This window comes from Rhodobacter sp. SGA-6-6, from assembly GCF_011043545.1.
Taxonomy (GTDB): Bacteria; Pseudomonadota; Alphaproteobacteria; order Rhodobacterales; family Rhodobacteraceae; genus Pseudogemmobacter.
This window is the reverse complement of sequence record NZ_JAAKGP010000004.1, coordinates 1-52,684: the sequence shown is the minus strand read 5'-3', so window position 1 is coordinate 52,684 and position 52,684 is coordinate 1. Positions and strand designations below refer to the sequence as shown.

Sequence of the window (52,684 nt, the reverse complement as noted above, 5' to 3'; positions counted from 1 at the left end):
GAGGAGGTGGCGGCGACGGCGGACGGGGCGCGGCAGGCGCATGAAAGCCTGCAGGCGCGACTGGCCGATCTGGCCCGGGCCGACCAGCAGGCGCGCGAGGCGCGGCGCGCGGCCGACCAGCGGCTGGCCGAGGCCGACCGGGCGGCGGCGCGGGCCGAGGCCGACCGCTCCCTTGCCGGGGGCAAGCTGGAGGCGGCGCGGCTGGCGGTGGCGCGCTTCGAGGACGAGGCGATGGCGGCCCGGGGCCGGCTGCGCGAGGCCGAGGCGGCGGCGAAGGACCTGCCGGACCTGGATGTGGCGCGCGACCGGGTGGAGGCGGCGAAGGTGGCGGTCGAGGCGGCGCGGATCGCGATGCTGACCCGCCGGTCGGGCCATGACGAGGTGCGGCGCGAGGGCGAGGCCCGGGTGCGGCGGCGGCAGGAGGCGATGAAGGAGCTGTCGGGCTGGAAGCACCGGCTGGAGACGGCGGAGCGGCGCTCGGCCGAACTGGCGGAGCGACGGGCCGAGGCCGAGGAGGAGCTGGCCGAGGCGCGCGAGGCGCCGGAGGAGATCGCCGCCCGGCGCGAGGACCTGGTAGAGGCCATCGAGGCGGCGGAGGCGCGGCGTTCGGCTGCTGCCGAGGCCCTTGCGGTGGCGGAGGCCACTTCACGCGAGGCGGCGATGGCCGAGCGTGAGGCGGAGCGGCTGGCCGGGGAGACCCGCGAAGACAAGGCCCGGGCCGAGGCGCGGGTCGATGCGGCGCGCGAGGCGGTGGCGGCGGCGGCGGAGCGGATCGCCGAGGATGGCGACCGGACGCCGCAGGAATTGCTGGCCTCCCTGAAGGTGGACCCGGACCGGATGCCGGGCTCGGAGGCGCTGGACAGCGACGTGCAGAGGTTGAAGCGGCAGCGCGAGGCGCTCGGCGCCGTGAACCTGCGCGCCGAAGAGGACGCCAGGGCGGTGGATGCAGAGTATACCGCCCTGGCGTCCGAAAAATCCGACCTGGAAGAGGCGGTGAAGAAGCTGCGCGCCGGGATTGCGGGCCTGAACAAGGAGGGCCGCGAGCGGCTGCTGACCGCCTTCGAGCAGGTGAACGCCAACTTCGGCCAGCTGTTCACCCATCTGTTCGGCGGTGGCGAGGCCCGGCTGGTGCTGGTGGAATCCGACGATCCCTTGGAAGCGGGGCTGGAGATCATGTGCCAGCCGCCGGGCAAGCGGCTGGCCACCCTGTCGCTGCTGTCGGGCGGCGAGCAGACCCTGACCGCGCTGGCGCTGATCTTCGGGGTATTCCTGGCCAACCCGGCGCCGATCTGCGTGCTGGACGAGGTGGACGCGCCCCTGGACGACGCCAACGTGACCCGCTTCTGCGACATGATGGACGAGATGACCCGGCGCACCGAGACGCGGTTCCTGGTGATCACCCACCATGCGGTGACCATGGCGCGGATGGACCGGCTGTTCGGGGTGACCATGGCCGAGCAGGGGGTCAGCCAACTGGTCAGCGTGGACCTGAAGAAGGCCGAGGCGCTGGTGGCCTGAGGACCCTGTCTATTCTCCCGCAGCCCCCCGGACCAGTTGCGCCACCTTTTCCCGCAGGTGCAGGTCGGCCTCGATCAGCCGGCCCTCCTCGCGCAGCAGGGCGGCGAGGTCGGGGGACAGGCATTGGGTGCGGTCGTAGAAGAAGCCGATCTCCTCCGGCCCGGCTGCCGAAAGATGGGCCTGCATCCCGGCATGATACTGGTAGGCGCCGCGGGTCAGCCGGAAGGGCAGCGCCTTCAGCCAGTCCTCGCGGTCCTGCGCGTGGAAATGCAGCAGCGGCAGGCGGCGGTCGAAGGGCGGGCCGGGCAGGCGTTCGCCCTTCAGGAAGGCGCCGTGCAGCCGGGGCGACAGGTCGGGAATGCCGGTGCGGAAGAAGCTCTTGCCGTTGGTGTGCGACAGGTGGCCCTCGGGCAGGATCCCGGCATAGCTGCCGAGCACAGCGGGGCGCAGATGGGCGAAGCGTTGCTTCAGCGGGCCGCGGAAAGCCCGGGCGGTGAAGATGTCGTCGGGCAGCGCGGGGTCGTGCATCGCCTCGAACGGCTCCATCCGCAGGGTGGGCTGACCGGGCGGCAGCGAGGCGAGGATTTCGGCGACGGTGCGAGAAGGCCAGAGGAATTCGTCGACGTCGATATGACCCAGCCAAGGCAGCAGGCAGGCCTTGTAGGCGGCGCGGGCGTTCTTCGACTGGCGGTTCTGGTGGCGGTCGGGGCGGCCGCGCAGGCGCTCCCAATGCACGTCGTCGCAGCGGGTGGCGGTGACCTGCGGGATGCGCGACAGCGGCTCCACCGCCGGGTCGGCGGGATCGTCGAAGTAAAGCCAGATCCGCGCGGCGCCGAGCGACAGGTGATGCGCGACGAAGGCCGCCACCTTCTCGGGCGCGGCCCTGACCGTGGCGACCAGCCCCCAGTCCGGCAGCGCCGCCGCCATCAGAGCGCGTCCAGCAGCTCGGCCGTGGGCCAGGCGTCGGCGGGCAGGCCGAGCCGGCGCTGCTCCTTCTGCACCGCGTCGCGGGTGCCGGCGCCGAGGATGCCGTCGATCTTGCCGACGTCATGGCCGAGCGCCTGCAGCTTGCGCTGCAGTTCCTCCATCTGCTCGGGCGACAGCGCGGGATCGGGGTTGCCGGCGGCATAGGCGGCGGCGCCCTCGATCCGGGTGGCGAAATAGGCGGTGGTCAGGACATAGGTGAAGCTCTGGTTCCACTCGAACAGCACGCGGAAGTTCGGATAGGCCAGGAAGACCGGCCCCTTGCGGCCCTGCGGCGCGATCAGCGTGGCGGGCAGGCCCGCGGGCAAGGTGCCGCTGCGCGGCGCGACGCCGAGCGCGGCCCAGGATTCCACCGGCTGTTCGGTGTGCAGGCCGGACAGCGACCAGTCGAAACCCTCGGGCACGGCGACCTCGGTCAGCCAGGGCTCCTCCGCCCGCCAGCCGTGATGGCGCAAGAGCGCGGCGCCGGAGAGCAGCGCATCGGCGGCGGAGGATTTCAGCCGGACATGGCCGTCGCCGTCGCCATCCACCCCGCGGTCGAGGATGTCCCTCGGCAGCATCTGCACCATGCCGATCTCGCCCGCCCAGGCCCCGGTGGTGTCCAGCGGGAAATCGCCCGCGGCGTGCAGGGCGATGGCGGCCAGGACCTGCGGCTGGAACAGCTCCGGCCGGCGGCAGTCATGGGCCAGGGTCAACAACGCGTTGCGAGTGTTGAAGTCGCCTTGGAATTGGCCGAAATCGGTCTCGAAGGCCCAGAAGGCCAGCAGGATGCCGCGCGGGATGCCGTATTCGGCCTCGGCCCGGGCGAGGATGCCATCCAGCTCGGCGGATTTCGCCTTGGCGGTGGCAAGGCGGTTCTGCGAGATCAGCGCGCGCGAGAAATCGAGGAAGGTCTTGCGGAACACCCCTTGCGCGCGGTCGGAACGCAGCACCCGCTGGTCCTGCCTTGCGTCGGTGAAAAAGGTTTTCACGGCATCGGGCGGCAGGCCCTGCGCCAAGGCCTCGGCCGCCATCGCGTCGAGGAAGGCCGCGAAATCGCCGCCGCAGGGGGCGGCAGCGGCCGGCGTCGCGGCAAGGGCGAGGGTCAGAAGAGCGGCGCGCATGTCGGGCAGGTTAGGGCCAGAAGCAGCGTGAGGGCAAGCATCCCGCCCCAGGCCCGCCAGAGTGCGCGGCAGGCGGCGTCGATCTCGGCGGGGCCGGGGTCGCGGCGGCCCTCGGGCCAGACCCAGGGGAAATCCTGCATCCGGCCGCCATAGCTGCGCGGCCCGGCCAGCGAGATGTTCAGCACCGGCGCCAGGGCGGATTCCGGCCAGCCGGCGTTGGGGCTGCGGTGCTTCGGCGCGTCGCGCAGGACGGGGCGCGGGTCGATCCAGCCATGGGTCAGCGCGATCAGCAGCGCGGTCAGGCGGGCCGGGATCAGGTTCAAGAGGTCGTCCCAGCGGGCCGAGGCCCAGCCGAAGTCGCGGTGGCGGGGGGTCATGTGGCCGACCATGCTGTCGGCGGTATTGGCGAATTTGTAGACCAGCAGGCCGGGAAGGCCGCCGACCAGATACCAGAAGGCCGGGGCGATCACGCCGTCGGACAGGTTCTCGGCGGCGGATTCGATGGCGGCGCGGGCGACGTCGGGTTCCCGCATCGGCGCGGTGTCGCGGCCGACGATCAGGGCGACGGCGCGCTTGCCGTCGTCGAGCCCGCGGCGCAGGCCGGCGGCGACGGCGCGGACGTGATCGACCAGGCTGCGCTGCGCCAGCAGGACGGCGACGGTCAGGCATTCGAGGATGCCGTAATCCGGGATCAGGTGGATCAGCCAGCCCAGCATGGCGGCGAAGACCGCAAGGCCCGCGGCCATCACCGTGCCCGCCAGCCGGGCACCGGGCGGGCGGTTGAAGCGGCGGTCCAGCGCCGCGATCAGCCGGCCGATCAGCACCGCGGGATGCGGCAGGCGGCGCCAGAGCCAGTCCGGCTCGCCGAAGAGGGCGTCGAGAATCAAGGCGAGGGCGAGAATCGGGGAGGTCATGGCGGGAACTGGTTCGCCGCCGGAGCGTAGGAGTGCAAGCATCTTCGCTGCGCGGCGGTGTTCAGCCGGCGGGTGTGGGGCGCTGCGGCAAAACAGTCACGCCGGCTTCACATTTTCGCAACAGCCGAGGCGCATCAAGGGCTTGTCTTGATTTTGGCGGGTTCGGGCCGAGGATGGAACCCAAGGAGAGGATGCGGCGATGCTGGAATTTCTGCCGAAGGAAGTGCGCGAGGGGCTGGAGGCGGCGCGCAAGCGCGACCAGCGCCGGCGGTCGCGGCTGCATGTGCAGGTGGGCGGCGCGGTCTATCCGGTGCTGCGCTTCTGGCAGGACGGCTTCGCGCTGGACGGCGACCTTGCGCCGGGCCGGCTGCGCGGGCTGGTCGACCTTTACGACGGGCCGCGGCATGTGCTGCAATGCCTGATCGTCGCCTCTACCGCCGAGAACGGCGAACTGGTCTGCGACTTCAAGCGCGCCTCGCCGGTGTCGGAGACCGCGCCGCTGGACTTCTGGCGCGGCGAGAATGCGCCGGCGGGATATCTGCCGCGGGCGTGACGCCTGGGGAAACCGCCGGGGGCCAGCCCCCGGACCCCCGGAGTATTTGAGCCAAGATGAAATGCGGGTCCGCCTTCAGGGGCGGATTTCGACTTTCGTGCCGATAGGGGCGTGGTCCCAGATTTCCCGCATCTGCGCATTGGTCAGGGCGATGCAGCCGGCGGTCCAGTCGCCGGGGACCATGATCGGCTCGGGCACCGCATTGGGCTGGCCGTGGAGCATGATGTCGCCTCCCGGGGACTGCCCGGCGGCGCGGGCGCGGGCGATGTGGTCCGGCTGCGGGTAGTCGAGGCCGAGCGACAGGTGATAGGCGGAGCCGGCGTTGCGGCGGTCGATGGTGAAGCTGCCCTCGGGGGTGCGGCCGTCGCCCTCGCGCTGCTTGTCGCCTTCGGGCGCGAAGCCGAGCGCGATGGGCCAGATGCGGACCGGCTGGCCGCTCTGGAAAAGCGTGATCCGGCGGGCGGATTTCTCGATCAGGATGCGGTCGAGCGGGCCGGAGAGCGCGATCTCGGGGCCGGGCGGCGGCGCCGGCGGGCGCAGCCAGAGCATCGCCGCCCCGGCGATCAGGGCGGCGAGGGTCAGGGCGGAGAACAGGCGGGCAAGAACGCGCATCGCCCGGTTCTAGCGCGGCTATTGCAGGTCGGCGAAGGTATCTTGCAGCCGGGCCACCGCCTCAGCGACTTGTGATCGCGGCGCGGCGATGTTGAAGCGCAGGAAGTTCTCGCCGCCCTTGCCGAAGCTGTCGCCGTGGTTGGCGGCGATCCGCGCGCCCTTCTCCACCCGTGCGATGAACTCCGCCGGAGCCATGCCGATGCCGGAGAAATCCACCCAAGCCAGGTAGGTCGCCTCCAGCGGCATCGACTTCAGCCCCGGGATGGCGGCGATGCCTGCGTCGAACAGCCGCCGGTTGCCGTCGAGATAGGCCATCAGCGCATCCACCCACGCCGCGCCTTCGGTCGAATAGGCCGCGGTCACCATGTGCAGGCCGAAGGAATTGGGCGAGAGGCCGAGCGCGCCCATCCGCTCGGCAAAGCGCTTGCGCAGGGCGGGGTCGGCGATGATCACGTTGCCGGTGTGGGACCCGGCGATGTTGAAGGTCTTGGTGGCGGCGGTCATCATCACCAGCCGGTCCTCGATCCCCGCGATCTTGGTCATCACATGATGCTTCCGGCCGGGGTAGAGCAGGTCGTGGTGGATCTCGTCCGAGACCAGGATCAGGTCGTGGCGGCGGCAGAAGTCGGCGGTGGCCTGCAACTCGTCCCGCGTCCAGACCCGGCCGCCGGGGTTGTGCGGCGAGCAGAGGATCAGCATCTTCTCGCGCCCGGTCATCTGCGCGTCCCAGGCTTTGATGTCCATCTCGTAGCGGCCGTCGCGCAGGGCCAGCGGGCATTCCACCACCGCGCGCCCGGCGGCGCGGACCACCCGGGCGAAGGCGTGGTAGACCGGGGTCATCAGCACCACGCCATCGCCGGGGACGGTGAAGGCGTCGACGCAGAGGCCGGTGCCGTTGACCAGCCCGTGGGTGGTGAAGACATGCGACGGGTCGACGGTCCAGCCGTGGCGGATCTCCATCCACCAGCGGATGGCGTCCAGATAGGCGCGGTCGTCGCCGAAATAGCCGTAGATGCCGTGCGCGGTCATCTTCTCCAGCGCCTCCTGCACCGCGGCGGGGGGGCGGAATTCCATGTCGGCGACCCACATCGCCAGCCCGTCCTGCGGCGCGATGCCGTAAAGCGGCTGCATCATGTCCCATTTCACGCAATGGGTTCCGAGACGGTTCACGGGGGCGTCAAAGCTCATCGGGTCGCTCATGCTGGAGGGATGTTCCTGTTCTTGGGTGATACAAGGGAAGATGTGCCGGATCAATGTTATAATATGGAATTATGATCCGATAAGTCGGAATATATCAGAATATCATCCTGTTTGAGTCCCGCCCTTGCGCCAGGGCAGGTGCATCCCTTACATCCGGGCCATGATCCGCCCCATCCTGATCCATCCCGATCCGCGTCTCAAGAAGGCTTGCGAGCCGATTGCCGAGATCACCGACGAGGTGAGGCGGCTGGCCGCCGACATGCTGGAGACGATGTATGACGCGCCCGGCATCGGGCTGGCCGCGCCGCAGGTGGGGGTGACGAAGCGGCTGCTGGTGATGGACTGCATCAAGGATGGTCCGCCCGAGCCGATGGTGCTGATCAACCCGATGACGGTCTGGGCGTCGGAGGATGTCTCGGCCTATGAGGAGGGCTGCCTGTCGATCCCCGAGCAATATGCCGAGGTGCGCCGCCCCGCCGCGGTGACGGTGCGCTGGACGGATCTGGACGGGGCCGGGCAGGAGCGGACCTTCGAGGGGCTGTGGGCGACCTGCGTCCAGCACGAGATGGACCATCTGGATGGCAAGCTGTTCATCGACTATCTCGGTCCGCTGAAGCGGCAGATGATCACCCGCAAGATGGAAAAGCTGAAGCGCGAGCGCGCGCGGCTGGCCTGAACGGGCGTCCGGCGTCAGCCGATCGGGTCGGTGCCGCCGCCCATGCTTTTCAGCCGCTGGATCAGCGGGGCGATCTTCGGGCCTTCGCGGTCGCAGGTGCCGGGCTGGTCCAGCGCGGCGAAGGCCGGGCCGTAGTAATCCTCGTCATAGGCCGAGGTGCCGATCTGCAGCGCCCCCGCCACCCGGTCGGCGGTGCCGGTGACCAGCGCCCATTCGCCGTCGGACAGCGCATAGCCGGGGCAGTTCATCCCGGCGACGTTCGCCATCACCAGCGCCATCAGGAAATCGGGGCTGGCGGCGGCGGCGATCTGGCCGGGGTCGGGCAGCTTGACGGTGACGCCGCCGTCGGCCTGGGCGGGGAGGGTCAGGGCGGCAAGGCAGAGGGCGGGCAGGATGCGGCGCATGAGGACCTCGGGCGTGACTTCGCCCAGAGATAGCGCTAATCCGGCCGCCATGCACGAAAGGAATCCCGCATGATCCTGCCCATCCTGCGCTGGCCCGATCCGCGGCTGTCCTCCGCCTGCGCGCCCGCCGTGCTGTCAGGGGACCTGCGGGTGCTGGCGGCGGACATGCTGGAGACGATGTATGCCGCCCCGGGCCGCGGGCTGGCGGCGCCGCAGGTCGGGGCGATGGTCCGGCTGTTCGTGATGGACGTGGGCTGGAAGGAGGGCACCCCGACCCCGGTGGTGGCGGTGAACCCGCAGATCCTGTGGTCCTCCGACACCCGGCTGGTCGGGCCGGAGGGCTGCCTGTCGATCCCCGGCCCCACCACGCTGGTGGAGCGGGCCGAGGCGGTGCGGCTGCGCTGGATCGACCTCGACGGGCAGGTGCAGGAGGACCTGCTGACCGGCATGGCGGCGGTCTGCGCGCAGCATGAATACGACCATCTCGACGGCGTGCTGACGCTGGACCGGCTGTCGCCCGAGGCTCGCGCGCAGGCCGAAGCCGAGGTGGTCGCATGACCGCCCGCCCCTGCCTGCCCTGGCCGCATCCGCTGCTGCGGACCCCGGCCGCCGATGTGGCTGCGATCACCGACGAGGTGCGGGCGATCTGGCGCGACATGGTGGACACGATGGAGGCGATGCCCGGTTACGGCCTCGCCGCGGTGCAGATCGGGGTGCCGCTGCGGCTGGCGGTGGTGGATTGCTCCACCGCGCGCGGGCAGGCGGTGCTGATGGCCAACCCCGAGGTGCTGCACGCTTCCGTCAAGCTGCGCGAGCACGAGGAGGCTTCGCCCAACCTGCCCGGCGTCTCCGCCGTGGTCAGCCGGCCGCGGGCGGTGACGGTGCGGTTCCTGAATGCCGCCGACGAGGTGGAGGAGCGGGATTTCGTCGATCTCTGGGCGACCAGCGTCCAGCACCAGATCGACCATCTGGCGGGGCGGATGTATTTCGACCGGCTGAGCCGGTTGAAGCGGGACATGCTGTTGCGCAAGGCGAAGAAGATGGCGGGGTGAACCCCGCCCTACGGAGGTTTCATGCGGGTGATCTTCATGGGGACGCCGGAGTTCTCGGTGCCCGTCCTGCGGGCGCTGGCGGCGCGGCACGAGGTGGCTTGCGTCTATGCGCAGCCGCCGCGTCCGGCGGGCCGCGGCAAGGCGGAGCGGAAGTCGGCGGTGCAGGTTGCGGCCGAGGACCTCGGTCTGCCCGTGCGGCATCCCGTGTCGCTGAAAGGGGCGGCGGAGCAGGAGGCATTCGCGGCGCTGAAGGCCGATGTGGCGGTGGTGGTGGCCTATGGGCTGATCCTGCCGCAGCCGGTGCTGGACGCGCCGCGGCTGGGGTGCCTGAACATCCATGCCTCCCTCCTGCCGCGCTGGCGCGGGGCGGCGCCGATCCAGCGGGCGATCATGGCAGGCGACCGGGAGACCGGGGTCTGCATCATGCGGATGGAGGCCGGGCTGGACACCGGCCCGGTGCTGCTGCGGCAGGCGCTGGAGATCGGCGCCGAGGAGACCGCGGCGGAATTGCACGACCGGCTGTCCGTGCTTGGCGCCGGGCTGATCCTGCAGGTTCTGGACCGCCTGCCCTTGCCGGCCATTCCTCAGCCCGCCGAGGGCGTGACCTACGCCGCCAAGATCGACAAGGCCGAGGCGCGGGTGGATTTCTCCCGGCCGGCGGCCGAGGTCGACCGGCTGATCCGCGGCCTCTCGCCCTTCCCCGGCGCCTGGGTGGAGGTGGGCGGCGAGCGGGTGAAACTGCTGCGCTCTCGCCTGGCCGAGGGGCAGGGGGAACCGGGGCAGGTGCTGCACGGCTTCACCATCGCCTGCGGCACCGGCGCGGTGGAGGTGCTGGAGGCGCAGCGCGAGGGCAAGCGCCCGATGCCGGCGGCGGAGGTGCTGAAGGGGCTGAAGTTGCCGGATCGGCTGGGGTGAGGGCTCCGCGGAACGACGGTTTCGGGAAGTGCCGCGCAGGTGGCTGCCGGACATTGCGGTCATCCGTGCGCAACGGAGGCCGGCGCCCGACCGCGGGTGGGCGCTGCCAACGGTGCGCGGGCAGCGCTTTATGGTGCGGCTTCTCCCCCGGCTGGAGCGGCAAATGACGGCGCAGAAGCGCCCGCCCGGGGGGCGGTCGGGCGCTGGCCGGGGGCGGGTTCCGCGCCTGTTAACCCGGCCGGAGCTTCATCGGATAGGTGGCGCGAAGGTGCCCCATCCCGATGGCGGCTATGGGCTCATCAGCGTTCGTGCCCGGCCCCCGATGACCGCCGATTTCATCCACTCCTCTCTTCCGCGCCCTCTCCACGGCCCCCATATCCATCGCAGGACCAAGGAGAGATGCCGATGCCCTTCGTGATGTTGATGATCGTGGGCGCCGCCGCGGGTTTCCTCGCCACGCGGGTGATGCGGGTGAACACGGACGTGCCCTCGACCATCGCCCTCGGCGTCTTCGGGGCGCTGATCGGCGGGGTGGTGCTGCGGGTGCTGCTCCTGTCGCTCGGCGCGGCGGCGGGGTTCGTCGGCGCCTTCCTCGGCGCGCTGCTGCTGGTCTGGTTGTGGCAGCGCTACATGCGCTGACCGCCTAGCCCAGCCGTTTCGCCGCATCCTTCAGCCGGAAACCGTCGCCGCCCCACAGCGCCTGCCCCTGCCAGGCGGCGAAAAGGATCGCCGCCCCCTCGCGCGCCTTCTCGCCGCTGCCGCGCCGCAGGGCCAGCGCCGTCTCCACCATCCGCCGCCAGTCGGCGGCACGCGCACGGGCGGCCTCGCCGGTGGAGCCGGCCAGCAGCAGCCCCGCCTCGCCCGCCACCGCATCCAGCGCCTTCAACAGGCCCTGCGGCCCCTTGCCGGCGGCAGCGTCGATGGTGGCGGCAGTGGCCTCGGACAGGACCTGCCAGCCGTCCTGCATCGCCGCCGCGCGCATGGCCGCGACGCTGCCGTAGCGCTGCGCGAGCGTGGAGGGGGCAAGCCCGGTGGCCCGGCCGACGGTGCCGAAGCTGACGGCCTTGTCGCCGCCCGCCGCCAGCAACTGCCGCACGGAGCCAAGGACGGCGCTGTCGGGAAGGGTTCTCGGGCGGGCCATGCGGCGACTGTAGCCGGGCGCCCGGCCCGCCTCAAGGCCCGCGCTTGGGGCTTTCCGGGCGGGGCGGGCGGGCGCGGTAGACCGGCAGCCGCCAGCCGAAGGCCAGGCTTCCGGCCCGCAGCGTCAGCGTCACCGCGGCGCAGAGCGCCAGCACCGGCAGCGGCCCTAGCCCGGCGCGGGCGGCCAGCACGGCGGCAAGGGCGCCGGCGAAGGCGCAGGTGACGTAAAGCTCGCCCTGTTTCAGCACCAGCGGCACCTCGTTGCAGACCACGTCGCGCAGGAGACCGCCTAGGCAGCCGGTGATCGTGCCCATCACCAGCACGATCGGCCAGGCCTGCCCGGTTCCGGTGGCGGCGGCGACGCCGGCGGGCACGGCGACGGCCAGCGCGAAGGCGTCGATCCACAGAAGCGCGCGGTAGCGGCTTTCCAGCAGATGCGCGGCCAGGAAGACCGCCACCGCGGCTGCCGTGGCCACCGCCAGGATCACCGGGTCGGCGACCCAGAACACGGTGCGGTCCAGGATCACGTCGCGGGTGGTGCCGCCGCCGGTCGCGGTCAGGCAGGCGATGAAGATGAAGCCGACGATGTCCAGCTGGCTGCGCGAGGCCGCCAGCGCTCCCGTCACCGCGAAGACGGCGACCGAGGCGTAGTCCAGCATCTGCAGCAGGGTCGCGGGCGTCACGGCGCGGGGGCCTTCTTGTAGGGCGCCATCCCGGCCCGGGCCAGCGCGTCGGCGCGTTCGTTCTCGGCATGGCCGGCGTGGCCCTTGATCCAGCGCCAGGTCACCTGATGCCGGGCCTGCGCCGCGTCCAGCCGCTGCCAGAGATCGGCGTTCTTCACCGGCGGCCCGCCGGCGGTGCGCCAGCCCTTGCGCTTCCAGCCGTGGATCCATTCGGTGACGCCGTTCTTCACATAGGCGCTGTCGGTGACGATGGTGATGATGGAGGGCCGGGTCAGCCCCTCCAGCGCCGAGATCGCCGCCATCAGCTCCATGCGGTTGTTGGTGGTCTCCGCCTCGCCGCCGCTGAGTTCCCGCTCCTTGATCACCTGCGCGCCCTCGCGGGCGATCAGCAGCACGCCCCAGCCGCCGGGGCCGGGATTGCCGGAGCAGGCTCCGTCGGTATAGGCGAAGAGGTCGGGCATGGGCGTCCTTGCGGCTTGGGCCCCGGGGATAGGCCGGGCCGGGGCGGGGCGCAAGCCCGGGAAGGGCGGTCAGTCGCCTTCGAGGAAGCCCGCGGCCAGCCCGGCGGGGATGGCGCTGCGGATGGCGGACAGGACCACGGCGACGCGGGCGGCATCCTCGGGGGCGGGCTGCGCGGGCAGGGCGATTCCCGCGCCGTCGATCCGGACCCGGCCCCGGACCGAGCCGCCGCCGACCATGATCTCGTCGCTCTCGGGGGCAGGTGTCTCGATCAACCCGCTGGCGACGGCGGCCTCGCGGATCGCCTGCAGCCCGGCTGCGGCGGCCTTGCCGCGGCGCGTCGTGCAGGCCGGGCCTTCGGTCTCGTAGCCCGTGCAATGCGTCAGCGCGACCGCGCCGTCGGCGGCGATGGTCGCCGTCACGCTCCAGGCGTATTGCGGCGGCAGGCTGCCGGAATGGGCCCGATATTCCGCCAGCATCTCCTGCGCCAGCGCGGGCAAAGGCGCGGCGGAAAGGGCCAGGGCCAGGACCAGCCGGCGCATCAGGCGGGCTCCCGCAGGATGCGGGGAACCTTGAACTCGATGTCCTCGACCGCGGTCTCCACCCGTTCCAGCGTGACGTCGTAGCGGGCGCGGAAGGCGTCGATCACCTCGTTCACCAGCACCTCGGGGGCAGAGGCGCCGGCGGTGATGCCGATGGCGCGGGCGCCCTCCAGCGCGCGCCAGTCGATGTCGGTGGCGCGCTGGACCAGCATGGAATAGGCGCAACCCGCCGCACGTCCCACCTCGACCAGCCGCCGGGAGTTGGAGCTGTTCGGCGCCCCGATCACCAGAAGCGCGGCGATCTTCGGCGCCATCGCCTTCACCGCCGCCTGCCGGTTGGTGGTGGCGTAGCAGATGTCGTCATGCGCGGGCACCCGGATCGCCGGGAAGCGCGCCTTCAGCGCGGCGGCCACCGCGGCGGTGTCGTCCACCGAGAGAGTGGTCTGGGTGATCAGCGCCAGCCGCTCGGGGTCGCGGACCTGCAGGCGGGCGACATCCTCCACCGTCTCGACCAGCAGCACCTCGCCCGGCGGCAGCTGGCCCATGGTGCCGATGGTCTCGGGGTGACCCTCGTGGCCGATGTAGATCAGCTGGGTGCCGGCCTCATGGTGGCGGGCGGCCTCGTTGTGGACCTTGGTGACCAGCGGGCAGGTGGCGTCCACCGCGATCATCCGGCGATTGGCGGCCTCGGCCGGGACGGACTTCGGCACGCCATGGGCGGAAAAGACCACGGGCCGGTCGTCGGGGCATTCCGCCAGCTCCTCGACGAAGACGGCGCCCTTGGCGCGCAGGCCCTCGACCACGAAGCGGTTGTGGACGATCTCGTGCCGGACATAGACCGGGGCGCCCCATTTCTCGATCGCCATCTCGACGATCTTGATCGCCCGGTCCACGCCCGCGCAGAAGCCGCGCGGGGCGGCGAGGTAGAGGGTGAGGGGCGGGCGGCTGGGCATGGAGGGTCCTTCGGGGCTGGTGCCAGAGGTAGGGGCAAAGCGCGGCGGCGTCCAGTGCGGCGGCCGAGATCGGCGCGGGCCGGTTGCCGTGCTGCCCGTTCGGTGTCCTTGGCGAAGGCCATCGCCTTCGCCACAGCGCAACGGTGCCCCCTGTCCGGCCGGGCCCCAAAGGCCCGGCCAGCGCCCGCCCCGCCCTCGGCGGGCGCTTCTCGCCCGCCGGGTCGGGCGCTGGCCTCTCCGGGTCTCGTGCTGCCTCCGTCTCCGGGTGATAGGTCGCGCACGGGCGGGGCGAGGCAGTGCCTCGCCTGATCCCGCCCGGCCGGACCGGAGATCGTCCTTCAGTGCCGAGGCGGTGCCTCAGATCACCGCCGCCCCCGCCAGCGCCAGCACGGCGTAGCGGCCGGTCTTCGCCAGCGCCACCAGCAGCAGGAAGCGCCAGAGCGGCACCCGCATCAGCCCGGCCAGCGCCACCAGCGCGTCGCCGCCGGGCGCCCAGGACAGAAGCAGCGACCACAGGCCCCAGCGGGCCCACCAGCGCTGCGCACGCTCCAGCGCGGCGGGCGGCAGCGGAAACCAGCGCCGGTGCTTCAGGCGCTCCGCCGCCCGCCCGATGACATAGGTCACGCAGGAGCCGAGGATGTTGCCCACCGAGGCCACCAGCACCAGCGGCAGCAGTGCCCGGCCCGTGGCCATAAGGCCAAGGAACACGGGTTCCGATGGAACGGGAACGGGCGTGGCGGCAAGGAAGGCCGCCAGGAACAGCCCGGCGAGGCCGGTCACGCCGGCGCCCGGGACGGCCGCCACCTCTCCCCAGGAGGTGCGGCCCGGCCGGGGGCGGAAACCGCCCGCGGCCAGATCACTTGGCGCCGACCGCGGCCTCTTCCGTCGCGGGCCGCGGCTCGCGCGGCGGGCGGCCGATCACGTCGCGCAGCTCGTCCAGCTCGATGAAGTTGTCGGCCTGGCGGCGCAGCTCGTCGGCGATCATCGGCGGCTGGCTGCGGATGGTCGAGACCACCGAGACCCGCACCCCCTGCCGTTGCAGGCTTTCCACCAGCGGCCGGAAGTCGCCGTCGCCGGAGAACAGGACCACATGGTCCACCCGGGGCGCCAGCTCCATGGCATCGACCGTCAGCTCGATGTCCATGTTGCCCTTCACCTTCCGGCGGCCCTGGCTGTCGGTGTATTCCTTGGCCGGCTTGGTGCGCATGGTGAAGCCGTTGTAATGCAGCCAGTCCACCAGCGGGCGGATCGGCGAATACTCCTCGTTCTCCAGCAGCGCGGTATAGTAGAAGGCGCGCAACAGCTTGCCCCGGCGCATGAATTCCATCCGCAGAAGCTTGTAGTCGATGTCGAAGCCAAGCGCCTTTGCGGCGGCGTAGAGATTCGACCCGTCGATGAACAGCGCGAGCCGTTCGTCCTTGTAGAACATTGGTACTTTCCCCTCGACAAATACAATGCTCCGCCAAACGGACTTCCGCGAGTGGTCAATGTGGACTAGTGAAATCCATCGGGGAACCTGCCGTGGATAGCGTCGGCACGGCGGCACGGCAAGTCAACAATAGAACAGGTCAAGCTTGCGCGACATGATGTCTGTAGAGGCCCTGCTCGCCTTCGGCGCGAACCTGCCGTTCGCCGGCCGCAGCCCGCGGGAGACCCTGGCGGCGGCGGCTGAGGCGCTGGCGGAGGAAGGGCTGCATATCGGCAGGCTTAGCCGGATCTGGCGGACGCCCTGCTTTCCCGCCGGCGCCGGGCCGGATTACGCCAATGCGGCGGCGGCGGTGACCGGGCCGGTGCTGGCGAACCCGACGGAAACCCTTGCCGCGCTGCACCGGGTGGAGGCGCGCTTCGGCCGCGAGCGGCTGGAACGCTGGGGCGGGCGGACGCTGGACATCGACCTGCTGGCGATAGGCGATTCGGTGCGGCCGGATGCGGAGACGCAGGACAGGTGGCGCAACCTGCCGGCTGCGGAGCAGGCGCGGCAGGCGCCGGACCGGCTGATCCTGCCGCATCCGCGGCTGCAGGACCGCGCCTTCGTGCTGGTGCCGCTGGCCGAGGTCGCGCCGGACTGGCGGCATCCGCGGCTGGGGCTGACGGTGCGGCAGATGCTGGAGGCCCTGCCGCAGACGGCGCGGGACGAGGTGGTGCCTTTCTGACGGGCGGCTCGTCGCCTGGCTTCGCCGCTCCTCGCGACGACGAGCCGGAGGCGCGGGAGGATCCCCCGCCGGCACACGGCATTTTGTGCGATCTTCGCTTGTCAAGCGGCATCTTCCGGCATAGATAGGCCACTCCCCGCCCAGGCGACAGAGGTGACCCATGGCCCGCGTGACGGTCGAAGATTGCGTTGACAAGGTTCCGAACCGCTTCGAGCTGGTTCTGCTTTCGGCCCATCGTGCGCGCGAGATCGCCTCGGGCTCGCCGATCACCATCGACCGCGACAACGACAAGAACCCCGTCGTCGCCCTGCGCGAGATCGCCGACGAGACCCAGTCGGCCGATGTCCTGCGCGAGCGGATGATCGAATCGCACCAGACCCAGATCGAGGTGGACGAGCCGGAAGAGGACCAGATGGCCCTTCTGATGACCGGCGAGATCGACCGCCCGGTGGTGGACGACATGTCCGAGGAGAAGCTCCTCCGCGCGCTGATGGAAGCCCAGGGCGAGCATTAAGGCAAGGACTGGCGGGGCTGACGCCCCGCGGGCAGGGTGGCGATGATCGACGTCGAAGACCTCATCGCCCTGGTCCGCAACTACAACCCGCGCTGCAATGCCGAGCTGATCCGCAAGGCCTATGCCTACGGGCTGAAGATGCACGAGGGCCAGTTCCGCAAGTCGGGCGAGCCCTATTTCAGCCATCCCGTCGCCGTCGCCGCCATCCTGACCGAGCAGCGGCTGGACGACGCCACCATCGTCACCGCTCTTCTGCACGACACCATCGAGGACACCCGCTCCACCTACGGCGAGATCGCCGAGCTGTTCGGCGAGGACGTGGCCGAGCTGGTCGACGGCGTGACCAAGCTGACCAACCTGCAACTGTCCAACGCCGGCAGCCAGCAGGCCGAGAACTTCCGCAAGCTGTTCATGGCGATGTCCAAGGACTTGCGGGTGATTCTGGTCAAGCTGGGCGACCGGCTGCACAACATGCGCACCATCCGGTCGATGAAGCCGGAGAAGCAGGCCCAGAAGGCCCGCGAGACGATGGAGATCTTCGCCCCCCTCGCCGGCCGGATGGGGATGCAGTGGATGCGCGAGGAGTTGGAAGACCTCGCCTTCAAGGTGCTGAACCCCGAGGCCCGCAACTCGATCCTCCGCCGCTACCTGGTGCTGCAGAAGGAATCGGGCGATGTGGTCCACAAGATCACCGGCGACATCAGGCACGAGCTGGAGAAGGCCGGGATCGAGGCCGATGTCTACGGCCGCGCCAAGAAGCCCTATTCGATCTGGCGCAAGATGCAGGAAAAGGACCTGGCCTTCTCGCGCCTGTCCGACATCTACGGGTTCCGGGTCATCTGCGGCTCGGTGCAGGACTGCTACCGCATCCTCGGCGTGATCCACCAGCGCTGGCGGGCGGTGCCGGGGCGGTTCAAGGACTACATCAGCCAGCCGAAGTCGAACGGCTACCGTTCGATCCACACCACCGTCTCGGGACGCGACGGCAAGCGGGTGGAGGTGCAGATCCGCACCCGCGAGATGCACGAGGTGGCCGAAGCCGGGGTCGCCGCGCATTGGTCCTATCGCGAGGGCGTGCGGGCGCAGAATCCCTTCGCGGTCGATCCGGCCAAGTGGATCGCCAGCCTGACCGAAAGGCTGGACGAGGAGGATCACGACGAATTCCTGGAAAACGTCAAGCTGGAGATGTATTCCGACCAGGTCTTCTGCTTCTCGCCGAAGGGGGACGTGATCCAGCTGCCGCGCGGGGCGACGCCGCTGGATTTCGCCTATGCCATCCATACGCGGATCGGAAATTCCACCGTTTCCGCCAAGGTGGACGGCATCCGGGTGCCCTTGTGGACCCGGCTGAAGAACGGCCAGTCGGTCGAGATCATCACCGCCGAGGGCCAGCGCCCGCAGCCCAGCTGGATCGACATCGTCGCCACCGGCCGCGCCAAGGCGGCGATCCGCCGCAGCCTGCGGGCCGAGGACCGCGGCCGCTTCGTCCGGCTGGGGCACGAACTGGCCCGCGCCGCCTTCGACCATGTCGGCAAGAAGGCCACCGACAAGGCGCTGCGCACCGCGGCCAAGATGATGGGGCTTGCCGGCGAGGAGGACCTGCTGGCCCGCCTCGGCAGCGCCGAGATCGCCGCGCGCAAGGTGGTGGAGCTGCTCTACCCCGAACTGTCGATGGCCCAGGCCGAGGAGGTGGACGGCAAGCGCCCGGTCCTCGGCCTGGCCGCCGACCAGTCGCTGATCCGCGCGCCCTGCTGCCAGCCGCTGCCGGGCGAGCGGATCGTCGGCATCACCTATCGCGGCAAGGGCGTGGTGGCCCATGCCATCGACTGCCCGGCGCTGGAGGAGTTCGAAAGCCAGACCGGCCGCTGGGTCGACCTGCACTGGAAGACCGGCCGCCATCCCGCGGTGCATACGGTGTCCTTCGACCTGACCATCTCGAACGACGCCGGCGTGCTGGGGCGGATTTGCACGTTGATCGGAGAGCAGAAGGCCAATATCTCGGACCTGCGGTTCACGGACCGCAAACCGGATTTTTACCGGCTGATCGTTGACGTGGACCTGCGCGATGTCGAACATCTGCACAAGGTCATGACCGCGCTTGAAGCCGAGACGGACGTGGCCCAGATCAGTCGCCACCGGGATCTGTCGCGCAAGCCCTGACCGGGGCTGCGGGAAGGCCGGGCCGCGCTGGCCCGGAATGGAAGGAAGCTAGGTTTGGTCTTCAAGCGAAGGGATCCGATGGGCTGGGGCGCCTGGCTGCGCGAGCAGGTCTACCCCCGTTCCGGCTTCAAGCGCGCCACGCGCTATGTGATCTACCGGATGCGCCGGCTGCCGGACCAGCCGCACCGCATCGCCCGCGGGGTCTTCGCCGGGTCGCTGATCGGTTTCCTGCCGCTGCCGGGGCTGCAGTTCATCGCCGCCTGGGCCGCCAGCCGGGCGATCCGCGGCAACCTGCTGGCGGCGCTGCTGGCGACCTTCAACACCAATCCGGTGACGACGCCCTTCTTCGCCGTGCTGGCGATGACCCTGGGCCACTGGATCCTGGGGATCGAGAAGCCGCTCAGCTGGGACTACATCCGCACCGCGACCGAGATCGCGGGCAGCGACCTGTGGTTCAACATCAAGTCGATCTTCACCCACGACGTGGCGCGGTGGGACGGGCTGATCCGGTTCTGGCACGAGATCTACTGGCCCTATTTCATCGGCGCGCTCGGCCCCGGCATCGTGCTGTCGGTGATCGCCTATTACATCACCATCCCGCTGGTCGAGGCCTACCAGAAGGCCCGCGCCGCCAAGGCGAGCGAGCGGAAGGAGCGGCGCAGCCGGCTGAAGGAGGCGGTGGCCAAGGCCGCGCAGCGGCTGAAGCACCGCGGCGAGAACGGCGAGGCCGGGGAAGGCGAAGGCGACGACGGCCCGGGGGCGCCGTAGCTGCTGCCGTCTCCGTCGGCCTTGGCGAAGCCTATCGCCTTCGCCACCGCGCAACGGCTCACCTTGTCCCGGCCGGGCCATAGGTCCCGGCCAGCGCCCGCCGGGTCGGGCGCTGGCCTCCCGGGATTATGTGCCGCACCGTCTCCGGCTGAACCGCTGCGCGCGGGCGGGGGCGAGGCAGTCCTCGCCTGTTCTCGCCCGGCCCATGCGTCCCACCGCCCGCGGTTGCGGGGGCTGGCGATCCGCCCTAGTCTGCGGCCCGACTGGGGAACAGGGAAACGGAGCGGCGTCATGGCGGGCGGGCGGCTGAGACTGGGGGTCAACATCGACCATGTGGCGACGGTGCGGAATGCCCGCGGCTCGGCCTGGCCCGACCCGCTGCGCGCGGCGATCCTGGCCGAGACTGCGGGGGCAGACGGCATCACCGCCCATCTGCGCGAGGACCGCCGCCATATCCGCGACGCCGACATGGAGGCGCTGGCCGCCGGCATCGGCATCCCGCTGAACTTCGAATGCGCCGCCACCGAGGAGATGCAGGCGATCCTGCTGCGGCTGAAACCCCATGCCGCCTGCCTCGTCCCCGAACGGCGCGAGGAACGCACCACCGAGGGCGGCCTCGACGTGGCGGGGGATGAATCCCGGCTGGCCGCCTATATCGCGCCGCTGCGCGAGGCGGGCATCCGCGTCTCGATGTTCATCGGCCACGCGCCCGCGCAGATCGAGGCCAGCGCCCGCATCGGCGCGGCGGTGGTGGAACTGCACACCGGCCATTACTCCGACCTCCACGCCGAGGGCCGCCAGGACGAGGCCGAGGCGGAACTGGCCGCGCTGCGCAAGGGTGCGGCGCTGGCGCAGTCGCTGGGGCTGGAGGTCCATGCCGGCCATGGCCTGACCTACGACAACGTAGCCCCGGTCGCCGCCTTTCCCGAGGTGATGGAGTTGAACATCGGCCATTTCCTGATCGGCGAGGCGATCTACCGCGGCCTCGGCCCGGCGATCGAGGAGATGCGCCGGCGGATGGACGAAGCGCGGGGCATCCGATGAGCCGCCAAAATTCTTTGAAGAATTTTGGCAAATTCCTTCTAAGGAATTTGCGTCGCGCATGGGGCGGGCGGTGATCCTCGGCATCGGCACCGACCTTGCCAACATCGACCGGATCGAGGCCACGCTGGCCCGGTTCGGCGACCGTTTCCGCAATCGCGTCTTCACCGAAGCCGAGCAGCGGAAAGCGGAAAGCCGCCGCGAGGTGGCCGCGACCTATGCCAAACGCTGGGCGGCGAAGGAGGCCTGTTCCAAGGCGCTCGGCACCGGGCTGCGGATGGGGATCGGCTGGAAGGACATGGCGGTGACCAACCTGCGCTCGGGCCAGCCGGTGATGCATGTCACCGGCTGGGCGGCCGAGCGGCTGGCGCAGATGACGCCCGCCGGCCACGAGGCCGTGATCCATGTCACCTTGACCGACGACCACCCCTGGGCGCAGGCCTTCGTGGTGATCGAGGCGCGGCCGGTCGCAGGCCCCGCGACTTGACTCCCCACCCCCGCCGCGCAAGAAGCGGCCCGACAGGCAGATGAGGCAGCAGATGGCGAAGGCGAAATCCGAAGAGGGCGTGTGGGAACTGGTGAAGACCGTGTTCTGGGCGCTGATCATCGCGGGCGTCTTCCGCACGCTGTTCTTCCAGCCGTTCTGGATTCCGTCGTCCTCGATGAAGGACACGCTGCTGGTCGGCGACTTCCTCTTCGTCAACAAGATGGCCTACGGCTATTCCAAGTATTCCTGCCCCTTCGCCATGTGCCCCTTCTCGGGCCGACTGTTCGGCTCCGATCCCGAACGCGGCGACGTGGTGGTGTTCCGCCATCCGGTCAAGGGCGACGACCTGATCAAGCGGGTGGTCGGCCTGCCCGGCGACACCGTGCAGATGAAGGAGGGCGTCCTCTACCTGAACGGCGAGATGGTGCCGCAGGAGCCCGCCGGCATCTTCGAGGAAGTGATGGAGCCGCAGGGCCCGATGGCCAACCGCCCGCGCTGCGAGAATGCGCCGGTTGGCGACGGCGCGGTCTGCAAGAAATCGCGCTTCACCGAGACGCTTCCGGGCGGTCGCAGCCATGACGTGCTGAACATCGACGCCCGCGGCGCCGGCGACAACACCGGCATCTTCACCGTGCCCGCGGGGCATTACTTCGTGATGGGCGACAACCGCGACGATTCCGCCGACAGCCGCTTCGACCAGAAGGTGGGCGGCGTGGGCTTCGTCCCGGCCGAGAACCTGATCGGCCGCGCCGACCGGATCATCTTCTCCTCCGCCGGCCGCCGCATCCTGTATTTCTGGACCTGGCGGTCGGACCGCTACTTCGTGCCGGTGGAATAGGTGCGGCTCTCGGCGGACCTCCTGGCCTTCCAGGCCCGCATCGGGCACGAGTTCCGCCGTCCCGAACTGCTTTTGCGCGCCGTCACCCATGCCTCCATCGGCTCGGCCACCCGGCCCGACAACCAGCGGCTGGAATTCCTGGGCGACCGCGTGCTCGGCCTGACCATGGCCGAGGCACTGCTGGCCGCCGACAAGGCCGCGACCGAAGGCCAGCTGGCACCGCGCTTCAACGCGCTGGTGCGCAAGGAGACCTGCGCCGAGGTGGCGCGCGAGGTGGCCTTGGGCGATGTGCTGAAGCTGGGCCGGTCCGAGATGCTGTCCGGCGGTCGCCGGAAAGAGGCGCTTCTGGGCGACGCGATGGAGGCGGTGATCGCCGCCGTCCATCTGGATGCCGGCTTCGAGGCGGCGCGGGCGCTGGTGCTGCGGCTCTGGGGCGCGCGGATCGGCACGGTGGAGGCCGATGCCCGCGACCCGAAGACCGCGCTGCAGGAATGGGCGCAGGCCCGCGGGATGCCGCCCCCCGCCTATGCCGAGACCGGCCGCAAGGGCCCGGACCACCAGCCGGTCTTCACCGTGCTGGTCTCGCTGGCGAGCGGAGAGGCGGCCGAGGCCGCTGCGGGGTCGAAACGCGCGGCGGAACAGGCGGCGGCAAGGGCGCTGCTCGAACGAATGGAGGCCGGGGATGGCTGAAACGGAACCCACCCGCGCGGGCTTCGTCGCCCTGATCGGAGAGCCGAACGCCGGCAAGTCCACGCTGCTGAACCGCATGGTGGGCGCGAAGGTGTCGATCGTCACCCACAAGGTGCAGACCACCCGGGCGCGCATTCGCGGCGTCTGCATGGCGGGGCAGAGCCAGATCGTCTTCGTCGACACGCCGGGCATCTTCCGGCCGCGGCGGCGGCTGGACCGTTCCATGGTCAAGGCGGCCTGGGGCGGCGCGGCCGATGCCGACATTGTGGTGCTGCTGATCGAGGCGCATCGCGGGCTGACCGAGGGCACGCAGGCCATCATCGACCGCCTGCGCGACGAGATGCCCAGGGGCAAGCCGGTGGCGCTGGCGATCAACAAGATCGACCGGGTGAAGGCCGAGGTCCTGCTGGCGCTGGCGCAGAAGATGAACGAGGCCTTCCCCTTCGCCAAGACCTTCATGATCAGCGCCGAGCGCGGCCACGGGGTCGAGGACCTGAAGGACTGGCTGGCGGGCGAATTGCCCGAGGGCCCGTGGTATTACCCCGAGGACCAGCTGGCCGACCTGCCGGTGCGGATGATCGCCGCCGAGATGACGCGCGAGAAGCTGACCCTGCGGCTGCACGAGGAACTGCCCTACCAGCTGACCGTCGAGACCGAGAAATGGGAGGAGCGCGCCGACGGCTCGGCCCGGATCGACCAGGTGGTCTATGTCGCGCGCGAGGGGCACAAGGGGATCGTCCTTGGCCACAAGGGCGAGACGATCAAGGCCATCGGTGCGGCGGCGCGGGCGGAGATCTCGGAATTCCTCGGCCGGCCGGCGCATCTGTTCCTGACGGTGAAGGTGCGGCCGAACTGGCTGGACGAGGCCGAGCGCTATACCGAGATGGGCCTCGACTTCAAGGACGGCGATGGCTGAGCCGCGGCTGGCCTCCGGCCTCTGGGTCGCGGCCTATCTGGCGCGGCTGCGGCTGGCGGCGATCCCGGCCTATCTGGCGCGGCGCGGCGACGAGACCTCGGGCGCGGTGATCGTCAAGCTGGCGACGATGGACGGGCAGGCCCGGGCCTTCGTGCGGCGATGGGACTTCGCCAGCGACACCCGCCGCTGGCAGGTGCTGGCCGAAGGGGCGGAAACTCAGGTGGATGCGGCGCTGGCGCGCGAGGGCGGGCGGGACCCCGACCTCTGGGTGATCGAGGTCGAGGACCGGCAAGGCCGGACCCTGCTGGAGGAGGACGGGCTGGACGGCTGATCAGCCGCGCGCCGCCAGCCAGGCCCGCACCTGATCGACTCCGGCCTTGCCGCCGCGCGGGCCGTGCCGGGTGACCGAGCGCGAGGCCGCGGCGACCGCGAAGTCCAGCGCCGCGCCGAAGCCATGGCCCTGGCCGAGGCCCCAGGTCAGCGCCGCGCCGAAGGTGTCGCCGGCGCCGGTGACATCCACCACATTCACGCGGTGGCCCGGCACCCGCAGCGTCCGGCCGCGGTCCAGCGCCTCGGCGCCGTCCTCGGCCATGGTGCGGACCAGCCGGGCGATGCCATGGGCGCGGCGCCAGTCCTCGGCCCTGGCCAGGTCGTCATGGCCGAAGGTGGCGCGGAAGCCGACCTGGTTGAAGATCACCACCTCGGCCCCGTGCAGATAGGCCGCGTCCGCTTCCGCCGCGCCGCCGACGTCGAGGTCGAAGACGGTGCGGCGGCCATGGCGGCGCAGGTCCGTCAGCAGGGCGGCCCGGGCCAGCGTCCCCCCGGCCTCCTGCAGCCGGCGGGCGCGGTAGAGCGTGGTGTAGAGAAAGCCGGGCCGGCGCAGCGCCGCCATGGTTGCGGGCGGCAGCGGCATCGGCTGCTGCCCCATCCGCAGGGTCAGCACCACATGCTCGCCGCCGACCAGGAAGATCAGGTTGCGCGACTCCGGGATGCCGGGCTGGCGCAACATGTGGCGGGTCGAGACGCCGTTGGCCTGAAGATCGGCGACCAGCCGGTCGGAAAGCGCGCTGTCGTTCAGCAGCGAGATGAACTCGGTCCCGCCGCCGAGCGCGGCATGGACCACCGCCGCATTGGCGATGGAGCCGCCGCATTCCGCCGGCAGCTCGTCGACGAAATCCTTGTCGGCGAGGCCCGGCCAGCGCTCGGCGGTGAAATATTCGTCCAGCGCCACGTCGCCGATGAAGAAGGCGGTCATGCCGACACCCGGACCGGGCCGCCGGCCACCTCGACCCAGGGGTCGGGGCCGAGACCGCAGGTCGCCATCCAGTGATAGGGCGTGGGGCCGTCCAGCCCGCGGCAGGCGTCGTGCCAGACCCCGCGCTCCATCACCGCCACCTGCCCGGGCCGGATGACGAAGGCGCGCAGCGTTTCCGCCAGCGGTGCGGGCGCCGCGCTGCCGGGGGCGACGGCCAGCACGATGGGCGCGCCGGCGCAGAACAGCGCCTCCTCGGTGCGGGGATGGCGCTCCATCAGGCGGCAGTCCCAGGGGGCGGCGGGGCCCTGGGTCAGGCCCAGGTGGCCCGGCCCGTCGATCAGCGGGGCCAGGGTGTAGCTGTCGGTCCAGCCGTCGCCGGACATCGGCCGCACCCCATCGCCGGGCGCGCCGGTCAGGTCGAAGACGCGGCCGAAGGGGGCGAAGGCCTCGGCGGTCAGGGGCAGGGCGCGCAGGATCATGCCGCCTCCGCCCGCGCCCGGCGCACCGCGGCCATGAAGCGCGCGACATGCGCCGGCGCCACGCGGCCCTTGTCGACATGGCCTTCCTTCAGCCAGCTGCCGACGATGGCGCCGTCGGCCAGCGCCAGCTGTGCGGCGGCATTGGCCTCGGTCATGCCCGCCCCGACCAGAAGCGGCAGCCGCCCGCCGGTCGCGGCGCGGAAGCGGCGGATCTTGGCGGGATCGGTCTCCTGCCCGGTGGCGTCGGAGGTCACCACCAGCGCATCGCAGCGGGCGGCGCCGAGACGCAGGTCCTCGGCCTCGGACCGGCCGGACAGCACCGGCTGATACTTGAAGCGCACCCCGCCGAACAGCAGCGCGCCCGTGCCGGCGCGGTCGGCGGCCAGCGTCTCGGCGAAGGCGGCGTCCCGGTCGGGCGGCAGGTGGCCGCAGATGGAATCGATCTGCAGGAAGGCCACCGGATAGCGCCGGGCCAGCGCGAAGGCGCGGGCGTCGTCGTGCAGCACGTTGATGCCGATCCGGGGACCGAGGTCCAGCGCCAGCAGGCGCTCCAGCACCCGTTCCACATCCCCGGCATCGCCGAAGTAGTTCTCGACCACCAGCCCGTCGATGCCCTCGCCCGCCATGATCCGCGCCTCTTCCAGCGCCTGCGCCAGCCGGTCGGCGGGGGTGTCGCCGCCGAGGTGCAGCATCCCGAGGATGGGTTTCGGCACCGCGAAGGTGCCGCCGAGCGCGGTCATCTCAATTCTCCTCCGTCTGCGGGGCGGGGCCGGCGCCATGGCCCCAGCGGGTTGCGAACTTCATCTCGACCCGCGGCGAATAGATGATCGAGGTGCGCTCGACCCTCTCGCCCCCGGCGTCCAGCACGTCCGCGGTGGCGCAGAGATAGCCCGGCACTGCGGGCTCGGCGCCGAAGACCTCGATCAGCTGCGGGCTCGGCGGCACCACCGACAGCAGGATCTCGGACCGGGCCGGGGTGCGGCCGTAGTCGCGGCGCAGCACGGCGTAAAGCGACTGCGCCGCGAAGTCGTAGCGCTCGATCCCCGGATATTGCGCCAGCGGCAGCCAGGAGGTGTCGAGGTTCAGCCACTCCACCCCGCCGGCCCCGCCCAGGCCGCGGGCGCGCACCAGCAGCAGCACGCCGTCCTCGACCCGATGCTCCAGAACCCGCGTCACCGGGCGCTTGCCGTTGGCGCGGGCGAGGTCGGTGAAGCTGCCGAAGTTCCAGACGCTGTGGCTGACCGGCCGGTGCGAGACCATGGTGCCCTTGCCGCGCACCTGCGCCACCAGCCCCTCGCGCACCAGCAGCGCCATGGCGTGGCGCACGGTGGTCCGCGCGATGGCGAAGCGGTCGCGCATCTCGTTCTCGGAGGGGATGATCTCGCCCTCGCCCCAGGCGCCGGAGAGGATGGCGCTGCGCAGGCCGCGGTAGAGCTGGCGGTAGAGCTGCTCGCCGGAATAGGAATCGAGCGTCATGCCCGACAGCGGGTCGCCGCCCGCCTGCGTGCCGTTTTCGCCCGATCCCGTCATGTCCCGGCCCCCGCCTATTCCGTGGCGCCGTTGATCACGAATTCGTCCACCGCGCCAACACCCAGATGGTAGCGGTCGACGATTTCCTTGTAGGTGCCGTCGGCCATCATGCCGTTCAGCGCCGCCAGCACCGCATCGCGCAGGGCGGTGTTCGATTTCTCGAAGGCCATGCCGTAGGGGTTCGGATCGCCCGCCGCGCCGATCTGGTAGAAGGCGCCCGGCTCGTTGATCTCCAGATCCGCCAGTCCTTCCACGCCGATCACCGAAGCCTGCGCCCGGCCCTGGTTGATCTGCATGATATGCTCGGCCTGGGTGGGGATCTGGATCACGTTGTAGAGGTTGTCGGCCGGGCAGTTGGCCTTGCCCACCTCCTCGGCCCAGGTCACCCAGCTGGTGCCGGTGGCCACGGCAATGGTCTTGCCGCAAAGGTCCTTCTCGTCCTTGATCTCGTCCCTGTGCTCGGCGGTCGAGTAGAACACGTTGCCGGTGTTGAAGTAGTCGATGAAGTCCAGCTGCGCCTGCCGCTCCACCTTGTCGGAGAAGGCGCTGATGATCATCTCGGACCGGCCGGTCACCACCTGCGGAATCAGCTGCGGGAACTCGACATTGGCGAATTCCGGCTCCAGCCCCAGCCGGGCGGCGATCTCGCGCGCCAGGTCGATGTCGAAGCCCTTCAGCTCCTCGGAGCCGGCGTCGGTGTATTCCATCGGCGGATAGGCCAGCGAGACCACGACCAGCAGCTTGCCCGAGTCGCGGTTGGCCTCGGGCAGCAGGGCCTGGGCGGCGGTGTCCACCCCGGCCAGGGCGGGCAGGGCCAGCGCGGCGCTCATCAGGGCGGCAAGGAGGGGCCGCTTCAGCCGGGTCGGGGTCATCTCTTCATCCTCTCTGTTGTGTGTTTTCGGTGGTATTTTCAGATGGGCGCGCCAGCACGCGGCCCAGGAAGCTGCGCACGCGCGGGTCGGCGGGATCGGCCAGCACCTGCGCGGCAGGGCCGGATTCGCGGATTTCGCCGTCGATCATCACCACCACGCGGTCGGCCACCTCGCGGGCGAAGCCGATCTCGTGGGTGACGACGATCATGGTGGTGCCGCTGGCGGCGAGGCGGCGCATCACCTCCAGCACCTCGCCCACCAGTTCGGGGTCCAGCGCGCTGGTGGGCTCGTCGAACAGCATCACCCGCGGCTCCATCGCCAGCGCCCGGGCGATGGCGACGCGCTGCTTCTGCCCGCCCGACAGCTGCGAGGGCCAGGCCCCGGCCTTTTCGGCCATGCCCACCATGTCCAGCAGCTCCATCGCCCGCTTCACCGCCGCCTCGCGCGGCAGCCGGCGCACCACCATCGGGCCCTCGATCACGTTGCCGAGGACGGTGCGGTGGGCGAAGAGGTTGAAGTGCTGGAACACCATGCCCAGCTGGCTTTGCTGCGCCCGCAGCCGGCGGACGGGCAGTTCGTGCAGCCGGTCGCCCTGCAGGTCGTAGCCGATGATCTGCCCGTCGACCCAGGCATAGCCGCCGTCCGGCACCTCCAGGTGGTTGATGCAGCGCAGGAGCGTGGACTTGCCGCTGCCCGAGGGGCCGAGGATGCAAAGCACCTCGCCATGGCTGACCTCCAGGTCGATGCCCTTCAGCACCTCGTGGTCGCCGAAGCGCTTGCGGATGCCGACGGTGCGGACGGCGACGGTCATGCGCGGCCCCCGGCGCTGCGGCCGAAATGGCGCTCCAGGTAATACTGGCCGATCGACAGCACCGTGGTGCCGGCCAGATACCAGATGGCGCAGACGAACAGCAGCTCGATCACCGCGCCGTTGATGAAATAGATCCGCTGCGCGGCGTTCAGCATCTCGGTCATGGCGATGGTGGCGGCGAGGGAGGAGAACTTCAGCATCCCCACCGCGCTGTTGCCCAGGACCGGCAGGATCAGCCGCATGGTCTGCGGCAGCACGATCCGGCGCATGGTCTGGCCCGGCGTCATGCCCAGGGTGTTCGCCGCCTCGACCTGCCCGCGGTCGACCGAGCCGATGCCGCCGCGCACCACCTCGGTCAGGTAGGAGCCCTCGTTGACACCCAGCCCCAGCACGGCGGCGACGAAGGGCGTCACCGCCTCGACCATCTTCATGTCGACCAGGCCGGGGATGTAGAGTCGGGGGAAGATCAGGGCGATGTTGAACCAGATCAGCAGCTGCAGCAGCACCGGCGTGCCGCGGAAGACCCAGACGTAAAGCCAGGAGGCGAAGCGCAGCACCGGGTTGGCCGAGAGCCGCATCATGCCGAAGGCGAAGCCGAGCACGATCCCCAGCACCAGCGCGCAGAGCGTGATCAGCAGCGTCCAGCCGAAGCCCTTCAGGATCACCGGGGCGGTCAGGAATTCGCCGACGATGGGCCAGCGGATCTTGCCCACGGCGAAGGCCCAGAGCAGGAGCCCCAGCACCAGGACCACCAGCGCCCCGGCGATCCAGCGGCCCGGATGGCGCAGCCGCCGCACCGGCAGGTCGGGCGGCGGCAGGGCGGGGACGGGGGGCGTGCTGGTCATCCGGTCCGATCAGCTTGTAGTATTGTTCCTACAACTTTCTAGACCGGCCGCCCGAGGGCCGTCAATGACCCTGATCGGGGCGGCCCCAGATCTTCGGCGCGTCGCGGGCCAGCATCCGCGCCTCGGCCAGGTCCATCCGGCGGAAGAGAGCCTCGGCATCGCCGGCGCAGTCCTGCCGCAGCCGGCGCCACAGCCGCAGCGCCGAGCCGGGGCTCCAGGGCAGCGCGGCGCCGACCAGCCAGCGGCGCAGCTCGGGCGGCAGCCGGTCGTAGCGGTCCATCGCCCGCCCCCGGCTGCGGCGCTTCAGCGAGGTGGCGAGATTGCCCATCTCAGGCCACTTGCCGCCGGCCCCATTCCGGGAAGGGATCGGGCAGCCGGGTCCAGTCCTGCGGGGCGAAGGTCCCGGCCGCGACCAGCGCCGCGTCCAGCCGGGCGGTCAGCGCCGCCCTGTCCATCCCTGCGCCGATGAAGACCAGCTCCTGCCGCCGGTCCCCCCAAGGTTCCACCCAATGCTTCCGCATCTCGGCCAGCGCCTCCGGGTGGGCGGGCCAGCGCTCGCGCGGGATCGCCGCCCACCAATTGCCGAGCGGCGTGACCGAGGACATCGCCCCGGCGAGGCTGAACTCCACCGCCCAGTCGGGGCGCGAGGCGATCCAGAAATGGCCCTTGGCGCGGATCACCCCGGGCAGGTCGCCGTTCAGCAGGTCGTGAACCTTCTGCGGGTGGAACGGCCGGCGGGCGCGGTAGACGAAGGAGGAGATGCCGTATTCCTCGGTCTCCGGCACGTGGTCGGCGAAACCGTAAAGCTCTTTCGCCCACATCGGGTGCAGATGGGCCTTGTCGAAGTCGAAGAGGCCGGTGTCGAAGATCGCCTCCGGCGCCACCCGGCCGAAATCGGTCTCGACCAACCGCGCATCGGGATTCAGCGCCCGCACGATCTTGCGGGCCTGGTCCAGCCGCAGCGGCCCGGCCTCCGTCGCCTTGTTCAGCACGATGACATCGGCGAATTCCATCTGGTCGGTCAGCAGGTCGACCAGCGTGCGGTGGTCCTCTTCGCCCAGGGATTCGCCGCGGTCGGCGATGAAGTCGTGGCTGGAGAAGTCGCGGGTCAGGTTCACCGCATCGACCACCGTGACCATGGTGTCCAGCCGCGCCACGTCTGACAGGCTGTCGCCATCGGCATTGCGGAAGTCGAAGGTGGCGGCCACCGGCAGCGGCTCGGCGATGCCGGTGGATTCGATCAGCAGGTGGTCGAAGCGGCCCTCCGCCGCCAGCCGCCGCACCTCGACCAGCAGGTCGTCGCGCAGGGTGCAGCAGATGCAGCCGTTGGTCATCTCGACCAGCTTCTCTTCCGCCCGCGACAGTTCCGTGCCGCCGCGGATCAGGTCGGCGTCGATGTTCACCTCGGACATGTCGTTGACGATCACCGCGACGCGGCGGCCCTCGCGGTTGTTCAGGATGTGGTTCAAAAGCGTGGTCTTCCCGGCGCCGAGGAAGCCGGAAAGGACGGTGACGGGCAGGCGCTTGTCGCGGTGGGGCTGGCTGGGGGGCATGGCGTCCTCAGGTTATGTAATGATATAACATTACATAACTGTGCCGGAACCTGCAAGGCACCGCCTTCCGGCGGCGGACCGGCCCCTAGCGGAACAGCGCGGCCAGCCGGGCGGTGTCGATGGCGCGGCAGGTCAGGCCCTCGGGCTTTACCGTGGGCGCGTCCTCTCCGGCCACCAGCGCGTTGACGACGGCCTCCTCCACCGCCTCCACCGCGGCGAGGTAGAGCGGGTCGATCCGCTCGGGGTTCAGCTCCTGCCGCGACAGGACCGGGCCTGCGGCCTGCGGCATCGGCCCGTCGTTGGCGGTGGAGAAGGCCAGGAAGATGTCGCCCGAGTTGTTGCCGCCGGGGGTGCCGCCGCGGCCGATGCCGATGGCGGCGCGCTTCGCCAGATGCCGCAGCGACAGCGCCGACAGCGGCGCATCGGTAGCGAGGATCACGATGATCGAGCCGGTCTCGGCGGAATAGAACGCCCCCTCCGGCATCAGCTGCCCCACCGGGCGGCCGAGCACGGTCAGCCAGGGCCGGATGCCGTGGTTGGCCTGCACCAGCGCCGCCACGGTATAGGTCTCGCCGATCTCGACCCGGCGCGAGGAGGTGCCGGTGCCGCCCTTGAACTCGTAGGCGATCATGCCGTTGCCGCCGCCGGTGGAGCCCTCGGCCACCGGGCCGCCCGACAGCGCCTCCAGCGCCGCCAGCGCATGTTCGGGCTGGACATGCAGCGCGTTGATGTCGTTCAGCACCCCGTCGTAGGTCTCCGCCACCACCGGCATCGCCCAGGCGTGCCGGTCGCGGAAGAAGGCGGCGTAGCGGTCGATCATCCAGCGGGTCGCGCCCAGATGGACGGCGCCGACCCCGTGGGTGTTGGTGATCATCACCGGCCCGATGAAATAGCCGGCATCGTCGATCCAGTGCGTCCCCGTCATCTCGCCGTTGCCGTTCAGCGCGAAATGGCCGGCCCAGACCGGCCGCGGCTCGTTCCCCGGGCGGGGCAGGATGGCGGTCACCCCGGTCCGCATCTTCCGCGCCGGATCGGTCAGGGTGCAAAGGCCCACCGTCACCCACGGCACGTCGGTGATGGCGTTCAGGGGGCCGGGCGTGCCGGGGAAGGGCAGGCCCAGGTCGCGGGCCCGGGGCTTTTGTGCCGGCTTGGTCATCTCAGTCGGTCTTTCTGCTGCGCAGCCACAGGCCAGCCGCGGCGATCACCACCGAGGCGAGGATGATCAGGGTGGCGATGGCGTTGATCTCGGGCTTCACGCCGCGGCGGATCATGCCGAAGATGAAGACCGGCAGGGTGGTGTCGCCGGTGCCCGAGATGAAATAGGTGATCACCAGATCGTCCATCGAGATGACGAAGGCCAGCAGCGCCCCGCCAAGGATGCCGGGCGCCAGCTGCGGCAGCAGCACCTTGCGCAGCGTGACCCATTCGCTGGCGCCGAGGTCGGCCGATGCCTCCTCCAGCGCGGGGTCGATGCCGGCGATGCGGGCCTGCACGATGATGAAGACATAGGAGGTCAGGAAGGTGCAGTGGCCGATGACGATGGTCAGCATCGACAGCTGCATCCCCAGCGTGACGAAGAAGATCAAGAGGCCGATTCCCAGCACGATGTCGGGCATCATCATCGGCAGCATCAGGAAGCCGTTGTAGAACCCCCGCAGCCGGAAGCGGTAGCGCGCCAAGGCGATGGCGGTGGCGGTGCCCAGGACCGTGGCGATGGTGGTGGTGAAGGCCGCGACCGTCAGCGAAGTCTTCAGTGCCGCGATCATCTGGTCGGTGCTTTCGATATAGGCGGCGCGGCTGTTGGGGTCCATCACCCGCTCGGTCAGGCCGAAGAGGCCGGTATACCAGTCCAGCGTGAACCGCTCCCAGATCATCATGTTGACCGGGTTGGAGTTGAAGGAATAGCCGACGATCACGAACAAGGGCGCGTAGATGAAGACGAAGAAGAGCAGCGAGAAGCCGGTCAGCGCGGCCCATCCCCAGGGGTTACGCATGGCCGGCCCCCGTCTTCCTGGCCCGCGTCACCGCGACCAGCAGCACGGTCAGCACCACCGACATGATCACCATTGACAGCGCCGAGCCGAAGGGCCAGTTGCGGGCCGACAGGAACTGCTGCTCGACCAGGTTGCCGATCATCAGCCCCTTCGCGCCGCCCAGGATGTCGGGCACGATGAAGTTGCCGACCGAGGGGATGAAGACGATCACCGCGCCGCCCATGATGCCCGGCAGGGTCTGCGGCAGCACCACCTTCAGAAAGGTCTGCACCCGGTTGGCGCCGAGGTCCATCGAGGCCTCCACCTGCGCGCGGTCGAGGTTGTCCACCGCGGCATAGAGCGGCAGGAACATGAAGGGCACCATGACATAGACCATGCCGAGGACAACGGCGGTGGGGGTGTAGAGGATCTCCAGCGGCTGTGCGATCAGGCCGAGGCCCATAAGCGCGCTGTTCAGGAAGCCGGTCGGCTTCAGGATCAGGAGCCAGGCGTAGAGGCGGACGATCAGGCTGGAGAAGAAGGGCAGGGTGATCAGGAACAGGAAGAACAGGCGGCTGCGTTCCGGCAGGCGCGAGACCCAGAAGGCGACCGGATAGCACAGCAGCAGCGTCACCAGCACCGTCAGCGCCGCGAAGGACAGCGAGCGCCAGAGGATGCGCAGGTAGACCGGCTCGAACACCTCCATGATGCCGTCGGCCCAGCCGAAGATGCGGCCGTAGTTCCAGTGGTAGAAGCTCCACTCCACCCCGCCGTAAAGGCCGGGGGTCAGGAAGGAGAAAAGGGCGATGATGAGCAGCGGCAAGAGGAAGAACACGCCGAGGAACAGCGTGGCCGGCGCCAGCAGCAGCCCGAGGATCGCCGACTGGCGGCGGATCGCCATCAGCCGCCCTCCAGCACATGCACCCGTGCCGGGTCATGCGCCAAATGCACCGCAGCGCCGGTCTCGGCCGCCTGCCCGTCGCGGGCGGTGACGCGGATTTCCGGGCCGCCCGCGGCGGGGGCCACGAAAAGGTGCAGGTCGGAGCCGAGGTAGACCGCGCTGCGGACGGTGCCGGGGATGCCCTTGTCGGCCAGGGTGAAATCGGTCGGCCGCAGGATCGCCGTGATCGCCTCGCCCGGCTTGCGGCCGGCGGCGGGCAGCAGCAACTCCACCCCCTCGGCCGTGCGGGCCAGGGCGGTCGGGCCCTCCACCCGGTCCACGGTGACGGGGAAGAGGTTGGTCTCGCCGATGAACTCGGCGACGAAGCGGTTCCTCGGGCGGCGGTAGATGTCGCGCGGGGCGCCGATCTGCTCGATCCGTCCCGCGCGCATCACCACGATGCGGTCGGACATGGTCAGCGCCTCTTCCTGGTCGTGGGTGACGAAGACGAAGGCGATGCCCAGCCGGTCCTGCAGGGTCTTCAGCTCGATCTGCATCTGCTGGCGCAGGTTGCGGTCCAGCGCCGACAGCGGCTCGTCCAGCAAGAGGAGCCGCGGCTTCGCCACGATGGCCCGGGCCAGCGCCACCCGCTGCCGCTGGCCGCCCGACAATTGCCCCGGCCGCCGCGCGCCCATGCCGGACAGGCCCACCTTGTCCAGCGCCTCGGCCACCTCGGCCTCGCGCCGGCGCTTCGGCACGCCGGCCACCTCCAGCGCGTAGCCGACATTGCGGGCCACGGTCATGTGGCCGAACAGGGCGTAGGACTGGAACACCGTGTTCAGCGGCCTGCGGAAGGGCGGCAGCGCGGTCAGGTCGGCGCCGCCCAGCCGGATGGTGCCGCCGTCCAGCGCCTCGAAGCCCGAGATCGCCCGCAGGAGCGTGGTCTTGCCGCAGCCCGAGGGGCCGAGCAGGGTGACGAATTCCTTCGCGCCGACATCGAGGTCCACCCCGTCGAGGGCGGCGATGCGGTCGCCCTCCGGGGTGACGAATTCCCTCCGCGCGCCGCGGATTTCCAGCAGGGAGTCCATCTCGGCGTTACTGTGCCGTGCGGATGGTGTTCCAGGCGCGGTCGTAGATCTTCAGCGCGGCGCCGATGTCCTCGAAGATCTGCAGCCGCGCCATCGTCTCCGGCCCGACGTTGATGTTCGGGTTCGAGCGGATGAAGTCGGGCGTCAGCTCGTTCGCCGGGATGTTCGGGGTGCCGTTGAACTGCTGCGCCACGTTCAGCGCGGCGATTTCCGGGCGCAGGTAGAATTCCAGGAACTTCTGCGCGTTCTCCTTGTGCGGGGCCGAGGCCAGCACGCAGATGTTCTCCTGATACATCGTGCCGCCCTCGGCCGGGATGATGTATTTGATGTTCGGCATCTCGGTGAAGAAGACGTTGCCGCCGACGAAGAAATGCCCCGCCGCGATGTCGCCCGAGGTCAGCATCGCCGGAACCTCGTAGGTGAAGGCGGTGACCGCGGCCTTGTGCGACAGGATGTAATCCGCCGCCGCCTGCACCTCGGCCGGGTCGGCGCTGTTCACCGACTTGCCGGTCATGATCAGGCCCACGGCCAGCACCTCGCGCATGTCGTCGAGGATGGTGATCTTGGCCCCGGTCTTTTCCGGGATGGCGAAGAAATCGGCCCAGCCGGTGATCGGGCCGGTCACATCCTCGTTGTAGAAGATGCCCACCGTGCCCCAGGCATAGGGCAGGCAGTATTCGCCCGCCGGGTCTTCCTTGGCGCGCAGGAAGGCCGGGTCGATGTTCTTGAAGTCGGGATGGGCGTTGATGCCGGTCTTCTCCAGAAGCCCCAGCTTCAGCATGATGTCGTTCATGTGGACCGAGGGGAAGACGATGTCGTATCCCGTGGCGCCGGCCTGGATCTTGGCCAGCATCTCCTCGTTCGAGGAATAGGTGTCCAGGGTCACCGCGATCCCGGTTTCCTCGGTGAACTTCGTCAGCACCTCGGGGTTGATGTAGTCGCCCCAGTTGTAGAGCGAGAGCGTCTCCTGCGCCGCCGCCGCGCCCGCAGTCAGCGAAAGGGCCAAGGCGAGGCCCGCCATTTGCGTTTTCATCGTCTTCTCCCGGTTGCTGCCTTCGGGTTCGGGCGCGCGCAGGGCTTGCCTTTGCGGCCGCGACTCGGGCATGTTGTTTTATGACAGAAGGCTAACATTCACTTCCTTTGCTGTAAATCATGTCATGAGCAAACCCGCGCCGCAGACCCCGGATTCCCCGCTTGCCGCCCGCCTGCGCGCGGTGGAGGGCGGGCTGACCAAATCCGAGGCGATGATCGCCCAGTGGCTGATGCTGAACGAGGCCGGGCTGCCGCTGGAGACCGGCGCCTCGATCGCCGCCAAGACCGGGGTCAGCGAGATCACCGTCAGCCGCTTCCTGCGCCGGCTGGGGTTCCGCGGCATGACCGAGCTCAAGGCCGAGATCGGCTCGCCCGCCGCCCTGCACATCCATGCGACCGACCGCTACATCCGGCTGCTGGAGGGGGAACTGGGCACGCTGTTGAAACGGGACGCCGATGCCATCCTCGGCCTCGGCGCGCAGATCGCCCGGCCGGAATGGGCCGAGGCCATCGCCACCATCGACGCCGCGGACGAGGTCTTCGTCACCGGCTTCCAGACCGTCCGCGGCCTGGCCGAGGATTTCGCCCGGCGGCTGAGCATCGTGCGGGGATCGGTGCGCTACATCTCGGCGCATGACGCCGGGCTGGCGGAATGGGTGCCCTCGCAGCGGCGGGCGGGCGAGGCGCGGGCGCTGGTGCTGGTCGACATGGTGCCCTATGCCCGCGAGGCCGAGGTGATCGTCCGCACCGCGCGGCGGCTGGGGATCGGCGTGGTGGTGATCACCGACGAGCTGAACACCTGGGCGCAGGCGCATACGCCCTTCGTCTTCCATGCCGCGACCAAGGTCGGCGCCTTCCTCGAAAGCACCGGGCCGTTGGCGACTCTGTTGAACCTCGTCACCCATGCGGTGGCGGGCTGCGACCCCGACAAGGCGCGGCGGCGGATCTCGACCTGGCCCTCGGTGCTGCGCGACCTGGGGCTCTACTGACCGCCCTTGCGGGACGGCCGCGGCGGTGGAAGGATCGGCTGATGGACTGGCGGGACGAAGGCGCGGTCCTCTCCATGCGGCCGCATGGCGAAAGCGCCGCCATCATCGAGGTGTTCACCCGCGGCCACGGCCGCCATGCGGGGGTGGTGCGCGGCGGGGCCTCGCGCCGGATGGTGCCGCATCTGCAGCCCGGAACGCAGGTCGCCGTCGCCTGGTCGGCCCGGCTGTCCGAGCATCTGGGCGCCTTCACGGTGGAGCCGGTCCGCAGCCGGGCGCATCTGCTGGCCGACCGGCTGGCGCTGGCCGGGCTGGCCTCGGTCTGCGCGCTGCTGTCTGTGACCCTGCCCGAGCGCGATCCGCACGAGGCGCTGTGGCTGGCGACCGGCGCTTTACTGGACCGGCTGGGCGCGCCGGGCTGGCAGGCGGAGTATCTGCGGTGGGAGATGCTGCTGCTGGAGGAACTGGGCTTCGGCCTCGACCTCACCGCCTGCGCGGTGACCGGCACACGGCAGGGGCTGGCCTATGTCAGCCCGAAGACCGGCCGCGCCGTCAGCCGGGTCGGGGCGGGGGATTGGGCCGGAAAGCTGTTCCCGCTGCCCGAGGGCATGACCGGCGGCCCGATGACACCCGCTGCGCTGCTTCAGGGCCTTGCCATCACCAGCCATTTCCTCGCCCGCGACCTGGCCGAGGAGCACCATGGCCGCCCGCTGCCCGAGGCGCGCGGGCGCCTGCTGGACCTGCTGGCGCGGGCGGCGGAAGCGCCCTGAACGACGCCGCATGTCGGTGGCGCGACAGACGGCGCGGGCCGGGCCGGGGTGAATGGGCGGCATGGCCGTCCGTTACCTTCCGCTTGACCTCAAGCACGCCGCAACGCCGAAGATCGAGCATCTGGCCACCTTGGCCGGGCTGGAAGCCGCAGTGCGCGGCACCCTGATCGCGGTCTGGCCGCTTTACCTCTACGAGATGCTGGGCGATGCGCAGGCGGTCTCGGTGGCCTATCTGTTCGGCGGGGTGCTGTCGCTGGTCACCGGGCTGATGGTGCCCTGGCTGACCCGCTTCGTTCCACGCCGATGGGCCTATACCGCGGGCTGCCTGCTTTATGTGCTGGGGGCGGCGATGGCGGCGCTGGGGTCGAACCTGGGGGCGCATCTGGCGCTGCTGTTCAGCATGATGGCGACGGCGACGGTCTTCGTCTGCTTCAACGCCTATGTGCTGGACTATGTGGCGCGCGAGAACCTGGGCCGCAGCCAGTCGGTGCAGATGGCCTATGCCGCCGCGCCCTGGACGCTGGGGCCGCTGCTGGGGCCCTTCGTCTATACCCAGGTGGGAGCGGGGATCTTCGTGATCTCCGGCGGCTTCGCGCTGGTGCTGCTGGCGAGCTTCTGGGTGCTGCGGCTGGGCAACGGCAAGCAGATCCAGCGGGCGCGCGGGCCGGCGGTGAATCCGCTGGGCTTCCTCGGCCGGTTCTTCCGCCAGCCGCGGCTGATCGCAGGCTGGTTCTTCGCCGTCATGCGGTCCTGCGGCTGGTGGGTCTATGTCGTCTACCTGCCGATCTTCTGCATCGAGGCGGGTCTGGGCGACATGGTGGGCAGCACCGCGCTGGCGGTGTCGAACGCGATCCTGTTCCTGGCCCCGGCGATCAACCGCTGGGCGCGGCGGGCCGGGGTGCGGCGGTCGGTGCGCTTCGCCTTCCTCGGCTGCGCGGCGCTGATGGTCGCCGCTTCGCTGCTGGCCTTCCTGCCTTGGGCGGCGGTGGTGCTGATGTTCTGCTCCTCGGCCTTCCTGGTCACGCTGGACGTGGTGGGCGGCCTGCCGTTCCTGATGAGCGTGAAGCCGTCGGAACGGACCGAGATGAGCGCGGTCTATTCCAGCTTCCGCGACGTGTCGGGCATCCTGACGCCGGGGGCGGCCTGGCTGGTGCTGTTCGTGGTGCCGTTGCAGGGGATCTTCGCCGCATCGGGGCTGGGGCTGCTGCTGGCTTGGGGCATCGCCGGCCGGCTGCATCCGCGGCTGGGGGTGCAGCGGCCCTCGCGCGGCGGGCTGGCTGAGACGGGGTAGGTCAGGACCGGCGCTCCCGCGATGTTGCGCCTTTCCATTGGCGAAGGCCATCGCCTTCGCCACCGCGCAACGCTTCCCCTTGTCCGGCCGGACCCTCAAGGCCCGGCCAGCGCCCGCCCCGCCCTTGGGCCAGGCGCTTCTCGCCCGCCGGGTCGGGCGCTGGCCTCACTTGTTTCGTGCTGACAGGTCTCCGGGTGATATGTCCCGCACGGGCGGGGGCGAGGCAGTGCCTCGCCTGTTCCCGCCCGCGGCAATAAGCCCGGCCGATACTGCCGCAGCCTCACGGCGCCAGCGGCACGAATTCCATGGTGAAGCCTTTGGTGTCCGTCAGCCGCAGGTAGCCGATGCCCACGGCCATATGGGTGGCGCGGGCGAGGCCGGCGTAGAACTCCTGCTCGGCGGCGAGGTCGGGGCAGGCCATCTCGGTGGAGACCACGTCGCGGATGGCCCATTCGGGCGAGGGAGTGGTGACGATCCGCCCCGACCATGTGTTGCACGGGGCCTGGCCCGAGACGCGCTTGCCGCTTTCGTCCAGCGCGAAGGTGGCGGTGGCGGCGAAGGGCTTGCCGCCGATGGAGACCAGCTTCCAGGGATAGGGCCTTAACTCCGGCGTCTGGACACAGGCCAGCAGGGCAAGGGGCAGGGCGAGAAGGGCGCGGCGCATCGGGACCTCCGGGATATGCCGGAAGGGTGCCGCGCCGCGCCCTTCGCGTCAATCCAGCAGGCGGCGGGCGATGACCTGCGCCTGGATCTCCGCCGCGCCCTCGAAGATGTTCAGGATGCGGGCGTCGCAGAGGATGCGGCTGATGCGGTATTCCAGCGCGAAGCCGTTGCCGCCGTGGATCTGCAGCGCATTGTCCGCCGCCGCCCAGGCGACGCGGGCGCCAAGCAGCTTGGCCATCCCGGCCTCCAGGTCGCAGCGCTTGTCGTGGTCCTTCTGCCAGGCCGAGTGATAGGTCAACTGGCGGGCGATCATGATCTCCACCGCCATCATGGCGAGTTTCCAGGCGATGCGGGGGAAGTCGATCAGCGGCTTGCCGAACTGCCTGCGGTCTTCGGCATATTGCATCCCGGTCTCCAGTGCCGACTGCGCCACGCCGATGGCGCGGGCGCCGGTCTGGATGCGGGCCGACTCGAAGGTCTGCATCAGCTGCTTGAAGCCCTGGCCGGGGATGCCGCCCAGCAGGTTTTCCGCCTTCACCTTGAAGCCGTCGAAGGCCAGTTCGTATTCCTTCATGCCGCGGTAGCCGAGGACCTCGATCTCTCCCCCGGTCATGCCGGGGGTGGGGAAGGGGTCGGCATCGGTGCCGGGGGTCTTTTCGGCCAGGAACATGCTGAGGCCGCGCCAGTCGGTGGTGTCTGGGTCGGTGCGGGCGAGAAGCGTCATCACGTGGGTGCGCGCGGCATGGGTGATCCAGGTCTTGTTGCCGGTGATCTCCCATCCCTCCTCGGTCCGCACCGCGCGGGTGCGCAAGGAGCCGAGGTCCGACCCGGTGTTCGGCTCGGTGAAGACCGCGGTCGGCAGGATTTCCCCGGAGGCGAGCTTCGGCAGCCAGTGCGCCTTCTGCTCAGGCGTGCCGCCGCAGAGGATCAATTCCGCGGCGATCTCGGAGCGGGTGCCGAGGGAGCCGACGCCGATATAGCCGCGGCTGAGTTCCTCGGAGACCACCACCATGCTGGCCTTCGACAGGCCGAAGCCGCCGAAGTCCTCGGGGATGGTCAGGCCGAAGACGCCCATTTCCGCCAGTTCGCGGATGACCTCCATCGGGATCAACTCGTCCTTCAGGTGCCAGTCATGGGCGAAGGGGATGACCTTCTCGTCCGCATAGCGGCGGAACTGGTCGCGGATCATCTCCAGTTCCTCGTCCAGCCCGGTGGCGCCGAAGGTGGCGCGGCCGTGATTGTCGCGCATCAGCGCGACGAGGCGGGCGCGGGCGGCGGGGGCGTTGCCTTCGGCGATCAGGGTGACGGCGGGGCCTTCGGGCGTCCAGGCGGTGCCGAGGTCCGAGAGGCGGGCGATCTCGCCCTGGCTCATCGGGATGCCGCCGGCGATCTGGGCGAGGTATTCACTGACCCCGATCTGCAGGATCAGCGCCTCCATCTCGCCGAAGGCACCGGCCGCGTCCAGCCGCCCGGCCCAGGCGTCCAGCTGCCGCAGCGCCTCGACATAGGTCGCCAGCCACGAAAGGGCATGGGCGGCGGACTGGTGGGCCTCCATCGCCGCATTGGAGACCTTGCCGTCGCGGGTAACCCGGCCACGCAGGACCTTGCGGGCATTGGCGAAAAGAGCCTCCACCTGCGGCAGGGCGGCGGCGGTCAGGCCGCGCAGGTCGGGAAGCAGCGGGGCTGCGTCATGCGGGGCGGGCATCGGCTGGCCATCATGCGGCATGGTCTGGCTCCGGGAAGATTCTGCGGTTGCGAAGAAATAGGACCTTCGCAACCGCAGCGCAATATCCTTTCGTCGTCAATCCCGGATCGGACCGAAAATGTCCCGGCCGTCAGGAGGTGGCGCCGCAGGCGTCGACGATCTCCGGCACCGCCGCGGCGGGGACGACCTCGAATTCGACGCGGTAGAGCAGCGCCTCGCCGTCCCAGGCCTCGAAGGTCCAGAGGCCGGGGACCAGCTCGTCCGCGGTGTCGAAGCGGAAGAAGGACAGCGCGGCGCCGGCGTCGCTGATGCCGCTGGACCAGACCTCGGGCGCCAGCCCGCCGGGGCGGGTGACCCGGACCTCGGCCCGGTCGGTGGTGGCGAAGCCGGGGGCGCCGGTGGCGCGGACACCGAAGGCGAGGCCGAGCGCGGCCGGAACCACCTGGCGGTCCGGCCAGTGGAAGGTGATCTCGGTGGTGGGAACATGAATCCAGCCCGAGGCGGTGCCGGGCGCCGGCATCCGGTCCATCGCCTGCAGGGCGCAGAAGACGCCGACCTCCAGCCGCGCCACTTCGGCCGCGGCCTGCGGCTCGGCCGGGGCGGCGAAGACGGGGGCGGCGAGGGCGGGACAGGCCAGCAGCGTCAGGGCCAGGGCAAGGCGCATCGGGGTCCTCACGACATCAGGTTGCAGTCGGAGGAGATGCCCGGCAGCTTCTCGGCCGGCTGGACCTCGAATTCCACGCTGTAGAGCATGGTGTCGCCTTCCCAGGCCTCCATCCGCCAGGTGCCGAGGATGATCTCCTCGGGGTAGTCGAAGGCGAAGCCGCGCATCTGCGGGGTGTCGGCGAAGATGTCGTCATACCAGGTCTCGGCCCGGGCGGCGCCGGGCTTCCAGGTCTCGATCCGCACACCGGGGATGGGGCGGTCGGCCTCGATCACCACGCCGAAGGAGGTGCCGAGCCGCGCCGGGATGGTCTGCTGGCGGTAGATCATCTGCGGCACGCCGGGCAGGGTGTCGATATAGCCGAGCGAGGTTTCCGGCGCCGGGGTGGTGCCGACGGATTCGGTCTCGCAATAGATGCCGTAATCGACCAGCCGGATGCCCGGCGACAGTGCGGGGGCGGCCGGGTCGGCCAGCGCCGCCGGGGCGGCGAGGCAGAAGGCGAGGGCGAGGCGGAGGATAGGGGACATGGCACTCTGACCGGCTGGGAGCCGGAATGAAAGCGCGGCGCGCGGGCGGCGTCAACCGCGGGGGCTTTCACTTTTCCGGGCGGGCTGCCAGAACGGCGGCGGGGGAGGGCCCGGGATGGATGCGGTGATGGCGGGGCTGACGCCCCTCGCCTTCTGGACGGCGATGGCGGTGACGCTGCTGGCGGGCTTCGTCAAGGGCGCGGTGGGCTTCGCCATGCCGCTGATCCTGATCTCGGCCTTCTCGGCTTTCCTGCCGCCCGAACTGGCGCTGGTCGGGCTGATGCTGCCGGGTCTGGCCACCAACCTGTCGCAGTCCTTCCGGCAGGGCGGGGCCGAGGCGCTGCGGACGGTGGCGAAATACCGCCGCTTCCTGATCGGCATGGCGGTGTTCATCGTGGTCTCGGCGCAGGTCTTCGCGGATATCCCGCGGGTGGGCTACCTGCTGCTGCTGGGGGTGCCGGTGACTGCCTTTGCGGCGGTGCAGCTGGCCGGGGTGCCGCTGGCGCTGCCGCTGCGGCACCGCAACGGGGCGGAGTGGCTGCTGGGGGTGATCGGCGGGCTTTACGGTGGGGTCTCGGGCATCTGGGGGCCGCCGCTGCTGGTCTTCCTGCTGTCGACCGGGGTGGCGAAGACCGAGATGGTGCGGGCGCAGGGCGTGGTCTTCCTGATCGGCGCGGTGGCGCTGCTGGCGGCGCATCTGGGAACCGGGATCGCCAGCCCCGAGCGGCTGGCCTTCTCGGCCGCGCTGGTGCTGCCGGCGATGATCGGGATGCAGCTCGGCTACCGGGTGCAGGACCGGCTGGACCAGGCGCTGTTCCGGCGCTGGACGCAAGGCTTGCTGGTGCTGACCGGGCTGAACCTGCTGCGGCAGGCCTTCATGTGACCGGCTGCCGAATTGCGCGGCTGCCGCCGCATTCCTTATCGTTTTGGCTGGCGGAGTCGCTCGCGGCTGGCGTCGCCTGATGGGGGCATTCTGCCCCCAAACCCCCTGAGGATATTTGTGGCAGGTGAATTTGAAGAAGAGCGCTTCTTCCCTTTCACCTGCCCCTAAATATCCCCGCGCGGCGCGCACGTCCGAGCCGGTTGCGCCTGAAAGGCGCAGAGGCGAGACGAAAGACTTGCGCCCGGGCGGCCTTGGCCGTCCGGGCGCTCGATCTGGTCGCCGCGGGAAAAGGTCAGCCGATGGCGGCGGCCTTCACGTCCTCGTCGATGTAGGGGACATACTGGCCGAAGTTCTTCGAGAACATCTCGACAAGTTTCCGCGCCTGCGCGTCATAGGCGGCCTTGTCGGCCCAGGTCTCGCGCGGGTTCAGCAGTTTCGCGTCCACGCCGGCCAGCGCCACCGGCACCTCGAAGCCGAAGTTGGGGTCCTTGCGGAACTCCACCCCGTTCAGCGACCCGTCCAGCGCCGCGGTCAGCAGCGCGCGGGTGGCTTTGATCGGCATCCGCTTGCCGGTGCCGTAGGCGCCGCCGGTCCAGCCGGTGTTCACCAGCCAGCAGGAGGCGCCGTTCTTCAGGATCTTCTCCTGCAAGAGCTTGCCGTAGACCTCGGGCCGGCGCGGCATGAAGGGGGCGCCGAAGCAGGTGGAGAAGGTGGGCTGCGGCTCGGTGATGCCGCGTTCGGTGCCGGCGGCCTTGGAGGTGAAGCCCGACAGGAAGTGATACATCGCCTGCGCCGGCGACAGCCGCGCGATCGGCGGCAGCACCCCGAAGGCGTCGCAGGTCAGCATCACCACATGCTTCGGATGGCCGCCGAGCCCGGTGGCCGAGGCGTTGGAGATCGCCTCCAGCGGATAGGCGCAGCGGGTGTTCTCGGTCAGCGAGCGGTCGGCGAAATCCAGTTCCAGCGTCTCGGGGTCGAAGACCATGTTCTCGACCACGGTGCCGAAGCGGTGGGTGGTGGCGTAGATCTCGGGCTCCGCCTCGGGCGACAGGTCGATGGTCTTGGCGTAGCAGCCGCCCTCGAAGTTGAAGATGCCGCGGTCGGACCAGCCGTGTTCGTCATCGCCGATCAGGGTGCGGTCGGGCGAGGCGGAGAGCGTGGTCTTGCCGGTGCCGGAGAGGCCGAAGAACACCGCGGCATCGACCGGGTTGCCGATGGCGTGGTTGGCGCTGCAATGCATCGCCATCACGCCCTTGCCCGGCAGGACGTAGTTCAGGATGGTGAAGACCGATTTCTTGTTCTCGCCGGCATATTCGGTGTTGGCGATCAGCACCGTCTTCTCGTCGAAGTTCAGCGCGATCACCGTGTCGGTGCGGCAGCCGTGCCGGGCCGGATCGGCCTTGAAGGAGGGCACGTTGATGATCGTCCATTCCGGCTCGAAGGTGTCCAGTTCCGCCCGCGAGGGACGGCGCAGCAGGTGGCGGATGAAGAGGCCGTGCCAGGCCAGTTCCGTCACCATCCGCACGTCGACGCGGTGGACCGGGTCGGCGCCGGCGAACAGGTCCTGCACGAACAGCTCGCGGCCCTTGATATGCTCCAGCATGTCGGCCTTCAGCCGGGCGAAGGCCTCGGGCGCCATCGGGGCGTTGTTCTCCCACCAGATGGTGTTTTCCACCGAGGGGGTGCGGACGACGAACTTGTCCTTGGGCGAGCGGCCGGTGAACTGGCCGGTGGTGCAGAGGAAGGCGCCGCCGCGGCCGAGCCGGCCCTCGCCGCGCTTCACTGCCTCTTCGACCAGGGCGGGTTCGATCAGGTTGTAATGGACGGAACCCGCCCCGACGATGCCCTGGGCGTCCAAAGTCCGGTTGGGGTTCACGCGACCGATGTTCATCCTGCAAGCTCCCGAGTGCCGCGCCTGGGGCGGCGATTTCGTCGTGATGAAGGGACACCCGGGCCAATGGGTGCCGGGACCGGCCGGTTGGGCCTGTCCGTCACAGGGATATAACATGCGGAAATCCCTCGGGAACAGGAGGCAATCGCAGAGTTAGCGCAACCAAGCAGAGGTTAGCGCAACCAATTGCGGTCCTCCCGGAAAGGTGAGACAAATTAGCCATTGCTTCGGAAATTTCGGCTTTCCTGAAGGCGCCGGACCCCGGGGTGATTCGCTTTTATGTTGCTTCCCGGTCCCGAAATGCGGAGAATGGCGAAAAAACATAACCAGAGCAGGAAATAACGACATGTCGAGGATCGCCCTTGTGGACGACGACAGGAACATCCTGACGTCCGTCTCGATGACGCTCGAAGCCGAGGGCTTCGAGGTGGAAACCTACAACGACGGGCAATCCGCGCTCGATGCCTTCAACCGCCGCCTGCCCGACATGGCGGTCCTGGACATCAAGATGCCGCGGATGGACGGGATGGACCTGCTGCAGCGGCTGCGGCAGAAGACCACCATGCCGGTGATCTTCCTGACCTCGAAGGACGACGAGATCGACGAGGTCCTGGGCCTGCGCATGGGCGCCGACGACTATGTGAAGAAGCCCTTCTCGCAGCGGCTGCTGGTCGAACGCATCCGCGCGCTGCTGCGCCGGCAGGAGGCGATCGCCACCGGAGAGGTGCCGGTGGCCGAGGAAAACAAGATCATGGAGCGCGGCAGCCTGCGGATGGACCCGCTGCGCCATTCGGTCAGCTGGAAGGGCAAGGATGTCTCGCTGACCGTCACCGAATTCCTGCTGCTGCAGGCGCTGGCGCAGCGGCCGGGCTTCGTGAAGTCCCGGGACCAGCTGATGGACGTGGCCTATGACGATCAGGTCTATGTCGACGACCGCACCATCGACAGCCACATCAAGCGGCTGCGCAAGAAGATGCGCTCGGTCGACGACGATTTCGCCGCCATCGAGACGCTTTATGGCATCGGCTATCGCTACAACGAAGAGTGACGGCCGGGGTGTCCTGAATGGCAATAGTAGCGCCGCGCATCATGATGGATGACACGCGCCCCAGGAAGACCGGCGAGGTGCTTCTGGGCGAGGACTGGGTCTCGCCCGACAGCACGGCCGAGGAGTTGCGCGAGACGCGGTCGAAATCCGGCCTCGTCGCGCTGAACCGCAGTCCGCTGGCGCGCAAGATCATCATCTTCAACTTGATGGCGCTGGTGATCCTGGTCGCCGGGGTGCTGTTCCTGAACCCGTTCCGCGACAGCCTGGTCCTGCAGCGAGAGGCCGGGCTGATCCGAGAGGCGGAGCTGATCGCCGAGGTGTTCGAGGTGCAGCTGCATCCGGCCGCGCCCGGCTTCGACTATGCCGCGGCGTTGCAGGAGGTGAAGCTCGGCGCCGGGGTGGAGGTCTATGTCTTCGACCCGAACGGCGGGCTGCTGGCCAGCCGCACCGGCCCCGAGCCGACCCCCGGCGAGACGCCCGGCGGCGTGCGCTCCACCGTCATCACCGATTTCCTGAACGCGGTCTGGAACACCGTCTCCGGCGTGCTGTCCTTCGGCGCGCAGCCCGCCCAAGAGATCGACGGCATGGCGCTGGCGCGCGAGGTCTTCCCCGGCGCCCGTGCCGGCGCCACCGGGTCGCATACCGGCCAGGGGCAGGACGGCGGCACCCTGTTCGCCGTCGGCACCCCGGTGTGGTCGGCCGGCGAGGTGATGGGCGTGGTCGCCCTGACCTCGGCCGAGGGCGAGATCGACCGGCTGGTGCGCTACGAGCGCGAGCAGATCCTGCAGATGTTCGTGGTGGCGCTGCTGGTGTCGATCGGGCTTTCGCTGGTGCTGGCCTCGACCATCGCCAATCCGCTGTCGGACCTGGCGACGGCGGCCGAGATCGGCCGCGACCGCGACGCGCGCAAGGTGAACCCCGGTCGCGTCCGCATCCCCGACCTGGCGGCGCGGCCGGACGAGATCGGCCGGCTGTCGGTCGCCATGCGCGGCATGGTGGCGGCGCTTTACGACCGCATCGACGCCAACGAACAGTTCGCGGCCGATGTGGCGCATGAGATCAAGAACCCGCTGGCCAGCCTGCGCTCGGCGGTCGGCTCGCTGCGCTTCGTCAAGAAGGAGGAGCACCGCGAGAAGCTCCTGGACGTGATCGAGCATGACGTGCGGCGGCTGGACCGGCTGGTCAGCGACATCTCCAACGCCTCGCGGCTGGACAGCGAACTGGTCAAGGAAGAGGAAGAGGAATTCAACCTCATCAAGACCCTCTCCACCCTGGGCCAGCACCTGGGCAACCAGGCGGCGGAGAAGGGGGTGGACTTCATCACCGACCTGCCGGCCGAGCCGATCCTGATCCGCGGGCTGGAGGCGCGGCTGGCCCAGGTCTTCGTCAACCTGATCACCAATGCGATCTCCTTCTGCGAAGAGGGCGACGCGGTGCGGGTCTGGGCCCGGCGGCGCGACAACCGGGTGCTGGTGGTGGTGGAAGACACCGGCCCCGGCATCCCGGAACAGGCGCTGACCAAGGTGTTCAAGCGCTTCTACTCCGACCGCCCGCCCACCCATTTCGGCAACAACTCCGGCCTGGGCCTGTCGATCTCGAAGCAGATCGTCGAGGCGCATGGCGGGGTGATCTGGGCCGAGAACATCCGCCCCACCGCGGCCGACGTGACCAGCGAACCGCTGGGCGCCCGCTTCGTGGTGGGCTTGCCGATTTGAACGGGCCGGCCGCGGCTGGCCCCGGCGAAAGCCTGATCCTGCACGCCAGCTGCGTGGCTTTGAACGGCCGCGGGCTGCTGATCACCGGCCCTTCCGGCGCCGGCAAGTCGGCGCTGGCGCTGCAACTGATGGCGCTTGGCGCAAGGCTGGTATCGGACGACCGCACCGAAGTGGTGGCGGAGGCGGAGGGGCTGGCGGCCCGCTGCCCCTCGCCGGCGATCCGCGGGCTGATCGAGGCGCGGGGCGTGGGCCTCCTGCGGGCCGATCCGGTGGATCGGGCCCGGGTGGCGCTGGTGGCAGATCTGGCACAGGAGGAGGATCAGCGCTTGCCCCCCCGCCGCGGCATTACGATACTGGGATGCCGCCTGCCGCTTGTGCTGCGGGTGCAGAATGACCATTTCCCTGCCGCCCTGTTCCTCTATCTTCAGGGGGACAGGCAGGACTGACGCGCAGATGATCCCCGACCCGATGAAAGGCCCGATCCCCGACCCGATGCAGGAGCACCGACTGGTGCTGATCACCGGCCCCTCCGGCGCCGGGCGGTCGACGGCGATCCATGTGCTGGAGGACTTGGGCTACGAGGGCATCGACAACATCCCGCTGAGCCTGGTGCCGCGGCTGCTGGAGGGGCCGCCGCTCGGCCGCCCCATCGCCCTGGGGCTGGACGCCCGCAACCGGGATTTCAATGCGACGGCGCTGATCGAGCTGATCGACAGCTTGACCCGCGATCCGCGGGTGGCGCTGGAGGTGCTGTATCTGGACTGCGCGCCGGGCGAACTGATCCGCCGCTTCTCGGAAACCCGCCGCCGCCATCCGCTGGCCCCGGCCGAAACCCCGACCGAAGGCATCGGTCGCGAGATCGACCTGCTGGCGCCGATCCGGGTCAGGGCGGACCACCTGATCGACACCACCGACCTGTCGCCGCACGACCTGAAGGCGGAAATCGCCCGCTGGTTCGATGCCCATACCGATGGGCGGCTGGCGGTCTCGGTGCAGAGTTTCAGCTACAAGCGCGGGGTCCCGCGCGGCGTCGACATGATCTTCGACTGCCGCTTCCTGTCCAACCCGCATTGGGACCCTACCTTGCGCCCGCTGGACGGCCGCGACCCGGCGGTGGCGGCCTTCGTCCGCGCCGACCCGCGATTCGACGAATTCTTCCGCAGGTTGCGCGACCTGCTCTTGATGCTGCTTCCCGCGCATCTGGAGGAGGGCAAGGCGCATCTCTCGATCGGCTTCGGCTGCACCGGAGGGCAACACCGATCGGTTGCCGTAGCGGAAATGCTGGGGGCAGCCCTTGCGGAAGCGGGCTGGCCGGTGTCAAAACGGCATCGGGAACTGGAACGCAAGGGGGTGGCACACCCTCCAGCTGACAAGGTGTCTGCGGTTTGATCGGGATCGTCATCGTCGCCCATGGTGGCCTGGCGCGGGAATATCTTTCCGCGGTCGAACATGTCGTCGGCAAGCAGGACGGGGTGCGCGCCATCGCCATCGAGGACGACCACGACCGCGCCGCCAAGCAGGCCGAGATCATGGCCGCCGCCGCCTCGGTCGACCAGGGCCAGGGCGTGGTGGTGGTCACCGACATGTTCGGCGGCAGCCCGTCGAACCTGTCCTTGCCGGCCTGCGCCGCCTCGGGCCGGCGAATCCTCTACGGCGCCAACCTGCCGATGCTGATCAAGCTGGCGAAGTCGCGCGACATGGCGGTGCCGGATGCGGTCTCGGCCGCGCTGGACGCCGGGCGCAAGTATATCAACAGCCTCGATCTGGGCGGCGGGGCCTGAGGGGGCGCGATGACCAGCCGCAGCTTGCGCATCGTCAACGAGAAGGGCCTGCACGCCCGGGCCTCGGCCCGCTTCGTCGAGGTGGTGGAGGCGCATGACGCCCGCGCCATGGTGGCGAAGGACGGGATGGAGGTCTCGGGTGATTCGATCATGGGCCTCCTGATGCTGGGCGCCTCGCGCGGGACCTCGGTCGATGTCGTCACCAGCGGCCCGGAAGCGGAGAAACTCGCCGATGCGCTGGAGGCCCTTGTTGCGGCCCGCTTCGGAGAGGATTATTGAGCGGAGAAGCCCCGCGCCCCGCCGGGCCTGACGCCAGGGACCACCGCCGCGTGACCGACCAGAGCCAGATCGCCCCCGAGGCGGCAGAGCTGCCTCCCGCGCGGCCCGAGCGGCAATACGACATGCGGCGGCTGTCCTATGCCGGCACCTTCACGAATCCGTTCAAGGCCGGCACCATCCGCGCCATCGAATGGCTGACCGCCAAGGTGCAGCTGCTGCGGCTGATCCGCAGCTTCGAGAAGTCCGGCGCCCCCTTCGGCGCGCCGTTCTGGCCCAAGGCGATCCGCCACATGGGCATCCGCATCGACACGCCGGCCGAGGAAATCGCCCGCATCCCGAAGACCGGCGCGCTGGTGGTGGTGGCCAACCACCCTTCGGGCCTGGTGGACGGCATGGTGATGGCCGAGATGGTCAACCGCGTCCGGTCCGACTTCAAGATCCTGACCCGCAGCCTGCTGACCGGCATCCCCGAGGTCGAGGAATTCATGATCCCGGTGCCCTTCCCGCATGAGGAGAATGCCCGCGAGCTTGGCCTGAAGATGCGGGACGAGACGATGAAGCACCTGAAGGCGGGCGGGGCGATCATCGTCTTCCCGGCCGGCAAGGTGGCGATGAGCGAAACCTGGTTCGGCCCGGCGGTGGAGGCGGAATGGAACGTCTTCACGCACAAGATCGTCAAATCCTCGGGCGCGACGATCCTGCCGATCTTCTTCCCCGGCCAGAACAGCCGCGCCTTCCAGATCGCCAACCGGATTTCGGACACCCTGCGGCAGGGCCTGCTGCTCTACGAGATCAAGCGGTCGCTGTTCAAGCCGCAGCGCCCGGTGATCGGCCAGCCGATCCCGGCGGAGGAGTTGAAGAAATGGGACGGCAACCCGCGCGGGTTCCTGGCCTGGTTGCGGGACCATACGTTGTCGCTGGGGCGCTAGCGGCCCGATTTTTCGCCGAAAAATCGTAAAAACACGATCCTTCGGCGAAGGATCGTCAGCGGGTGGGAACCGGGGTTTCGCCGCGGTAGTCGTAGAAGCCCCGCTGGGTCTTGCGGCCCAGCCAGCCGGCCTCGACATATTTCGTCAAGAGCGGGCAGGGCCGGTATTTGGTATCCGCCAGTCCTTCGTGCAGCACGTTCATGATGGCGAGGCAGGTGTCCAGCCCGATGAAATCCGCCAGTTCCAGCGGCCCCATCGGATGGTTGGCCCCCAGCTTCAGCGATTCGTCGATGCTCTTGACCGACCCCACGCCCTCGTAAAGCGTATAGACCGCCTCGTTGATCATCGGCATCAGGATGCGGTTGACGATGAAGGCGGGGAAATCCTCGGCGCTGGCGGCGGTCTTGCCGAGCCGACGCACCACCTCGTGCAGGCTGTCCCAGGTCTCGTTGTCGGTGGCGATGCCGCGGATCAGTTCCACCAGCTGCATCACCGGCACCGGGTTCATGAAGTGGAAGCCCATGAACTTTTCCGGGCGGTCGGTGCGCGAGGCCAGCCGGGTGATCGAGATCGAGGAGGTGTTCGAGGTCAGGATCGTCGTCGGCTTCAGATGCGGCAGCAGGTCGTCGAAGATCGCCTGCTTCACCGTCTCGCGCTCGGTTGCGGCCTCGATGATCAGGTCGGTCGGGCCGAGGTCGGCAAGCTTCATCGTGGTGCGGATGCGCCCCAGGGCGGCGGCCTTCTCCTCGGCGGTGATCTTGCCGCGGCCGACCTGGCGGTCGAGGTTCTTCTCGATGGTGGCCATGGCCTTCTTCAGACCTTCGTCGCTGATGTCGTTCAGCAGCACGTCATAGCCCGCAAGCGCGAAGACATGGGCGATGCCGTTGCCCATCTGCCCCGCCCCGACGATCCCGACCGTCCGAATGTCCATGCCTGCCCCCTGATGTGTCGGGCCAGACCTTAAGGAAGCGGCAGGGGCAGGGCAAGGCCGGGGAATCTGCTTCGACTTGTCGGGAAAGGCCGCGGTTTAGTCCTTTGGAAAGCCTTGTCCCGCAGTCTGGAGGCGGGTGTGAGACGGAATGGGTGGCTGTGATGGCTTTCGTGCAACCGGGCGACGGGGCGCTCGACTATTTTCCATGTCATTACGGGGCGTCGCGGCTGGCGTTCCGCGGTCCGAGGCGGGACCTGACCGGCGAATACATCGCCATGCTGGGCGGGTCCGAGACCTATGGCCGCTTCGTCATCGCGCCCTTCCCGGCGCTGGTGGAAGAGGCTTTGGGGATTCCGGTCGCCAACCTCGGCTGCCAGAACGCCGGGCCGGATGTCTATCTGGCCGACCGCGCCGCGCTGGAGGTGGCGGCGGCGGCGCATCTGGCGGTGGTGCAGGTCACCGGGGCGCAGAACCTGACCAACCGCTATTACACGGTGCATCCGCGGCGGAACGACCGTTTCATCGCCGCGACGCCGCTCTTGCGTTCGCTCTACCGCGAGGTGGATTTCACCGAGATCCACTTCACCCGCCACCTGATCGCCGTGCTGGCCGGCAAGGGGGAGGAGCGTTTCGCTCCGATTGCCGCAGAGATGAAGGCGCTGTGGCTGCAGCGGATGCAGGCACTGCTGCAGCGGCTGCCGCGGCGGCGGGTGCTGCTGTGGATGGGCGGCGGATCGGAGGCCGGTCCCGGTCTGGTCGACCGCGGCATGGTGGAAGCGCTGAAGCCGCTGGCCTCGGCCTGCGTGGAGGTGGTGGCCAGCCCGGCGGCGCGGGCCGAGGGGGTGCGGGCGATGCGGTTCTGCCCGGCGGACGAGGCGGCGGCGCGCGACCTGCCGGGCGCCGCGGCGCATCGGGAGGCGGCAGAGGCGCTGCTGCCGGTGATCGAGGCGCTGCTCTGAAACGGCAACGGGCGCCCGAAGGGCGCCCGTTCCGGGCCTTTCGGCCTGCTTTTGCTTACAGCTTGGAGG

62 protein-coding genes (1 of these 62 cut by a window edge) are annotated in these 52,684 nt (G+C 69.7%); 29 read left to right on the top strand and 33 right to left on the bottom strand.

Annotated features, from left to right (window positions below; translation table 11 throughout):
• Nucleotides 1-1,518, top strand: the 3' portion of a protein-coding gene (smc, locus tag G5B31_RS09275) for a chromosome segregation protein SMC (RefSeq protein WP_165016457.1). 1,938 nt of this gene lie to the left of the window's left edge; 1,518 of the gene's 3,456 nt are visible here — the last part of the coding sequence; its start codon lies off the left edge, out of view; the stop codon is at nt 1,516-1,518.
• 9 nt (nt 1,519-1,527) lie between these two features.
• Here the strand turns inward: smc and G5B31_RS09270 are convergent, their stop codons facing one another.
• The 3 genes from G5B31_RS09270 to cbiB are packed head-to-tail and all read right to left on the bottom strand — an operon-like array spanning nt 1,528 to nt 4,519.
• Nucleotides 1,528-2,445, bottom strand: coding sequence for a glycosyltransferase family 2 protein (locus G5B31_RS09270; protein ID WP_165016453.1), 918 nt, complete (start codon nt 2,443-2,445; stop codon nt 1,528-1,530).
• Entirely contained in the window at nt 2,445-3,605 is a 1,161-nt protein-coding gene (locus G5B31_RS09265) for a peptidoglycan-binding protein (protein ID WP_165016450.1), read from the bottom strand. Before G5B31_RS09265 ends, G5B31_RS09270 begins: the two co-directional genes overlap by 1 nt.
• Entirely contained in the window at nt 3,587-4,519 is a 933-nt protein-coding gene (gene cbiB / locus G5B31_RS09260) for an adenosylcobinamide-phosphate synthase CbiB (protein ID WP_165016447.1), read from the bottom strand. Before cbiB ends, G5B31_RS09265 begins: the two co-directional genes overlap by 19 nt.
• 199 nt (nt 4,520-4,718) lie before the next feature.
• Here cbiB and G5B31_RS09255 point away from each other — a divergent pair, with 199 nt between their 5' ends.
• Nucleotides 4,719-5,072: a hypothetical protein gene (locus G5B31_RS09255; protein WP_165016444.1), complete on the top strand. Its 354-nt coding sequence runs from the start codon at nt 4,719-4,721 to the stop codon at nt 5,070-5,072.
• A 75-nt stretch (nt 5,073-5,147) separates the two neighbouring features.
• On the opposite strand, the gene G5B31_RS09250 is transcribed toward G5B31_RS09255, so the two are convergent.
• Together G5B31_RS09250 and G5B31_RS09245 are read right to left on the bottom strand one after the other, a co-directional pair.
• Nucleotides 5,148-5,684: a murein L,D-transpeptidase family protein gene (locus tag G5B31_RS09250; RefSeq protein ID WP_165016441.1), complete on the bottom strand. Its 537-nt coding sequence runs from the start codon at nt 5,682-5,684 to the stop codon at nt 5,148-5,150.
• Between the two features lie 18 nt (nt 5,685-5,702).
• Nucleotides 5,703-6,872 carry a MalY/PatB family protein gene (locus G5B31_RS09245; protein ID WP_165016438.1) on the bottom strand — a complete coding sequence of 390 codons (1,170 nt, stop codon included), beginning with the start codon at nt 6,870-6,872 and terminating at the stop codon, nt 5,703-5,705.
• Between the two features lie 172 nt (nt 6,873-7,044).
• On the opposite strand from G5B31_RS09245, the gene def (G5B31_RS09240) reads away from it, so the two are divergent.
• Nucleotides 7,045-7,560: a peptide deformylase gene (def, locus tag G5B31_RS09240; protein ID WP_165016434.1), complete on the top strand. Its 516-nt coding sequence runs from the start codon at nt 7,045-7,047 to the stop codon at nt 7,558-7,560.
• Between the two features lie 14 nt (nt 7,561-7,574).
• Here the strand turns inward: def (G5B31_RS09240) and G5B31_RS09235 are convergent, their stop codons facing one another.
• Nucleotides 7,575-8,015 (bottom strand): hypothetical protein, encoded by a 441-nt coding sequence (locus G5B31_RS09235; protein ID WP_240904357.1) that lies wholly within the window; start codon nt 8,013-8,015, stop codon nt 7,575-7,577.
• A gap of 18 nt (nt 8,016-8,033) precedes the next feature.
• On the opposite strand from G5B31_RS09235, the gene def (G5B31_RS09230) reads away from it, so the two are divergent.
• The 4 genes from def (G5B31_RS09230) to G5B31_RS09215 all read left to right on the top strand — a co-directional run bounded on the left by def (G5B31_RS09230) (nt 8,034) and on the right by G5B31_RS09215 (nt 10,570).
• Nucleotides 8,034-8,522 (top strand): peptide deformylase, encoded by a 489-nt coding sequence (gene def / locus G5B31_RS09230; RefSeq protein WP_165016430.1) that lies wholly within the window; start codon nt 8,034-8,036, stop codon nt 8,520-8,522.
• Nucleotides 8,519-9,016, top strand: a complete 498-nt coding sequence (gene def, locus G5B31_RS09225; protein WP_165016428.1) for a peptide deformylase — start codon at nt 8,519-8,521, stop codon at nt 9,014-9,016. Before def (G5B31_RS09230) ends, def (G5B31_RS09225) begins: the two co-directional genes overlap by 4 nt.
• Before the next feature lie 21 nt (nt 9,017-9,037).
• Nucleotides 9,038-9,931 (top strand): methionyl-tRNA formyltransferase, encoded by an 894-nt coding sequence (gene fmt, locus G5B31_RS09220; protein ID WP_165016426.1) that lies wholly within the window; start codon nt 9,038-9,040, stop codon nt 9,929-9,931.
• Between the two features lie 405 nt (nt 9,932-10,336).
• Nucleotides 10,337-10,570 carry a GlsB/YeaQ/YmgE family stress response membrane protein gene (locus G5B31_RS09215; RefSeq protein ID WP_165016425.1) on the top strand — a complete coding sequence of 78 codons (234 nt, stop codon included), beginning with the start codon at nt 10,337-10,339 and terminating at the stop codon, nt 10,568-10,570.
• A gap of 4 nt (nt 10,571-10,574) precedes the next feature.
• Here the strand turns inward: G5B31_RS09215 and G5B31_RS09210 are convergent, their stop codons facing one another.
• From G5B31_RS09210 to G5B31_RS09180, 7 genes are all read right to left on the bottom strand, one after another.
• Nucleotides 10,575-11,072 (bottom strand): transcriptional regulator, encoded by a 498-nt coding sequence (locus G5B31_RS09210; RefSeq protein WP_165016423.1) that lies wholly within the window; start codon nt 11,070-11,072, stop codon nt 10,575-10,577.
• A 31-nt stretch (nt 11,073-11,103) separates the two neighbouring features.
• A complete protein-coding gene (locus G5B31_RS09205; RefSeq protein WP_165017139.1) occupies nt 11,104-11,730 on the bottom strand; it encodes a trimeric intracellular cation channel family protein in 627 nt (208 codons plus the stop codon).
• A 20-nt stretch (nt 11,731-11,750) separates the two neighbouring features.
• Nucleotides 11,751-12,215 carry a ribonuclease HI gene (rnhA, locus tag G5B31_RS09200; protein WP_165016420.1) on the bottom strand — a complete coding sequence of 155 codons (465 nt, stop codon included), beginning with the start codon at nt 12,213-12,215 and terminating at the stop codon, nt 11,751-11,753.
• Nucleotides 12,216-12,284: 69 nt separating this feature from the next.
• A complete protein-coding gene (locus tag G5B31_RS09195; RefSeq protein WP_165016418.1) occupies nt 12,285-12,755 on the bottom strand; it encodes a hypothetical protein in 471 nt (156 codons plus the stop codon).
• A complete protein-coding gene (ispH, locus tag G5B31_RS09190) occupies nt 12,755-13,708 on the bottom strand; it encodes a 4-hydroxy-3-methylbut-2-enyl diphosphate reductase (protein ID WP_165016416.1) in 954 nt (317 codons plus the stop codon). Before ispH ends, G5B31_RS09195 begins: the two co-directional genes overlap by 1 nt.
• A 357-nt stretch (nt 13,709-14,065) precedes the next feature.
• Complete coding sequence (locus G5B31_RS09185) at nt 14,066-14,512, bottom strand: YqaA family protein (protein ID WP_346763900.1); 447 nt, start codon at nt 14,510-14,512, stop codon at nt 14,066-14,068.
• Nucleotides 14,513-14,564: 52 nt separating this feature from the next.
• On the bottom strand, nt 14,565-15,137 hold the full coding sequence (locus G5B31_RS09180; RefSeq protein ID WP_165016413.1) for an NYN domain-containing protein: 573 nt from the start codon (nt 15,135-15,137) through the stop codon (nt 14,565-14,567).
• Nucleotides 15,138-15,291: 154 nt separating this feature from the next.
• Between G5B31_RS09180 and folK the strand changes: the two genes are divergently transcribed.
• The 10 genes from folK (at nt 15,292) to G5B31_RS09130 (ending at nt 23,606) form a co-directional block, all read left to right on the top strand.
• A complete protein-coding gene (folK, locus tag G5B31_RS09175) occupies nt 15,292-15,861 on the top strand; it encodes a 2-amino-4-hydroxy-6-hydroxymethyldihydropteridine diphosphokinase (RefSeq protein ID WP_346763899.1) in 570 nt (189 codons plus the stop codon).
• A gap of 160 nt (nt 15,862-16,021) precedes the next feature.
• Nucleotides 16,022-16,375, top strand: coding sequence for a DNA-directed RNA polymerase subunit omega (gene rpoZ / locus G5B31_RS09170; RefSeq protein ID WP_165016410.1), 354 nt, complete (start codon nt 16,022-16,024; stop codon nt 16,373-16,375).
• Between the two features lie 42 nt (nt 16,376-16,417).
• Nucleotides 16,418-18,535, top strand: coding sequence for a bifunctional (p)ppGpp synthetase/guanosine-3',5'-bis(diphosphate) 3'-pyrophosphohydrolase (locus G5B31_RS09165; RefSeq protein WP_165016407.1), 2,118 nt, complete (start codon nt 16,418-16,420; stop codon nt 18,533-18,535).
• A gap of 78 nt (nt 18,536-18,613) precedes the next feature.
• Nucleotides 18,614-19,303, top strand: a complete 690-nt coding sequence (locus tag G5B31_RS09160; protein WP_240904356.1) for a DUF2062 domain-containing protein — start codon at nt 18,614-18,616, stop codon at nt 19,301-19,303.
• Between the two features lie 291 nt (nt 19,304-19,594).
• Nucleotides 19,595-20,347: a pyridoxine 5'-phosphate synthase gene (locus G5B31_RS09155; RefSeq protein ID WP_165016402.1), complete on the top strand. Its 753-nt coding sequence runs from the start codon at nt 19,595-19,597 to the stop codon at nt 20,345-20,347.
• 70 nt (nt 20,348-20,417) lie between these two features.
• Complete coding sequence (gene acpS / locus G5B31_RS09150; protein WP_165017129.1) at nt 20,418-20,831, top strand: holo-ACP synthase; 414 nt, start codon at nt 20,418-20,420, stop codon at nt 20,829-20,831.
• Between the two features lie 52 nt (nt 20,832-20,883).
• A complete protein-coding gene (lepB, locus tag G5B31_RS09145; RefSeq protein ID WP_165016400.1) occupies nt 20,884-21,669 on the top strand; it encodes a signal peptidase I in 786 nt (261 codons plus the stop codon).
• Nucleotides 21,670-22,359, top strand: coding sequence for a ribonuclease III (rnc, locus tag G5B31_RS09140; RefSeq protein ID WP_165016398.1), 690 nt, complete (start codon nt 21,670-21,672; stop codon nt 22,357-22,359).
• Nucleotides 22,352-23,275, top strand: a complete 924-nt coding sequence (gene era / locus G5B31_RS09135) for a GTPase Era (RefSeq protein ID WP_165016396.1) — start codon at nt 22,352-22,354, stop codon at nt 23,273-23,275. The genes rnc and era overlap by 8 nt, the downstream gene beginning before the upstream one ends.
• Complete coding sequence (locus G5B31_RS09130; protein WP_165016394.1) at nt 23,268-23,606, top strand: DUF1491 family protein; 339 nt, start codon at nt 23,268-23,270, stop codon at nt 23,604-23,606. Before era ends, G5B31_RS09130 begins: the two co-directional genes overlap by 8 nt.
• Here the strand turns inward: G5B31_RS09130 and G5B31_RS09125 are convergent, their stop codons facing one another.
• From G5B31_RS09125 to G5B31_RS09060, 14 genes are all read right to left on the bottom strand, one after another.
• Entirely contained in the window at nt 23,607-24,530 is a 924-nt protein-coding gene (locus tag G5B31_RS09125; protein WP_165016392.1) for a carbohydrate kinase family protein, read from the bottom strand.
• A complete protein-coding gene (locus G5B31_RS09120; RefSeq protein WP_165016390.1) occupies nt 24,527-25,009 on the bottom strand; it encodes an ureidoglycolate lyase in 483 nt (160 codons plus the stop codon). The genes G5B31_RS09125 and G5B31_RS09120 overlap by 4 nt, the downstream gene beginning before the upstream one ends.
• Complete coding sequence (locus G5B31_RS09115) at nt 25,006-25,749, bottom strand: BtpA/SgcQ family protein (protein ID WP_165016388.1); 744 nt, start codon at nt 25,747-25,749, stop codon at nt 25,006-25,008. Before G5B31_RS09115 ends, G5B31_RS09120 begins: the two co-directional genes overlap by 4 nt.
• A 1-nt stretch (nt 25,750) precedes the next feature.
• A complete protein-coding gene (locus tag G5B31_RS09110) occupies nt 25,751-26,539 on the bottom strand; it encodes a GntR family transcriptional regulator (RefSeq protein WP_165016386.1) in 789 nt (262 codons plus the stop codon).
• Nucleotides 26,540-26,553: 14 nt separating this feature from the next.
• Nucleotides 26,554-27,411 (bottom strand): ABC transporter substrate-binding protein, encoded by an 858-nt coding sequence (locus tag G5B31_RS09105; protein WP_165016384.1) that lies wholly within the window; start codon nt 27,409-27,411, stop codon nt 26,554-26,556.
• A 4-nt stretch (nt 27,412-27,415) separates the two neighbouring features.
• A complete protein-coding gene (locus G5B31_RS09100; RefSeq protein ID WP_165016382.1) occupies nt 27,416-28,222 on the bottom strand; it encodes an amino acid ABC transporter ATP-binding protein in 807 nt (268 codons plus the stop codon).
• A complete protein-coding gene (locus G5B31_RS09095; RefSeq protein WP_165016380.1) occupies nt 28,219-29,067 on the bottom strand; it encodes an amino acid ABC transporter permease in 849 nt (282 codons plus the stop codon). Before G5B31_RS09095 ends, G5B31_RS09100 begins: the two co-directional genes overlap by 4 nt.
• 61 nt (nt 29,068-29,128) lie before the next feature.
• Nucleotides 29,129-29,395, bottom strand: a complete 267-nt coding sequence (locus G5B31_RS09090) for a DUF6525 family protein (RefSeq protein WP_165016378.1) — start codon at nt 29,393-29,395, stop codon at nt 29,129-29,131.
• A 1-nt stretch (nt 29,396) separates the two neighbouring features.
• Entirely contained in the window at nt 29,397-30,620 is a 1,224-nt protein-coding gene (locus G5B31_RS09085; protein WP_165016376.1) for a GTP-binding protein, read from the bottom strand.
• An 85-nt stretch (nt 30,621-30,705) separates the two neighbouring features.
• A complete protein-coding gene (locus G5B31_RS09080; protein WP_165016374.1) occupies nt 30,706-31,776 on the bottom strand; it encodes a P1 family peptidase in 1,071 nt (356 codons plus the stop codon).
• A gap of 1 nt (nt 31,777) precedes the next feature.
• The gene (locus tag G5B31_RS09075; RefSeq protein ID WP_165016372.1) at nt 31,778-32,614 is read right to left on the bottom strand and encodes an ABC transporter permease; all 837 of its coding nucleotides are present in this window, start codon (nt 32,612-32,614) and stop codon (nt 31,778-31,780) included.
• Nucleotides 32,607-33,494, bottom strand: a complete 888-nt coding sequence (locus G5B31_RS09070) for an ABC transporter permease (RefSeq protein WP_165016370.1) — start codon at nt 33,492-33,494, stop codon at nt 32,607-32,609. The genes G5B31_RS09075 and G5B31_RS09070 overlap by 8 nt, the downstream gene beginning before the upstream one ends.
• Nucleotides 33,494-34,561, bottom strand: a complete 1,068-nt coding sequence (locus G5B31_RS09065; protein WP_165016368.1) for an ABC transporter ATP-binding protein — start codon at nt 34,559-34,561, stop codon at nt 33,494-33,496. The genes G5B31_RS09070 and G5B31_RS09065 overlap by 1 nt, the downstream gene beginning before the upstream one ends.
• 7 nt (nt 34,562-34,568) lie before the next feature.
• Nucleotides 34,569-35,594 carry a spermidine/putrescine ABC transporter substrate-binding protein gene (locus G5B31_RS09060; RefSeq protein ID WP_165016366.1) on the bottom strand — a complete coding sequence of 342 codons (1,026 nt, stop codon included), beginning with the start codon at nt 35,592-35,594 and terminating at the stop codon, nt 34,569-34,571.
• Between the two features lie 124 nt (nt 35,595-35,718).
• Between G5B31_RS09060 and G5B31_RS09055 the strand changes: the two genes are divergently transcribed.
• The 3 genes from G5B31_RS09055 (at nt 35,719) to G5B31_RS09045 (ending at nt 38,640) form a co-directional block, all read left to right on the top strand.
• Complete coding sequence (locus G5B31_RS09055; RefSeq protein ID WP_165016364.1) at nt 35,719-36,582, top strand: MurR/RpiR family transcriptional regulator; 864 nt, start codon at nt 35,719-35,721, stop codon at nt 36,580-36,582.
• A 38-nt stretch (nt 36,583-36,620) separates the two neighbouring features.
• Nucleotides 36,621-37,349, top strand: coding sequence for a DNA repair protein RecO (recO, locus tag G5B31_RS09050; RefSeq protein WP_205911877.1), 729 nt, complete (start codon nt 36,621-36,623; stop codon nt 37,347-37,349).
• 61 nt (nt 37,350-37,410) lie between these two features.
• Nucleotides 37,411-38,640, top strand: coding sequence for an MFS transporter (locus G5B31_RS09045; protein WP_165016359.1), 1,230 nt, complete (start codon nt 37,411-37,413; stop codon nt 38,638-38,640).
• Between the two features lie 280 nt (nt 38,641-38,920).
• Here the strand turns inward: G5B31_RS09045 and G5B31_RS09040 are convergent, their stop codons facing one another.
• The 4 genes from G5B31_RS09040 to G5B31_RS09025 form a co-directional block, all read right to left on the bottom strand.
• Entirely contained in the window at nt 38,921-39,304 is a 384-nt protein-coding gene (locus tag G5B31_RS09040; RefSeq protein ID WP_165016356.1) for an META domain-containing protein, read from the bottom strand.
• A gap of 48 nt (nt 39,305-39,352) precedes the next feature.
• Nucleotides 39,353-41,029 carry an acyl-CoA dehydrogenase family protein gene (locus G5B31_RS09035; protein ID WP_165016353.1) on the bottom strand — a complete coding sequence of 559 codons (1,677 nt, stop codon included), beginning with the start codon at nt 41,027-41,029 and terminating at the stop codon, nt 39,353-39,355.
• Nucleotides 41,030-41,138: 109 nt separating this feature from the next.
• Nucleotides 41,139-41,672 carry a DUF3859 domain-containing protein gene (locus G5B31_RS09030; RefSeq protein ID WP_165016350.1) on the bottom strand — a complete coding sequence of 178 codons (534 nt, stop codon included), beginning with the start codon at nt 41,670-41,672 and terminating at the stop codon, nt 41,139-41,141.
• 8 nt (nt 41,673-41,680) lie between these two features.
• Nucleotides 41,681-42,199 (bottom strand): DUF3859 domain-containing protein, encoded by a 519-nt coding sequence (locus tag G5B31_RS09025; protein WP_165016347.1) that lies wholly within the window; start codon nt 42,197-42,199, stop codon nt 41,681-41,683.
• A 115-nt stretch (nt 42,200-42,314) separates the two neighbouring features.
• Here G5B31_RS09025 and G5B31_RS09020 point away from each other — a divergent pair, with 115 nt between their 5' ends.
• Nucleotides 42,315-43,082: a sulfite exporter TauE/SafE family protein gene (locus G5B31_RS09020; RefSeq protein WP_240904355.1), complete on the top strand. Its 768-nt coding sequence runs from the start codon at nt 42,315-42,317 to the stop codon at nt 43,080-43,082.
• Nucleotides 43,083-43,374: 292 nt separating this feature from the next.
• On the opposite strand, the gene G5B31_RS09015 is transcribed toward G5B31_RS09020, so the two are convergent.
• Entirely contained in the window at nt 43,375-44,973 is a 1,599-nt protein-coding gene (locus G5B31_RS09015; RefSeq protein ID WP_165016344.1) for a phosphoenolpyruvate carboxykinase, read from the bottom strand.
• A gap of 346 nt (nt 44,974-45,319) precedes the next feature.
• Here G5B31_RS09015 and G5B31_RS09010 point away from each other — a divergent pair, with 346 nt between their 5' ends.
• The 7 genes from G5B31_RS09010 to G5B31_RS08980 are packed head-to-tail and all read left to right on the top strand — an operon-like array spanning nt 45,320 to nt 50,725.
• On the top strand, nt 45,320-46,021 hold the full coding sequence (locus G5B31_RS09010; protein ID WP_165016340.1) for a response regulator transcription factor: 702 nt from the start codon (nt 45,320-45,322) through the stop codon (nt 46,019-46,021).
• Nucleotides 46,022-46,038: 17 nt separating this feature from the next.
• A complete protein-coding gene (locus G5B31_RS09005) occupies nt 46,039-47,736 on the top strand; it encodes a sensor histidine kinase (protein ID WP_165016337.1) in 1,698 nt (565 codons plus the stop codon).
• The gene (locus G5B31_RS09000; RefSeq protein ID WP_165016334.1) at nt 47,733-48,182 is read left to right on the top strand and encodes an HPr kinase/phosphorylase; all 450 of its coding nucleotides are present in this window, start codon (nt 47,733-47,735) and stop codon (nt 48,180-48,182) included. Before G5B31_RS09005 ends, G5B31_RS09000 begins: the two co-directional genes overlap by 4 nt.
• A gap of 7 nt (nt 48,183-48,189) precedes the next feature.
• Entirely contained in the window at nt 48,190-49,125 is a 936-nt protein-coding gene (gene rapZ / locus G5B31_RS08995) for an RNase adapter RapZ (protein WP_240904354.1), read from the top strand.
• A complete protein-coding gene (locus G5B31_RS08990) occupies nt 49,122-49,517 on the top strand; it encodes a PTS sugar transporter subunit IIA (RefSeq protein ID WP_165016331.1) in 396 nt (131 codons plus the stop codon). The genes rapZ and G5B31_RS08990 overlap by 4 nt, the downstream gene beginning before the upstream one ends.
• Nucleotides 49,518-49,526: 9 nt before the next feature.
• Complete coding sequence (locus G5B31_RS08985; protein ID WP_165016328.1) at nt 49,527-49,796, top strand: HPr family phosphocarrier protein; 270 nt, start codon at nt 49,527-49,529, stop codon at nt 49,794-49,796.
• A 50-nt stretch (nt 49,797-49,846) separates the two neighbouring features.
• The gene (locus tag G5B31_RS08980; RefSeq protein WP_346763898.1) at nt 49,847-50,725 is read left to right on the top strand and encodes a lysophospholipid acyltransferase family protein; all 879 of its coding nucleotides are present in this window, start codon (nt 49,847-49,849) and stop codon (nt 50,723-50,725) included.
• 55 nt (nt 50,726-50,780) lie between these two features.
• Here the strand turns inward: G5B31_RS08980 and G5B31_RS08975 are convergent, their stop codons facing one another.
• Complete coding sequence (locus G5B31_RS08975; protein ID WP_165016325.1) at nt 50,781-51,656, bottom strand: 3-hydroxybutyryl-CoA dehydrogenase; 876 nt, start codon at nt 51,654-51,656, stop codon at nt 50,781-50,783.
• A 161-nt stretch (nt 51,657-51,817) separates the two neighbouring features.
• Here G5B31_RS08975 and G5B31_RS08970 point away from each other — a divergent pair, with 161 nt between their 5' ends.
• A complete protein-coding gene (locus G5B31_RS08970; RefSeq protein ID WP_165016322.1) occupies nt 51,818-52,615 on the top strand; it encodes a DUF6473 family protein in 798 nt (265 codons plus the stop codon).
• Nucleotides 52,616-52,684 lie beyond the last annotated feature (69 nt).

Excerpts from the sequence above, each read along its gene's own strand:
- G5B31_RS09095 (WP_165016380.1), bottom strand. The coding sequence starts at position 29,067 with ATGACCAGCACGCCCCCCGTCCCCGCCCTGCCGCCGCCCGACCTGCCG.
- G5B31_RS09010 (WP_165016340.1), top strand. The coding sequence starts at position 45,320 with ATGTCGAGGATCGCCCTTGTGGACGACGACAGGAACATCCTGACGTCC.
- G5B31_RS09030 (WP_165016350.1), bottom strand. The coding sequence starts at position 41,672 with ATGCGCCTTGCCCTGGCCCTGACGCTGCTGGCCTGTCCCGCCCTCGCC.
- G5B31_RS09005 (WP_165016337.1), top strand. The coding sequence starts at position 46,039 with ATGGCAATAGTAGCGCCGCGCATCATGATGGATGACACGCGCCCCAGG.
- G5B31_RS09085 (WP_165016376.1), bottom strand. The coding sequence starts at position 30,620 with ATGCCCCCCAGCCAGCCCCACCGCGACAAGCGCCTGCCCGTCACCGTC.
- ispH (WP_165016416.1), bottom strand. The coding sequence starts at position 13,708 with ATGCCCAGCCGCCCGCCCCTCACCCTCTACCTCGCCGCCCCGCGCGGC.
- G5B31_RS09105 (WP_165016384.1), bottom strand. The coding sequence starts at position 27,411 with ATGACCCCGACCCGGCTGAAGCGGCCCCTCCTTGCCGCCCTGATGAGC.
- G5B31_RS09130 (WP_165016394.1), top strand. The coding sequence starts at position 23,268 with ATGGCTGAGCCGCGGCTGGCCTCCGGCCTCTGGGTCGCGGCCTATCTG.
- G5B31_RS09015 (WP_165016344.1), bottom strand. The coding sequence starts at position 44,973 with ATGAACATCGGTCGCGTGAACCCCAACCGGACTTTGGACGCCCAGGGC.
- G5B31_RS09245 (WP_165016438.1), bottom strand. The coding sequence starts at position 6,872 with ATGAGCTTTGACGCCCCCGTGAACCGTCTCGGAACCCATTGCGTGAAA.
- G5B31_RS09020 (WP_240904355.1), top strand. The coding sequence starts at position 42,315 with ATGGATGCGGTGATGGCGGGGCTGACGCCCCTCGCCTTCTGGACGGCG.
- G5B31_RS09055 (WP_165016364.1), top strand. The coding sequence starts at position 35,719 with ATGAGCAAACCCGCGCCGCAGACCCCGGATTCCCCGCTTGCCGCCCGC.
- G5B31_RS09210 (WP_165016423.1), bottom strand. The coding sequence starts at position 11,072 with ATGGCCCGCCCGAGAACCCTTCCCGACAGCGCCGTCCTTGGCTCCGTG.
- G5B31_RS09075 (WP_165016372.1), bottom strand. The coding sequence starts at position 32,614 with ATGCGTAACCCCTGGGGATGGGCCGCGCTGACCGGCTTCTCGCTGCTC.
- G5B31_RS09040 (WP_165016356.1), bottom strand. The coding sequence starts at position 39,304 with ATGCGCCGCGCCCTTCTCGCCCTGCCCCTTGCCCTGCTGGCCTGTGTC.
- G5B31_RS09265 (WP_165016450.1), bottom strand. The coding sequence starts at position 3,605 with ATGCGCGCCGCTCTTCTGACCCTCGCCCTTGCCGCGACGCCGGCCGCT.
- G5B31_RS09235 (WP_240904357.1), bottom strand. The coding sequence starts at position 8,015 with ATGGCGGCCGGATTAGCGCTATCTCTGGGCGAAGTCACGCCCGAGGTC.
- G5B31_RS09100 (WP_165016382.1), bottom strand. The coding sequence starts at position 28,222 with ATGACCGTCGCCGTCCGCACCGTCGGCATCCGCAAGCGCTTCGGCGAC.
- G5B31_RS09060 (WP_165016366.1), bottom strand. The coding sequence starts at position 35,594 with ATGAAAACGCAAATGGCGGGCCTCGCCTTGGCCCTTTCGCTGACTGCG.
- G5B31_RS09250 (WP_165016441.1), bottom strand. The coding sequence starts at position 5,684 with ATGCGCGTTCTTGCCCGCCTGTTCTCCGCCCTGACCCTCGCCGCCCTG.
- G5B31_RS09070 (WP_165016370.1), bottom strand. The coding sequence starts at position 33,494 with ATGGCGATCCGCCGCCAGTCGGCGATCCTCGGGCTGCTGCTGGCGCCG.
- def (WP_165016430.1), top strand. The coding sequence starts at position 8,034 with ATGATCCTGCCCATCCTGCGCTGGCCCGATCCGCGGCTGTCCTCCGCC.
- G5B31_RS09065 (WP_165016368.1), bottom strand. The coding sequence starts at position 34,561 with ATGGACTCCCTGCTGGAAATCCGCGGCGCGCGGAGGGAATTCGTCACC.
- G5B31_RS09090 (WP_165016378.1), bottom strand. The coding sequence starts at position 29,395 with ATGGGCAATCTCGCCACCTCGCTGAAGCGCCGCAGCCGGGGGCGGGCG.
- G5B31_RS09045 (WP_165016359.1), top strand. The coding sequence starts at position 37,411 with ATGGCCGTCCGTTACCTTCCGCTTGACCTCAAGCACGCCGCAACGCCG.
- G5B31_RS09255 (WP_165016444.1), top strand. The coding sequence starts at position 4,719 with ATGCTGGAATTTCTGCCGAAGGAAGTGCGCGAGGGGCTGGAGGCGGCG.
- G5B31_RS09180 (WP_165016413.1), bottom strand. The coding sequence starts at position 15,137 with ATGTTCTACAAGGACGAACGGCTCGCGCTGTTCATCGACGGGTCGAAT.
- era (WP_165016396.1), top strand. The coding sequence starts at position 22,352 with ATGGCTGAAACGGAACCCACCCGCGCGGGCTTCGTCGCCCTGATCGGA.
- G5B31_RS09115 (WP_165016388.1), bottom strand. The coding sequence starts at position 25,749 with ATGACCGCGCTCGGCGGCACCTTCGCGGTGCCGAAACCCATCCTCGGG.
- G5B31_RS09080 (WP_165016374.1), bottom strand. The coding sequence starts at position 31,776 with ATGACCAAGCCGGCACAAAAGCCCCGGGCCCGCGACCTGGGCCTGCCC.
- G5B31_RS09155 (WP_165016402.1), top strand. The coding sequence starts at position 19,595 with ATGGCGGGCGGGCGGCTGAGACTGGGGGTCAACATCGACCATGTGGCG.
- folK (WP_346763899.1), top strand. The coding sequence starts at position 15,292 with ATGATGTCTGTAGAGGCCCTGCTCGCCTTCGGCGCGAACCTGCCGTTC.
- rpoZ (WP_165016410.1), top strand. The coding sequence starts at position 16,022 with ATGGCCCGCGTGACGGTCGAAGATTGCGTTGACAAGGTTCCGAACCGC.
- G5B31_RS08985 (WP_165016328.1), top strand. The coding sequence starts at position 49,527 with ATGACCAGCCGCAGCTTGCGCATCGTCAACGAGAAGGGCCTGCACGCC.
- def (WP_165016434.1), top strand. The coding sequence starts at position 7,045 with ATGATCCGCCCCATCCTGATCCATCCCGATCCGCGTCTCAAGAAGGCT.
- G5B31_RS09035 (WP_165016353.1), bottom strand. The coding sequence starts at position 41,029 with ATGCCGCATGATGGCCAGCCGATGCCCGCCCCGCATGACGCAGCCCCG.
- G5B31_RS09110 (WP_165016386.1), bottom strand. The coding sequence starts at position 26,539 with ATGACGGGATCGGGCGAAAACGGCACGCAGGCGGGCGGCGACCCGCTG.
- G5B31_RS08970 (WP_165016322.1), top strand. The coding sequence starts at position 51,818 with ATGGCTTTCGTGCAACCGGGCGACGGGGCGCTCGACTATTTTCCATGT.
- G5B31_RS09270 (WP_165016453.1), bottom strand. The coding sequence starts at position 2,445 with ATGGCGGCGGCGCTGCCGGACTGGGGGCTGGTCGCCACGGTCAGGGCC.
- G5B31_RS09205 (WP_165017139.1), bottom strand. The coding sequence starts at position 11,730 with ATGCTGGACTACGCCTCGGTCGCCGTCTTCGCGGTGACGGGAGCGCTG.
- G5B31_RS09160 (WP_240904356.1), top strand. The coding sequence starts at position 18,614 with ATGGGCTGGGGCGCCTGGCTGCGCGAGCAGGTCTACCCCCGTTCCGGC.
- G5B31_RS09195 (WP_165016418.1), bottom strand. The coding sequence starts at position 12,755 with ATGCGCCGGCTGGTCCTGGCCCTGGCCCTTTCCGCCGCGCCTTTGCCC.
- G5B31_RS09025 (WP_165016347.1), bottom strand. The coding sequence starts at position 42,199 with ATGTCCCCTATCCTCCGCCTCGCCCTCGCCTTCTGCCTCGCCGCCCCG.
- G5B31_RS09125 (WP_165016392.1), bottom strand. The coding sequence starts at position 24,530 with ATGACCGCCTTCTTCATCGGCGACGTGGCGCTGGACGAATATTTCACC.
- G5B31_RS09215 (WP_165016425.1), top strand. The coding sequence starts at position 10,337 with ATGCCCTTCGTGATGTTGATGATCGTGGGCGCCGCCGCGGGTTTCCTC.
- lepB (WP_165016400.1), top strand. The coding sequence starts at position 20,884 with ATGGCGAAGGCGAAATCCGAAGAGGGCGTGTGGGAACTGGTGAAGACC.
- G5B31_RS09165 (WP_165016407.1), top strand. The coding sequence starts at position 16,418 with ATGATCGACGTCGAAGACCTCATCGCCCTGGTCCGCAACTACAACCCG.
- G5B31_RS08975 (WP_165016325.1), bottom strand. The coding sequence starts at position 51,656 with ATGGACATTCGGACGGTCGGGATCGTCGGGGCGGGGCAGATGGGCAAC.
- def (WP_165016428.1), top strand. The coding sequence starts at position 8,519 with ATGACCGCCCGCCCCTGCCTGCCCTGGCCGCATCCGCTGCTGCGGACC.
- rapZ (WP_240904354.1), top strand. The coding sequence starts at position 48,190 with ATGATCCCCGACCCGATGAAAGGCCCGATCCCCGACCCGATGCAGGAG.
- G5B31_RS09120 (WP_165016390.1), bottom strand. The coding sequence starts at position 25,009 with ATGATCCTGCGCGCCCTGCCCCTGACCGCCGAGGCCTTCGCCCCCTTC.
- rnhA (WP_165016420.1), bottom strand. The coding sequence starts at position 12,215 with ATGCCCGACCTCTTCGCCTATACCGACGGAGCCTGCTCCGGCAATCCC.
- fmt (WP_165016426.1), top strand. The coding sequence starts at position 9,038 with ATGCGGGTGATCTTCATGGGGACGCCGGAGTTCTCGGTGCCCGTCCTG.
- cbiB (WP_165016447.1), bottom strand. The coding sequence starts at position 4,519 with ATGACCTCCCCGATTCTCGCCCTCGCCTTGATTCTCGACGCCCTCTTC.